Below are 57,671 nucleotides of genomic sequence, written 5' to 3'. Positions count from 1 at the left end.
TATCAGTAATAGTATCACCGGCAGGAGATAAGAATTGTAATTTAAAAGTCCCTATCTCATACCCTAAATCACCATCACTACTAGCATCAATGGTTTTTACCGATGCAGATATTAAGCCAGCATCAATAGCGCCTTGCCAATAATTTTTAATATTTTCTCGTCCTTTAACTATGGGTTCATTAGGTGGTAATAATGACGCGTCTTCTGTATATAAATTAGCAGCAGCTGTAGCATCTTTCGCTACTAATGCTTTTGCAAAGTCTCGATTCATTTGACCTAATTCTTCAACCGTTGCAGGTTTTGGTGCTTCTGTTGTAATTGTTTCTTTTTCTTTTTGATTACAACTTGAGATACTTGATAAAACAAGTAAAATTAAAACTGATTTTTTAATGGTTTGAATAGCTCTCATTTTTAAATATGGTTAGTTATTTTTAATTTAATTATTGTAATGTTTTAATTACTGATTGAAATGTAATTCCTAATTGACGCTCAGCAAGTTTGTTTTGGTAGATGATTTTTGCTTTATTTTTTGGTGGTTTACCATTAAGCATAAGCGTTACATCAGACACAGGATAAGTTTCACTGGAGAGTAAATAATTTTTTCCATGTAAACCAGAAATAGTTGCTGCTTTGTAAATACATTTAGCAACGTCTTTAACATCAACAATGGCAAATTCTGCGTCAGTGTCAAAAAGCATTTGTACAAAAGGATTTGGAGCTATTTCATTTTTTAGTAAAAACTGTAATCCAGTTGAAGTAGAATCTTCTCGGTTAGATAACGATTTTCCAAATACAGCTACGGGCGATACACTGGTAATTTCAAAATCGAGATTAGGATGGGTTTTTATAAATTCATTAACCGTTTGGTTCGCAATAAATTTTGCTTGAGCATACGGGTGACTTTCTTCACTCATAAAAGGCGTGTCTTTTTCACTAATTGTATCTAATACTGATTTGCCTTCGGGAGGTAATGGAAAGTTAGTATTCCAAGCCGCAACAGACGCAATAAAGACTACTTTTTCTATATTTGGTGTGTCATATATCACTTCTAGAAAGTTTTCGGTGCCTTTAATAGTTGGATCAAATAATTCTGTTTGAGGATCTTTAACATCTAACTGAAATGGCGTGCCACCGTGAATAACAATATCACAATCTTTTACGAATTCGCGCAAAGCAGATTTGTCTTCAACATTTAACTCGCTAATGTATAAATGATCCGATTGATCAAACTCCATTAAGTGTTGGTATTTTTCTTCTTTTGTAATATCGGTTGCTGAAACTTTTGCTTCAAAACCGTTATTTAAAAATTCTTTTGTGATGTGGCTTCCTATGAAACCAGAACCACCAATGATGCCTACTTTTTTCATGTTATTTATTGGTTGTTTAATAAAAACCAGGCAATTGACAACAGTTTAAGTGACTAACTCAAAAAAACATTATAAATGATTACAAATTATTATTGCCAAATATTCTCTCCCAGAAATTTTGCCTGGTATTTTAATTTATTTATTCTGTTTGTATGTTTTTACTAGCTTCTATGGCTTGCATATCCGTCATTAATTTTGAAATATCCCAATAGCCATCTTCTCTAACAATTTTGCCATCAATAAATTGAGCGGTTATATGGGCTGGTATGACGTAACGTTTTCCGTTAGCCTTTAAATTGGCTTCCCAGTGCCCCCAAAAGTTAACCCACGTTTCACCTTTATCTGTAACAACCATTTCATATTCTACACTTTCAGGATTATATTTCCAAGAGGTAAAGAGCTTAGCATCTTCCTTATTTTGTTCTATTAATTGAGAAACTGATTGTGCGTTATCAATTGTAACATTGTTTAGTATTTTCGCAGAATCAGCGTAGTAAGTTTTAAAGTCTTTCCAATCTTGTTTTTCATAAGCTTCAATCACCTTTTTGTAAGTGTTTATTTCTGGCGATTGTTGTGTGTAACGAATTTGTTGTTGGCAAGCACTTAATAAGATAAATGTTGAGAAGATTAAAAAGAACGTACTTTTCATTTTAAAATGATTTTAAAACCTCACAGCTTCTTAATATTAAGATTTGTGAGGTTTAGGGTTGGTTAGGTTGAATCTTTTAAGTGATTCTATATGTAAGTAACTAATAATCAAAACGAAAACAAATTGTGTTAGGACGAAACGTGTTATATTTTGTCCGAAGACTTGCTTTTATTTATCAAAACATTATTTTAATTAGACTGCATCTAAATAAAATTTATATCGTTTGTAATCTGTTGAGTAATTCTTCTTTTAGAGATTTACTAACAGGAATGGCTTTTTTACCAATTACAATATGGCTCGTGGCTACTTCATCAATTTGAGATAGATTAACAATAAAAGACCTATGTACTCTTATAAAATGTTTGTTTGGTAATTTTTCATCAAGATCTTTTAATGTCATAACCAACAAATATTCTTTAAGTTTTGAGTGAATTCGGCAATAATTACGTTCTGCCTCGATGTATAAAATATCTTTAATATCTACTCTCACCATTTTTTCATGATGTTTTACAAAAATGCTATCACTTAAAATAAAAGGTGATAGTTTTTCTTCTGAAGGGTTTACTTCCTTTTCTTCAGTTTGAATTCTTTTTATCGTTAATTCAATAGCACGTTGCAGGTCTAGTTTCTTAAAAGGTTTAGAAATGAAAGCGTATGGGTTTGTTGATTTTGCTCGGTTAAAATGCTCGTCATTTGCATTAGCTGTTAAATAGATGATAGGAATATTGAATGATTTTTGCATGATTTGCGCTGTTTCAATACCGTCAATTTTGCCTTTTAATTGAATATCTAACAAAACAATATCTGGTGTATTCTCTTTAATATGTAGTAAGGCTTCTTCGCCCCGTGGAATGATGCCAGTTATTTCATAGCCAAGCGTTGTAAGTTGTAACGAAATGTTTGCGGCAATAATCATTTCGTCTTCAACGATTAATATTTTAGTTGGTTGGTTCATTTAGGCGGCTGTATTTAATTTAAAATGAAATAAAACGGATGTGCCATTTTGTGTATCTTCTTTCATAACGCCATTGAGTTGTTGCGTTAATAGTTGTACGAGTTGAGAACCAAAACCAGTTCCTTTGGGGGCTAATCCAATCGTTTTTCCAATACCATTATCAGACACTTTTAGCGTTAAAGTTTCAGGGTTGGATTTTGTTAAACTAATCGATATGTTTCCATTAGCATCTTCAGGAAATGCATATTTAAGAGCGTTAGTAAGCAGTTCATTTACAATTAATCCAATAGGAACAGCCGTGTCAACATCTAATTCTAATTGTTCCATAACACATTCTATTTTGACTTTGTCATCTTTATTGAAAGTATCTAAAATACCTTCACCAAGATTAAAGAAATAGTCTTTCATTTCTATGCTGCCAAGGTTATCACCCTGATATAATTTTTGATGTATAATACCCATAGATTGCACGCGATTCTGACTCGCAATCATGGCGTCTTTAGTGGCAGAATCTTCTAATTGCGCAGATTGTAATGAAATTAAGCTTTTTACAAGCTCCAAATTATTTTTCACGCGGTGATGAATTTCTTTTAGTAATAATTCATTTTGTTTGTTTTTAGCAGCAAGTAATTGGTTGGTTTTAGTACGAATTCTATAACTTCTATATCCAAAAAACAGAAAACTTAAAAGCAAAGCAACCACACCTATAGAGAGCCATTGTACTAATTTTTGTTGTGCAAGTTGTAATTTTTGAGCAGCAATGGTATTTTCTTTTTTTTCGGTTTCGTATTCTGTGAGCAGTTTAGACATGTTTTTATCACTTTCAATAGCGACTGTTTTATCTCTTATTTCTCTGGCTTTTCGTTCGTATTCTAAAGCCTTAGGATAATCTCCTAATTTTTCATAAATGGTACTTGCGTGTCCATAGTTTTCCGTTAAGTTTGAAATATCTTCATCTTTTTCTTGAAATTTTATAGTTTCAAGTTGGTATTTTAAGGCTTCTTTGTAATCGCCTTTAAGTAAGTTGATTTCTCCTAAATTGGCCGTTAGAACTGTGATAGCATTTCGGTAATTTGTTTGCTGCGCCATTTTCATGGCATTTTTATATTGCACTAAAGCTTCGTCGTATTTACCTAATCTTTTAAGAGCGTTTCCTAGATTATTGGTAAAATCACATAAATTCATCGGGTTGAATCCGATTGATTTTGCGTAGCTTAAGGCTTTATCAAAATACATATAGGAGTCTTGAAAATTACCCATGCCCATACATGCATCTCCTGCCGATGTATAACCGTAAACCAATTCTGTTTCTAGGTTGTTTTTTTTACAAAACTCAATACTTTTAATAGCATATTCAAGAGCTTCTTCGTTTCGTTCTTGTTTGTATAAATCTTCTGATATTCTGCTGGTAGCACCAGCTATTCCTAATTTATCGTTTATAGATTCCATGAGGCGCAATGCCTTTAAATCTAATTCTAAAGCTTGCTCTAATTCTCCTTTCTTTTTATGAACCCAGCCAATTTTAAAATACGTAGTTGCTTGGCCCTTTTTATTGTCAACAGCTATATAGCCATTTAAAGCTTTATCAAAATAATACGAAGCCGAATCTAATTCTAATAAGTTGGCGTGTATTCTTCCTTTCATTTCATTGAACTTAGGCATCCAATTTTTATCATTTAATTTATTAGAAAGGTTGACACCTTGTCGTGCATAAACTAAGGCATTCTTTAAATTTTGTGTAGATTCAATAGTTACAATATCACTTAATAGGTCTAGCTTAGAACTGTTTTTTGTTTCTTTAGAAAGTAAGCGTGAAAGACTATCAACCGATTTGTTTTGTCCTGAAACAAAAGGAGATCCAGCAAGAATCATCAAAAAAGTAATTCTTATTGTAAACCGAGATATACAAGTAGCAATTAACATATCGTCTTTTAATTAAAAATGCTATTTACAAAAGACTTAGGGGAATGGTGCTAAATATAATAAAAATCAATCTATTAGTAATTAAGGTCTGTGCAGAATTTGAGAGGGTAAAAGTAAAAGTCTGTTATTAAACACAATTATAAATATAGTAAAATATTCACAAAATTAAGTTGGTATTTTGTGTTTAATTGTTTTGTAAACATGTTTTTTATTTAAATCTCTTAATGTCAATGTTTTAATAAAAAAAAGACCCAACATTATGTTAGGTCTTTTATACTTAAGAAATTTTGGCTAGGCTTAATTAGTCAAAACCTTTTCTTTTTTAAAATCAATTTCCACTTGATTTTTTATAATATCATCAAAGGTTTCACTTTTTCTTATGAGATGCGCTTTTTTATTATACCATAATACTTCAGCTGGACGAAATCTTGAATTATAATTACTAGCCATAGAGAAACAATAGGCTCCAGCGTTTTTAAAGCATAAAATGTCTCCTTCATTAATTTCATTAATCCGACGATTATTTCCAAACGTATCTGTTTCGCAAATATACCCTACAACTGTGTAAAAACGTTCTCTTCCGTTTGGGTTAGATATATTAATAATTTCATGATGCGAGCCATAAAACATGGGGCGTATTAAATGATTAAAACCAGAGTCTACTTGAGCAAAAACTGTTGAGGTTGTTTGTTTAACAGCATTTACTTTGGTTAAAAAATTACCAGACTCACTCACTAAAAATTTACCAGGTTCAAAAGCTAAGATTAAATCTTTACCATAATCTTTACAGAACGCATTGAATTTTCTGGTAAGTTTTTTTCCTAATTCTTCAATATTTGTTTCAATGTCTCCTTGTTTGTAAGGAACTTTAAATCCTGAACCAAAATCGATAAACTCTAAGTTTTTAAATTGTTTGGCGGTTTCAAACAAAATTTCACTAGCATATAAAAACACATCAATATCTAAAATATCACTTCCGGTATGCATATGGATACCATTAATAGTCATTTTAGTGTTCTCAATAATTCTAAGTAAATGCGGAATTTGATGAATGGAAATTCCGAATTTTGAATCTATGTGACCAACAGAAATATTACTGTTTCCGCCAGCCATAACATGTGGATTAATTCTAATACAAACAGGTACGTTAGGATGTTTAGTTCCAAATTGCTCTAATATAGACAGATTATCAATATTAATTTGTACTCCTAGTTTGGAGGCTTCTTCTATTTCTGCTAATGAAACACCATTAGGCGTAAAAATAATTTGTTCTGGTAAAAAGCCTGCAGCCAAACCTAATTGCACTTCTTGTATAGAAACCGTATCAATACCAGAACCTAAGGTTTTAAATAGCTTTAAAATTGAGATATTTGAAAGCGCCTTTACAGCATAATTTATTTTAAGATGTTTAACATCCTTAAATGCATCAGTTAATCTTTTATACTGTGATGCAATCTTTTCGGCATCATACACATACACAGGACTTCCGTAGTCTTCTGTTATTTTTAGCAATTGACTTTTCAACATATTAAATTTACTTTTTGGCAAAGGTAATTTTTTTAAGAATATTAAAAATAAATAATTCAATTATTATCCAAATTAAACAAAATGTTATTTAATTAACATTCTGAAATATTTTTATAGTAAAACTAAGTGTATTCCTAAATAAAACATTAGTGTAATTAATAGGTATTCTATACATTTGTCCTTATTAATACTATCAAGCAAATTATGAATTTACACGAATATCAAGGTAAAGAAATATTAAGCAGTTTTGGTGTGCGTATTCAACGCGGTATTGTAGCTCAAAATGCTCAAGAAGCTGTTACTGCAGCAAAACAATTAACAACAGAAACAGGAACAAGTTGGTATGTTATAAAAGCTCAAGTTCATGCAGGTGGACGTGGTAAAGGTGGCGGTGTAAAGCTTGCTAAAAATTTAAAAGAAGTTGAAGATATAGCAGGTCAAATTATTGGAATGAACTTAATTACACCTCAAACTTCTGCTGAAGGAAAGAAAGTTCATCAAGTATTGGTTGCTGAAGATGTGTATTATCCAGGTGAAAGCGAAACAGATGAATTTTATATGTCGGTTTTATTAAATCGTGCCAAAGGAAGAAACATGATTATGTATTCTACTGAAGGCGGTATGGACATTGAAACTGTTGCTGAAAAAACGCCTCATTTAATTTTTAAAGAAGAAGTAGATCCAAGTGTGGGTTTAATGCCGTTTCAAGCTAGACGTATTGCTTTCAATTTAGGACTATCAGGAACAGCCTTCAAAGAAATGACAAAGTTTGTTACTAGTCTATACACCGCTTATGTCAAGTCGGATTCATCACTATTTGAAATTAATCCGGTTTTAAAAACCAGTGATAATAAAATTATGGCTGTTGATGCCAAAGTTACTATTGATGATAATGCGCTTTATAGACATAAAGATTATGTTGATTTGCGTGACTTAAGAGAAGAAAATCCTATTGAGGTTGAAGCTAAAAAGGTAGGTCTGAATTATGTAGATTTAGATGGTAATGTTGGGTGTATGGTTAATGGAGCAGGTTTAGCTATGGCAACTATGGATTTGATTAAGCAAGCAGGAGGAGAACCAGCAAACTTTTTAGATGTAGGAGGAACAGCTGATGCAGCGCGTGTTGAGGCAGCATTTAAAATTATTTTAAAAGATCCAGCTGTAAAAGCAATTTTGATTAACATATTCGGTGGTATTGTACGTTGCGATCGTGTAGCCCAAGGTGTTATTGATGCTTACAAAAATATGGGAACTATCAATGTGCCTATTATTGTTCGTTTACAAGGAACAAATGCTGATATCGCTAAAGAATTAATAGATAATTCTGGGTTAGATGTACAGAGCGCTGTAGAATTTCAGGAAGCAGCAGATAAGGTGCAAGCAGTATTATCGTAAAGGATACTCAATTTAATATAAGAGCATTACTAACTAGTAATGCTCTTTTTTTATATGTAATTATTTTTTTATGGTTTTTTAGTGGTTGCTTTACTATCATCCTTTTTAGGCATAGGACCACGCAGATGAATAACTAACCCATTCAAAAAATTACGTAAAATTTGGTCGCCACATTCCATATATTTAGGGTGATCTTCTTTTCTGAAAAAAGCTCCAAGTTCACTTTTAGAAATTCTGAAATCAACAAGTTTTAAAATCTTTACAATATCGTCATCTCTTAGTTTCAGAGCCACTCTTAATTTTTTTAAAATATCGTTATTTGTCATATTAATAAGCTGTCTTAGTGTTTTAACCGGTTTGTGCAAAATTAGTTGAATACTTATCCTTTTTTAGCGTTTTTAGAATTTTTCTAGCTATTTCAAAAAAAACTAAAAAAATCAAAGTTTTATGATTTGAAAAACTTACAGTAAAATACTGTAAATCAATATTTTATGTCTTTATTTTTTTCATTCAACCAAGATTGAATTTTTACTTATTTTTTATAGAAATCAAAAATTATATGATGAAATAAATAAAAATATCGACGAATCAACCCAGTGTTTTCGATAACTTACATAATATCAACGATTAGAAAAGTAGGCTTGTGTTGTAACTTTATAGTGTAATTATTTAATCCATATCCCTTATGATTAATAGAGTAGAAAAACTAAGTCTTCTGTCGGAAATGATAGCTTTTGCTAAGTACGATAAGGATATAAAAAATATTGAATATAATTTTTTATTAGGCGTTGCAAAACAATTAGGTATTAGTCGAGAAGATTTTGACTATTTGATAGACAATCCTATTAACTATATTCATTTAAAATCTCATAGTGAGCGAATTGTTCAATTTCATCGCTTAGTTTTGTTGATGAATATAGAAAATAATGGTGGTGACAATAACTCTTCAGGGGTTATTAAATTATATAATTTTGGTCTTAGAATGGGGCTAAGTCATGAATCAATAACTAAAGTTTTGTACTTAATGGAAAGTTTTCCAAATAAAATTGTTCCACCAGATGTGTTGATTGATATTTTTAAAACGCAATACAATTAAAAGTTAAGATTTATTTTAATGTGTTAATAAAACCTTTCTGTTAGGTTCATAATGAAAGCTAAGCGGTTTAAACGTTTAGCTTTTCTAGTTTTTGCTGATATGCTTTAATTTCGTCACGCAATTTAGCGGCTACAATAAAGTCTAAAGCCTTGGCAGCTTCTTCCATAAGTTTGCGTTTTTCACGAATTTTCTTTTCTAATTCTGGTTTGCTTAAATACTCACTTTCAGGTTCTGCTGCTTTTAATGCTTCTAATTCATAGCTATAGGTACTTACAGAGTTTTTCGTAAGCGCATTGTTTAAATTTTTATTTAAAGCTTTCGGAATTAGATTATGTTTTGTGTTATAAGCTATTTGTTTCTCTCGTCTATAATTAGTTTCATCTATAGTTTTTTGCATACTATTGGTAATTTTATCGGCATACATAATGGCTTTACCATTTAAGTGTCTTGCGGCTCTACCAACGGTTTGAGTTAATGATCTTGCTGAACGTAAAAATCCTTCTTTGTCCGCGTCTAAAATAGCTACTAGGGAGACTTCTGGTAAATCTAATCCTTCACGTAATAAGTTGACACCAACCAATACATCAAACAAACCTTTTCGCAAATCCTGCATAATCTCAACACGCTCTAAGGTATCGACATCACTATGAATATATCTACATCTAATCTGAATTCTATCTAGATACTTAGTCAATTCTTCTGCCATACGCTTAGTAAGCGTTGTTACTAAGGTGCGTTCGTCTTTTTCGACACGTAACTGAATTTCTTCAATTAAGTCATCAATTTGATTTAAACTTGGGCGTACTTCAATAACAGGATCCAATAAGCCTGTAGGACGAATAACTTGCTCAACATACACACCATCAGTTTTTTGTAATTCATAATCAGCTGGTGTTGCACTTACATAAATAACTTGGTTTTGTAACGATTCAAACTCTTCAAACTTTAAAGGTCTGTTATCCATAGCAGCCGGTAATCTAAATCCATACTCGACCAAATTCTCTTTTCGACTTCTGTCTCCGCCATACATAGCATGAACTTGTGAAATGGTAACGTGGCTTTCGTCAATCACCATTAAAAAATCATCTGGAAAATAATCTAACAAACAAAATGGACGAGAGCCAGGTTGTCTGCCATCTAAATAACGAGAATAATTTTCAATACCTGAACAATAACCCAATTCGCGAATCATTTCTAAATCAAATTCAGTGCGCTCTTTAAGTCGTTTTGCCTCTAGATGTTTGCCTATTTCTTTAAAATAATCATGCTGTTTTACTAAATCGTCTTGAATATCTTTAATGGCATTTTGTAATATGTCAGGTGATGTTACAAACATATTAGCAGGATAAATATTTAATCTGTCGTACTTTTCAACAATTTGATTGGTTTGAATATTGAAGGATTCAATGTCTTCTATTTCATCACCAAAAAAGTGTATTCTAAAGGCATCATCAGCATAACTTGGAAAAATATCAACAGTATCTCCTTTTATTCTGAAATTTCCATGGTTGAATTCACCTTCAGTTCTAGAGTATAAACTTTGAACTAAGCGATGTAATAATTTAGTTCGTGAAATGACTTGATCGCGTTCTAATGAAATCACATTTTTTTGAAACTCAACAGGATTTCCAATACCATACAAACAAGATACAGAGGCAACTACCAAGACATCACGGCGGCCAGAGAGTAAAGAAGATGTCGTACTTAACCGCATCTTTTCTATTTCCTCATTAATCGATAAATCTTTTTCAATGTAAACACCAGAAACAGGAATGTAGGCTTCGGGCTGATAGTAATCATAGTACGAGACAAAATATTCTACTGCATTATCAGGGAAGAATTGTTTGAATTCTGAATATAACTGTGCAGCTAAAGTTTTGTTATGAGCTAAAACTAAAGTAGGTCGCTGCACTTCTTGAATAACATTAGCTACGGTAAACGTTTTACCAGAACCTGTTACACCAAGTAAGGTTTGATATGTTTCGTTGGAGTTGATACCTTTTACAAGTTCTGATATGGCTTGAGGCTGGTCTCCTGTTGGACTAAATTCTGATTGAATTTTGAATTTCATTCAGCAAAATTACGTAAAAAATATGTGTTAACGCTTCAATGCGAAATGACCTCTTAAATCAAAAGAAAGACCATCTTTTTTTACTTTGGCTACAAACCAATAATCATCTGAAGGCATATTGTGACCATTGAAAGTTCCGTCCCAACCAGGTGAGGATGAGGTTAATGTTTTAAGTAGTTTTCCATATCTGTCATAAATGTAAACGACGGTACCAGGAAGTTGTTCAATACCTATAATGTGCCAAGTATCAAAATCACCATCATTGTTGGGTGTCATAAATTTTGGTGTATCAAAAACAATAACTTCTTTTGAAACGTCTTGACATCCATTGACATCTCTTACAGTTACGGTGTGTAAACCAAAAGTAACATTGTCAAAAACGTTTGAAAGTTGTGGTTCTCCGTCATCCAAAATATAAACATAGTTGCCAATACCACTAACCTCTACCGTAATACTATTTGGGTCGGTAAAGTTAACAGTACTTGTCATGTTTATAGTAGCTTCTTCAGATTCAATCACTGAAAATGCTTTAGTTGCTTGACAATTGAATGGAGATGTAACGGTTACCCAATAATCACCTAAATCTTCTGGTTGAAGTTGTATTTTTGATGTAGTTTCTCCTGTTGACCATAAATAGGAATCCCCAGAATTTCCTGTGCCAGCATCTATAACCAAAGGCAAATCATTTAGGCATAGAGGTACAACATCATTAATATTTATGATTGGCAGTGGGTTTACAATAGTGCTAAACGACGTTGTATCATAACAGCCTGTTAAATTGCTTTCCATTCTGGCATAAATAATTTCACCATCAAAGGCTGCATGTAAATTGGATAGAGGATTAGTTTTGCTATCAGCATCAATTTGACTTGTATAATAGGTTACTGTAAAATCATTTGGATTTTCTGATCCTATTATTATGTTTTTTTGTTGTGACAAATCAAACGCTAAAAAGCCATCATAATCATCATCACAGCCAACTAAACTGGGCGGCGCTAAAGCAGCAGGATTAGGGTTTATTTGTAAATTAAATGATGGTGTGATGACACAACCCGTATTGGGATCTTCAATTCTAACGAAAAATGTATTAAAACTAGTGGTATAGTTATATGTATCTGGTAATATGTTTGTATTGGCTTGAGCTTCTACTAAAGAGTTATGATAACTAATTATGACATTGTTTGGATCATCAACAATCATATTGTTAACTTGAGATAAATCAAAAGTATTAGTGTTATTATCACAAATTTCAATAGTTCCGATAGAATTTGTTGGATACGGTGTATTAACAACTAAATCTAATGGAACAACACTATAGCAACCGGTGAGTATATTGGTAACCTTAATAAAAACTGTTTGAGGATTACTAATGTTTGTGTAATTAGTTGGGTTTGCTATTTCTTTTGAAATATCTTCAACATCTTCTTCATTTTCAAAATAGGTTATCGCTAGGTCTGTCGTGATTCTATCTAAAAGTTGAAAATCTGCAGTTTCTAAATTAAAAGTAGTAATCCCATCATAATCATTATCACAAAGAATATAGGGATTCGCTTGAGATACCTCTGGCGCTGCAATAATATTGATTCCTAAGTCTTCAATGACATAACATATTGAATTGTTACCTTCAATCCTCACATAGATGGTTTGCGGATTGGTTACATTGGTATACTGCATTGGTAACGCATTTAATTTATCCTCTGCATTTTGCCTCGTGGAATAGAAAGAGATGTTTAATGGATTAGTAGCTCCTTGTGAAATTTCAGCTATTTTCTCATTTAAATCAAATACATTTTTTCCATCATTACTGATATCATCACAAACTAAATAATCTTTGAAGTTTATATTATAATCAGGATTTGAAGAAACTACTATTGTAAATGACGAGTCACCATAACAACTTGGGTCAATAGTGTTTTGAACTCTAACATAAATAGTTTGCGGACTTGAAATATTGGTGTATAACGTATTTTTATCTATCGGAATGGTGTAATTTGAGTCTTCAAAATAGAACACTTCTTTTCCTGCTTGGCCGTTTAAAATTTCATTGTCTTTATCAGATAATAAAAACTCAGCTTTTCCGTCGCCATCATCTTCGCAAATTTCATAATCAATAATTGTAGGGAATACAGGTTTTGTGCTCACAATAACACTAATGGTGGCAATAGTATAACAGCTAGATGAGGTACTGGCAATTCTTACGTAAATATTTTGAGTGTTAGAACTGTAAGACCCTGGGTTTGTTATTCGATTACTTCCTGATTCAGCATCATTTAAAGAAGTGAAAAAACTAATAGTTAATCCTGTAGTATCTGCAACTATTTCCGGGATTTTGCTTTCAAGATTTATAGTAGAAAAACCATCTTGATCATCATCACAAATTATAAAATCGCTTGGTTGTGAAATTGTGGGCGCTGGAACAATAGAAATATCAAATGAATTTACGGTACGGCAACCAGAATCTACATTAACAATTCTTGCAAATAATGTGGTGCTGCCTGAAACAGGGTATAAAGGAGGTAATTCGTTACTATTATCTTCAGCATCTTGTTGCGTCAGGAAATAATGAACTTCAAAGTTTGTGTTTCCACTATTGACGGTTTCATCTAGTGAATGCAAATCCACATTTACTATGCCATCATCATTATCATCACAATATTGAAGCGGTGTTACGGGTTCAAATAATAAAATAGGGTTTACCAATAATTTTATTTCAGCTTGCTCATTGCAACCAGTAACCGTATTTTCAATATTAATATAAAGTATTTGTGGACTTGTAGCGGTATATGGAACTCCGGGGTCTAAAGCATTTGCTGTATTATTATTTATTAAGTCAGTTTCGTTTTCATAATAGGTAACATCAATATTTGGTAACTCATTAGCTATTTGAGTTGTAATAATATTGAGATAAAAATCGGCAATACCATCATTAGCTGCATCATCGCATAAGGCGAAGTCTTCAATACTTGTTCCAGTTAGTAATAAATTAGTATGAACTTCTATAGGGACAATGGTTGGGCATCCTGTTGAGTCATCTTGAACCCTTATAAAAACGGTTTGAACATCTGGGGCTGTATTTAGATAATTTGTTGGATTAGGTATGGGGTTACTTCCAGATTCTGCATCATCAAAAGTTTCATGAAACGTGATGGTAAGTCCTGTTGGTGATAAACCATCTAATACATTAGGTATAACTTCGGTTAAATCAAAACTAGCAAAACTATCATGATCGGTGTCACAGGCATCAATGTATTGAGTATCTCTATTAATTATGGGGCTATTTGTAATATTAACATCAAGTGTAGTTACATTAAAACAGCTTGAAAGTGTATCAGTAGCTCTAACAAAAAAGGATTCTGAATTTGGAGAGCTAGCATTTACATAAGGTGATATTATGGGGTTATTACCAGTAAGGGCATCAGCTTGCGTAAAATGATAGGATACGGATACATTTGCTTGTCCGTTAGCTATTTCACTATCTTTAAGGGTTAAGTTTATATCTGTTATGCCATTAGGCGTTGCATCATTATCACAAACCTCTAAAGTGGAAGGTGTAGCAATATTTGGTATTAGGTTTACAACTAAATTAATGGGAGCATAAGAAAAACATCCTGTATCTAAATTTTCTATGGCAACAAAAACTTGCTGCGGGTTTGATGTGTTTGATATAGGAGTTGTTATGGGGTTTATACCACTTCTTGCATCAGACTCATTGTAATAGTATTTCAAATTATTATAATTAGCAGGAGGGAGGCTACTTAAAATCTCAGTATTTTTAGTTTGAAGATCAAAAATTTCAGTTGCATCTCCACTTAAATCATCACATAACAGATAATCTGAAATTGGATCTACAGGTGGCTCAGAGTTTAACGTAACTTGAATTTCGTCTTCAAGAAGACAAGTGTTATTGTTTAATGGCACCGAAATTTCTACTTTATAAACACCATCTTGGGTAGCATTTAAAGAGGAACTTGTTTGTCCGTTGATAGGATTACCATTTAAAAACCACGTATAGGAAGCTTGTGGATTTTGTATGTCCGCATCCAGTATGGTTGAATTTAAACAGGTAACAATATCATCACCCAAGTTTAAATTATCAAAACTGATACCTTCAATAAAAACAGCAGAATCATAATTTAAATCTGTTTGGTCAGCAATAATTAGTTTAATATGGTATTGTACGTAAGGGACAATATTAGCAGATGCTATTAATGGAACTGTTCTCCCATTAAAGTTAGTGTCTCCAACATTATAGCCATCAAAATATTGATCATTTTGAGCAGGACAGACTCCATAAATTTCATCATGTATGGTGTTTGTGTTAACAGGGGTAGATGTGCCTGGCACAACCGCAATATTTTGATATGGACCAGCACTAGCAGTTTCTTTAATTAAAAAAGCAAATCCGTCAGAAAACTGACATGGATTGATACCAAAATATTCTTCAGAAGCTAATAAGTAATTAAACTGAACCAGATTTGATGACGAGACCAAATCAAATTCTATGGAGGTAGCATTTAGTGTATTAGTAATGCCTAATGCTGTTTCTAAATCAGAGTCAGTTCCCCATATGGTTGACCCTTCGCTCAGTGTTGGTGTTCGTACGCCATTTCCACCAGATTCTGCATTACCAGTAGACAACATAACCCCATCTTGAAAAGGGAAGTTTGAACTTCCTTTATTAAAATAGGCATAGCTTGATAATCCGTAAGAACTACCGTTAACAGAAGATGTGATATTAGAAATTTGAACACAACCTTGAACCAAATTGTTTAACACAAGTTGATCTAGAGGAATCGAAGAGTCTACCGTAATTTGTTGAGAAAGCATAGTACTACTGGTACAAAGTAGTAGTACTAAAAGAGCATAATATTGTAGGTGTCTTTTTACTTTCATTTATTTGGGAAAAACAGCATACTGTTTTTGGATTAATTTAGCCTGAAAATTAGATATATTTAGAGGAAACTCAAAATATATCGTTCAAAACGCAGTTTTGTTAGTTTTAGGTATAACCGTCTTAATATTTTAGTGTAAAATGGTTTTTAAAGATTCTTCCATCTTGCAGTTTAACAGAAAACCAATAATCATCAGTTGGAAGTTTTTTACCATTAAAAGTACCATCCCAACCAGCTTCTAATGGGCTTAATTGTTTAAGCAGTTTGCCATAGCGGTCATAGATTAAAATATTAGAATTTGGTTGAAAAACATCAGAGACTCCAAAAACCTGCCATCTATCATTAACACCGTCATTATTTGGAGTAAAATATTTTGGAAACCCGATGACCGAGATTAACTTATTGATGCTTCCACAGTCATTTTTTATGTCTTTTACATAAACGGTATAAAAACCTGGAGATATATTTTCAAAGACATTACTTTCTTGATAGGGTCTGTAGATGGTGTTATTTTTATCGAGTAACCTGTATTCATAAGTGCCTTCACCAGAAACCAAGACTGTAATAATATTGTTTTGCGTAGCGTCAACAATATCAATAGATTCAAAAGTTGCAATGTTTGAAGGCTCCACGACAACAGTTCTTTCTTTAGAACAATTATTAGCATTGGTCACCAAAACAGAATAGGTGCCAGGTTGATTTATCTGAATGTTATAGCTCGTTTCTCCATTAGACCAACTGTAGGTATAGTTGTTAGGATTGTCGTTTATAATGCCAGCGTTTAAAGTAATAGTAGTTGGGAATGTATTGATACAATAATAAGCTACATCATCTGTAATAATATCAGGTAGTGTGTTCACCGTTAATTCAACCTCACTAATACCATAGCAATTATTAGCATTTTCAACGCGTGCATAAATAGTTTGAGAGTATGGCATCTTATTTTTAAATGTACTTTGTAACTGATTTTGCTCAATTAAAGCATCTTCATAGGCTTCATAATAGGCGATTATTAAACCATTAGGAAGACCATTTATAATATTCGAATCTGCATCAGATAAGTTAAATAAATAAAAACCATCTTCAACACCGTCATCATCACAGACGATAAGCTCGGTATCGTTTGCATCGGTAATGCTAACGTTTAAAATAAGCTCAGCTTCGGAAGAGCATCCCGTAATATCATTAATAACATCAACATAAATGGTTTGAGTACTTGATGTATTTTTATAAGAATTAGGGTTATGTATTTCGTTTAATCTGGCATTATCGGTATAAAATTTAGTTGATCTATCAGCAATGCCTGCAGTTAAATCATCATTTGCTTCATTAAGGTTAAAAATAGTAATACCATCTTTGGTTCCGTCTTCATCGCATTGAAATATAGTAGAATTATAAGCTTCAGGATTTTTATTAAAAATGACATACGCTTGCCCTTCTATAGCACAATCTCCATTATTAGGGTCTATATAAACTTCGTAATGACCACTTGTGGTGATATCTTTTAATTCAAAACTAGTTTCAGATAATGGATTACCATCTTTACTCCAAGAATAGGTTGCTCCAGGTATATTCTCGGAAGAAAGGGTGTATGTATCACCTTCACAAAGTTCTAAGTTGATATTACTTTCTCCGTTTTTGATAATATCAATTTCAGTATTAAAAAAAGAAGCTATAAAAGGAGGAAGTCCTTGCGCTGATAAATTAGGGGAAATATTAATACCGTTATGAACGTAATTACTTGCTGTTCCAATATTGTCAGGATTATTTATCACTCCAAGATAAGACATCCCTTCATTGTACGTTCTACTTAAGGCTCTGTAAATTTTTCCGTTAGGACCTAATTGTAAAGCACCTCGATATAAATTACGATTATCTAATACAATAGCAGAACTCTGAATGTCTGTTGCAGATAGGTTATATTGAATTAAAACTGAATGATGATTAGCAGGATTTTCGGATTCTGCGTAATCATTACTAAAAAAATTATTCGAGGCATGAACATACAATAGCTGGCTATTTGGAGAGAATTCTACACCATAAGGAAATCTACTTTCACCAGTTATGACCAATGATTGTTGGTTGCTAATGATGCCTGTTGATGTGTCAAAATCATATAGATATAGCCCATTATTAACATTTGCTGATGCTGCTTTAGTACCGTCTGGAGATAGTTTTAAATACCCACGAGCATCATCTACAGATAAATTACTAAATGTAGATTTAACAGAAACAGGATTAATACCTGCGTTGCTCACCTCAAAAGCGTGGTATGTATTATATATACTGGTATCTCCATTTTCAGAAGCAAAAGACAACACCCAAATGGATTTGGTTATACAATCTTTTAATACCGCTGTAATTTTTTCTGAACTCTCTTTGAGTAAGTTTATATTTTTATTGGTTACGGCCCCCAAGCCACTATCAAGTGTGATATCGACTTCTGAATAATTTAATCCATAGTTAGTATTGTCTAACCAATTATCAACAGTAAAAATATAATAAATATTGGGATCATTTGGTTTAGGAACTATAATAGCAGATTGTGTACTCGAAGAATCTCCATATAAACCAGTTCCATTTGGCATAATTTGGTGATTTTTGTTCCAAACCCTTGTGCCATCTGTATAAAACAATAAGCTTCCCGTATCATCAGAAATAGACGTACAACCTTCATTGGTGAATAATTGACCGTCATTTAGAGATGTAATACTGTTACTAGTTTGATTGAAACGAATACCTCCACCGTAACCAAAATACCAATTAGCGGCTTCGCTTTGCCCCAGTGATTTAAACCCTAAACATAGGAAAATAAATAGAAATGTAATTTTTTTCATCTTCAATAGCAAAACTATCAAAAGATATTATAAATCACGTATTTTTAACAATCTGAACGATAAAAAGACAAATATGGCAGTCCAACCCAAAACAATCACTATTTCATACCAGTGTACAGCATAATCAAAATCAAATTTTTCACCAACTTGGTTGGCAACTGATTGTACAGCGCTCAATCTTGAAAACGGTTGTTTTATAAGGTTTGACATTGAGTTTAAAGGAAAAAATTGCATTACACTTGTTGCTGTTTCAGCATCGGTTTTCCAACGTAAAACCCCAAATACAATACCTTCAATAAATTGCCATACAAATAAAAACCCCAAAGCAAATGCAGAGCGTTTTACTAAAACTCCTAAGAATAAACAAAATGAAAAGAATCCAACTAGTTTTACAAAAAAGGCTAACAAATAATCTAAATCAGAGAAAATGATACTTAATTCAGTATAATTTGAAAACCCTAAGCCCAACAGTAAAGACACCACAAATAAAAATAAAGTAGAAACTAAAGCAAACACAATTACGGTGTAAAACTTAGACAAAACAAACTCCTTTTTACTTAATCCGTCAATTAAATTTTGTTTTAACGTTTTATTACTGTATTCATTGGCCATCATGGACACAATAACGATAGCAAGGAATAGCTTAAAAAAAGCGGCTATATAGCTGTTGAAATGCCAGATATAGGGGAAATTAAAAATACCCATTTCGGCTAAATGAAATTTTATAGGGCCAATATCAAACTTTATGGCAGCTATAAGCGCAATTGAAGTAAGCAGAACAAAATAAGTAATAATTAATATTTTGCTTGCTCTGTTATGTCTTAGTTTTTGAAATTCTATATTTAGTAATCGGTACATTTTATTTATTGTTGGTTAGGGTTAAGAATTGTTCTTCTAAACTTTCTTTACGTTGCACTAAGTGCGATAGTGTAAAACCTTGCTCAAAGAGTAATTTATTAAAGGAGGCAGACTCTAAGGGTTCGTTTAAAAAAGCTGTTATTAAATGATCTTTTACTTTGATGTTTCCGAAGGTTTTGTGAGTTTCTAAAAATTTGACAAGTTCATCTTCTTTGTCACATTTCAATTCAAAAAAGCCATAACTGGATGTCATTTCATCTACTTTGCCAGAGTACAGCTTTTCGCCTTTACGCAATACAACCACGTGAGTACATACTTTTTCAACCTCGTCAAGCAAATGTGATGCTAGTAAGATAGTAGTTCCTGTGCTAGCAATCTCTTTTATTATTTCTCGAATTTGATGGATGCCTTTTGGGTCTAAGCCGTTAGTAGGCTCATCAAGAATTAAAATTTCAGGATCATTCAATAGTGCAGAAGCAATGGCTAATCGTTGTTTCATGCCTAATGAAAACGTGCTGAATTTACTGTTTTTTCTATCTAATAATTCAACAGTTTCAAGTTTTTCATCTATTTTATTATAGTCGACACCTTTAATTTGGCAAACAAGTTTTAAGTTTTGATACGCCGTCATATAAGGATAAAAATTAGGTCGCTCAATAATAGCACCTACTTTTTTTAAAGCGTTATGAGTTGATATGTTTCCATCAAACCAATGGAAATCACCAGATGTTTTATTTACAACGTTTAAAACAACCCCCAAGGTTGTTGATTTACCGCTTCCATTTGGTCCTAAAATACCGTAAACATTTCCTTTTTTTATGGTAAAAGATAAATCTTTAACAGCCGTTAAATAACCAAATTTTTTTGTTAGATTGTTAATTGTGAGGATAGACTCCAAAATAAAGTATTTTTTGATGTTGAACTAAAATCAACAGGTTAGTTATTAAGTATGACGATAGTTATGTAAATTTGTTACATTCACATTTTATAAAAATAAGGTTTAAATTTCAATAGTTTTAGAATGGAAGATTTAAAAATTTCAAAAAAGAAACCCTCCTATCCGGTTAGTGCTAAGCTACATGATTATCTTTCTGAATATAACAGAAATATTAAGCTTCCTATTTTTTATGATGATTTATTAAGATTTCAAGGCTCTATTACGGTCTATGATAAATTTGAAAATGATACACTTTGGATTCGGGTATATTTTAGTGAGTTTGAGCGCGAAGAAATTGATTTAAGCCTAAAAAAGGTGTATACTATTTTACATTCTGATGGAAATGAAAGCTCTATTCCATTTCTTAATGTGGACGCCATAGATTATTGTACATTCGGAAATTCTAAACCATTCAGGATAAAAGTTAGGAATATTCTAAATGATAATTTCACTTATTTCTATATTAAAAAAGCGGATGCGTCTCGTATTTATGGGTTGGAGTTAGAGCATATGTTATCTCCCTATAACTTAAATTTTTTGGTATATAAAGACACGTTGATTGAAGAACATATTTCTGGTATTCCAGGGGATGAATTTATTAAAAACATGTTGCCTAAATGTTCCAAATCTGAAAAATCTCAAATAGCTAAAGAGTTCGTTAAGTTTAATGAGCGTTGTATGATTAGATTGTTGGGCGATATGCGATCGTACAACTACGTTATTGTGCCCACACACGATTTTGATCAGGTAGTGTATAAAATAAGAGCTATTGATTTTGACCAACAATCGTATGAAGGGAAAATAAATATTTATAGACCTCAATTTTTTAAGGAAAATGTAGTCATGGTAAAATTAGTATCTGAAAATTTTCAGAAATTATCCATCGATCAATATAAAATTGAGGAACGATCTATCATTGCAAAGCGCTTAAAAAGTTACCATGATAGAATTAATAATTTATTGGTTTGTATGATTGATGATACAATTTCAACCAAAGAAAATGTCGATTCGCTTAAATTGAAAATTTATGAATATACGATGGATATGAAATTTAAACGATGCCATTCTATGGGAGAAATCATAAAAAATGCTCTAGCATATGTCCTTAGAAATTATGAGAATGTAAACCTTGATAGTTTTAAGTAATCTAGAATTTAATTCCAGTTTTCATCAAAGTCTAAGTTATCATAATCATCAATATCCAAATCATCTTCAAACTCATCAAAGACATCTGAGTCTTCTGATTCAAAAACTTTTTCTGGAGCTACATCAGGAACCTGGCCTTGAACAAACATCAAATTAGGATAGTCGCTACCTTCTGCTTCATCAACAATTTCTGCTAATTCAACAAAAAATGTCCACATGCTTAAAAAGTCATAAACGTAAATCAGTTTAGGTTGCATTTCAAAAACAACATCATTTATAGCCGTTTCATTCATTAAACGAGCAGAAGCATCTTCACTTAAATCAAACAAAGAAATTTCTTCTCCTTGATCCCATTGGTCATTACTTATGTAGAATGAAGCCATTTCAGTTCCATCAAACCCAAATGATTGTGTGATAACATTATGTAAATCTTCTAACGTGTCGGATTCACGAATTTCTAAATCGCGAAAAACATCTTCATCTGTATCATTATCAAGAATCACTCTAAATCTGTAAATCATAGTCGTAAATTAAGTTGCAAAGGTAACAGTTTTTGAATTATTTACTAAAACGGTGCAATGTAAATATCATAGCACTTAGCAAGAAAAAGGCTCCCACTTGATGCGCTACACCTAACCAAACCGGAACTTGGTATAAAATAGTAAAAACACCCAATAAAAATTGAATACCTACCATAATTAATAACGCATTTACACCTCTTTTTTGCATAATAGTTAAGGTGGTTTTTCTTGTTTTTTGCCAAATAGCAATAATAAAAATAACAACCAAATAAGCTACCATCCTATGCACGAATTGCACACCACTTTTACCTTCAATAAAGTTTTTGTACCAAGGGTGTTGTTCAATAAAAACCGTTTCGTGTATAAATTTGCCTTCGCTCATCATAGGCCAGTGATTGTGAATAAAACCAGCATCTAAACCAGCAACAAAAGCGCCATACATAATTTGAAGTAAAAGCACAGCCAAAGCTAAGCGAATAAAATTTCGTAATGCTATATTGATTTCTTTTTTGGTTGAGAACACTAAATCTAATGCAACCCAAAGGGTATAAGCAAAGGTTATAAATGCTGTCATTAAATGAGCGGCTAACCTGTAATGACTTACATCTGGATTATCAACCAATCCACTTTTTACCATATACCAACCCATAAACCCCTGAAATGCTCCAAGACCTAGTAAGATGATTGCCTTTTTTATCGTTGCTTTTGATAGTTGTTTTGTCGCTAGAAAATATAAGAAAGGAAGCAGGAATACGACTCCTATAAAACGGCCAATTACACGATGTAGCCATTCCCAGAAATAAATGTCTTTAAAATCTTGTAAATTGAAATGGTTGTTAAGTTTTTGATATTCGGGGTATTGTTTGTACAAATCGAAAGCTGCTTGCCATTCTATATCATTACTTGGTGGAATAACACCAGAAATTAATTTATAATTTGAAATGGATAATCCAGAATGTGTTAATCTTGTTATGCCTCCAACTACAACCATTACGAATATTAAAAGGCATCCAGTAAGCAACCAGTAAATAACTTTTTTATTATCTTTTTTCATAGCATTAAATTAATTTTTTAAAACATAAACTATTGGTAACATTTTTATACTGCCCGTAATTGGGAATTAAGACGTAATTATTTTTTTTGTAAAATTCTACAGCTTCCGTTTGCCGAATTCCTGTTTCTAGGATACAGGAATTATAATGTAACTCTTTAGCCCACACTTCTAATTCTTTTAAGATGACTGAAGCGACTCCTTGTTCTCTAAAATCTGCATGGGTAAACATGCGCTTAATTTCTACACAGTTGTTTTCAAATGCTTTAAAAGCACCGCAGCCTGCTGGCATGTCATCTACATAAGCTACAACGGTATGTTTTATAACATTTATATGGTTGTATTGGTTATAAAATTCATGTTCATCACCATCTGTTACCTTTAAATAAGCATCTAAATCTTTAACTAGATTTATAAAATCTAAATGTTCAGAATTAGTTCTAACTAATGTTATCATGGATGACTAATGTGAGTTAAACCTAAACGCTTTCCTTCTTTTAACATTAACTCGTGAGCTGCTTCAAATTCATTAGGAATGTCTCCTTCAAGAATGGCTTCTTTAATAGCTTCTTTAATAATTCCTATTTCTTTTGAAGGTTTTAAATTAAAGGTTTCCATAATTATTTCGCCAGAAATAGGTGGTTGAAAATTACGAACATGGTCGCGTTCTTCAACTTCAACTATTTTATCGCGAACAATTTTAAAATTATTATGATATTTATTGAATTTTTTAGGATTTTTAGTGGTGATATCTGCTTCACAAAGCGTCATTAAATCATCTACAAAGTCTCCAGCATCAAACACTAACCGCCTTACAGCAGAATCAGTTGCTTCCTCATTAGCCAAAACAATAGGCCTTGAACTCATAAATACCATTTTTTGAACAAATTTCATTTTGTCATTTAAAGGCATTTTCAACCTTTTAAATAAATGATACACCATTTTTGAACCTTCAAATTCATGACCATGAAAGGTCCAGCCTACTTTTTTACTAAATTTTTTAGTGGGAGCTTTTCCAATATCATGTAGTAATGCCGCCCAACGCAGCCATAGATTGTCTGTGTTTTTAGAAATATTATCAACGACTTCAAGCGTGTGGTAAAAATTATCTTTATGGCGTTGTCCTTCAATTTCGTCAATGCCTTTTAATGCCGTTAATTCTGGTAAAATATAATCTAATAAACCTGTTTCATTAAGTAATAAAAAGCCTAATGATGGTTTTTTGCTTTCTAGAATTTTGTTTAGTTCAACAACGATACGTTCGTTTGTTATGATTTGAATTCTATGCTTGTTTTTAGAAATAGCTTTTAATGAAGCGGTTTCAATTTTAAAACTAAGCTGTGTTGAAAAACGAATAGCTCGCATCATGCGTAATGGGTCATCACTATAGGTTATATCAGGATTTAAAGGTGTACGGATGATTTTATTTTTCAAATCTGTAATCCCATCAAAAGGATCCAATAAATCTCCAAAATGGTCTTCGCTTAAATTTAATGCTAAGGCGTTGATGGTGAAATCTCGTCTATTTTGGTCATCTTCAAGTGTTCCATTTTCAACCACTGGGTTTCTACTCTCTTCACTATAAGATTCTTTTCTGGCACCTACAAATTCGATATCAATACCATCATAATGAAGCATGGCAGTGCCATAGGTTTTAAATACTTGTACTTTTGGTTTATTAGGCAGGTTTTTAGAAACTTGTTTGGCTAACTTTATGCCGTCCCCAATAGCAACAATATCAATATCTTTAGGTATTCCTCGTTTTAAGATAAAATCCCGTACAAAACCACCTATGACATAGCTGTCAAGATTTAGGTCTTTTGCCGATTGCGATATAATCTTAAAGATTGAGTGTTGTAATGCGTCTTTGTAGTTCATTTTTTTTGTTGCCACAAATTCACGAATGTTTTATAAAACAATTCTTTTATGGTCTAGTAAATCTTTATGAAAGTTAGCTAAAATAGCTAATTTTCAATTTGAAACTTTTAAATAATTTATACACTGAGCGATATGTTTATCATGCAAATTTTCAATTGATTTTATTTCTAATATGATTTTATCAAAAACGACAAAATCTGCATAAAATTTATGAGGTAAAAAAATGTCTTTATATGCCACACAATATTCTTTTTCTCTTTTAAAAGGAATATTTCGAATTTTAAACTCATACTCTAAAGCATCTTTATAAACTATTTCAGAAAATCCACTTCCCAAATTATTATAGACTTCAAAAGGAACTCCAAAAATAGCATAACTTTCGTCTTTATAAACAATGTTAGGCATACATATTCGTGCATTCGTGGCGATAATTTACTCTCGAATTATTTTAACTTGTCCATCATTACTTAATTTAATAATTGATGAAGGTTTACCGCAAATTTTTTCGTGGTGCAAATTTACAACATAGTCAACACCTTTTAAAACCTCTTGAGATATTTCTTTGAATGATTTTGGAGTTTGAAACCCACTTATGTTTGCTGAGGTTGAAACGATAGCTCCGTTAAACCGTCTTAATAATTGAAAACAAAAATCATCATTAGGAATTCTAATAGCTATTGTATTATCATCAGCTATTAAATTTTCTGCTAAATTTTGTGCGTCGTCATAGACAATGGTAATTGGATCTTCGGTCACATCTAAGATATCATAAGCTACTTCAGGTATTTTTTTTACATATTTTTTAAGCATTCTGTCATCTGCCACCAAACAAATAGTAGATTTATTGTCATGCCGTTTTTTTAAATTAAAAACCTTTTCAACCGCATCTTTGTTAGCAGCGTCACAACCAATTCCCCAAACCGTATCTGTAGGGTAGAGGATAAGTCCGCCTTCTTTGAGTGTTTTTAACGCTTTGTTTATTTCTTCATTCATAATTTGAAGCTTATATTTGCACAACGGCAAATTTACAACAGAAAATATAATGTGTTTGCAATAATTTGAAGTAGTTTTTATTGTATTGAATGAAAGAAAAAAGGGTTTTTAATAGTGCTTTAGAAGCTGATTTTAAAGAACAGCTTACTAAAATAATTTACAATTTTGATACTATTGAAGGTGGAGAAGGAAACCGAAATATTATTAAAATTGTTACTATTAATGAATTAAAATTAAATATTAAAGCATTTAAAAAACCTAATGCAGTCAATAAAATCGTTTATAAATTCTTCAGAAAAAGTAAAGCGCAACGCTCCTATGAATATGCTAATAAGTTGTTAGAACTTAACGTAGGTACACCAAAACCAATTGCTTATTTTGAATATTCTAGTCCGTTTTTGTTTGGTAAAAGTTTTTATGTTAGTGAACAAGTAGATTGCGATTTAACGTATAGAGAACTAACGAAAGATTTTAATATTCCAAACTATGATGCTATTTTAAGAGCATTTACAAGATTTACGTATAGTTTACATCAAAAAAACATTCACTTTTTAGACCATTCTCCTGGAAATACTTTAATTAAAAAAGTAGGTGAGGACTATCAATTTTATTTGGTTGATTTAAATAGAATGAATTTTGAGCCGATGGATTTTGAAACTAAAATCAAGAATTTTTCTAGGCTTACCATACATAAATCTATGGTTGAAGTAATGAGCGATGAATATGCGAAATGCTCAGGAGAAGACTATGACAAAATATTTGATTTAATGTGGAAAGAAACAGAAGCTTTTCAAGAAAAGTTCCACAGAAAAAAACGGTTAAAGAAAAAGCTTTTAGGAAAACAATAGACTATGGTTTAGTTTTCCAAAGCCTGTAAAGCTTTACATATTTTAAAAAGGTGACGTTGTAAGTTTGCACACATATAATCAAACCATTTAAGCCATCCAAAAAACCGAATCTTAGAAAATAGGCTTTAAAAAAGGCCCAGGTAGGCCTGAAAAGTATTTTCCAAATTGATGATTTCTTTCCTAATTTATAGTAAGCTTCAGAAGCAATAGTTGAAAATTTTTCTACTTTTAAATTATGTTCAGAGTAATCTCTGTAAATCCAATGTAGCAAATCTCCTTGCAGTTTTCCAGATGTAAGTCCTTTTTTTAATTTATATGAATCGTGTGGATTGATACCTTTCCATTCACCACTTTCTTTTTTAAAAAGTCTTAATTTTTTGTCTGGATACCAGTCTGAATGCTTAATCCATTGTCCACAATAGTTGTTTAGCCTATTGCAATAATAGCCATCAAATTGCCAATTATTTTTAACTTTTAAAATACTGGACTTTAAGGTTTCAGAAAGTGCTTCGTCACCATCTAGAGATAAAATGTAATCATGTTTTGCTAACGAAACGGCATAGTTTTTTTGTTCAATATAGCCCTCAAAGGCGTTTTGAGAAAAAGTAACGTTAAATGAGTTACATATTTCTGGAGTTTTATCAGTTGAAAACGAATCAACCACTATAATTTCATCTGCTACATCAATTAAAGAACGTAAACATTTTTCTAAATGTTCATCTTCATTGTAGGTGATAATTACAGCAGAAAGTTTAATCATGAATTGGGGTTTTATAATTACTTAAGAATGTTGTATAAATTAAAATGATTTGATAAAGCTTCCCATTGCAAATCATTCTTGTTTTTATTCACATTGTCATTTTTTAAGGCCACTTTTTGAGTACCAATAATTGGAATAGGTTCTTTAGGTAAATTTCCAGATTGTCGTGAAATAGTCCCTTTTAACAATGCCATAGCTTTAAACCATAGGTCGTCTGCCTTTGGTGTTAGGTTTAAAAATAAGTCTTCATCAAATATAATTTCTGATAGTACTTTAGGTGGATATAAAATACCCCAAGCTCCAACAGGAATATATGTCAATAAGTTTGCATTGTCACTTTTGAATTTCCACTCCTTGTATGGCTTATATTTTCCTTCCGAATCTAATTTTATTTGATAGGTTGTATTGGCGATGATATCCTTGGGGTGTTTTAGGTGTTCTGTGTAAAGTTTAAAAAGCCAATGTTTGTTATAAATTAAATCATCATCACATGTCACAATAATATCTTCTGGAAATTCTTTTAAAGAATGGATTAATTTTCTATGAGAACATGTTAAATGAGAATATTTAATTTCGAATAAAGAAGATTCTAATGATGTTAAGCGTTTCGGCAATTTGTTTTTTAAATCATGATGTAGCCATAAAATTATTTTTTTTGGTTTATGGGTTTGATTTAAAATACTCTTAATCACTAAATGAATACTATTAAGACGTGATGGTATGGATGTCATCGAAACAATAACAGGTAAGGTTTCTTTTCTTGAACTATAGAGAAATTTTGTAGGTACTAAATGCAAATACAGACTGTTTGCTAGAGATTTAGGTAATTCTTTTACAAGTTTCATTATTTAAATTTCAAGAAAAAGCAAATATACTAAATACTTTAGGTCTTTTTTTTCACTATTACAGGTTCTTTTCATAATTTGCTCTTTTAAAAAATATCTATTTTTTTATTAATGATATGACCAAAATATCTGTTATCATAAGTACCTATAATGCTGAAGCCTGGTTAGAAAAGGTTCTTTGGGGTTATAGTTGTCAGACGTTTAAAGATTTTGAAATTGTAATTGCCGATGATGGTTCAGGGCCTAAAACCAAGGAATTAATTGATAGTTTTAAAAATGCAAGAACATTAGATATTAATCATGTTTGGCAAGAGGATGATGGATTTCAAAAATCAAGAATTTTAAACAAAGCCATTGTTGCATGCAAATCTGACTATATAGTTATGAGTGATGGCGATTGTATTCCCAGAGCTGATTTTTTAGAAGTTCATAATAATTATAAAGAGAGCGGATACTTTTTATCTGGAGGCTATTTTATGTTGCCAATGGACATTTCTTTAAAAATAAATAAAGACGATATTTTATCAGGGAATTGTTTTAATGTGACTTGGTTAAAAGAACAAGGGTTGAAGAATTCTTTTAAAAATAATAAGTTAACTTCAAAAGGATTGAAATCTAAACTATTAAACACCTTAACGCCAACTAATGCCAGTTGGAATGGGCATAATGCTTCTGGTTGGAAAAAAGATATTGTTGCTATTAATGGTTTTGATGAGCGTATGCAATATGGCGGACAAGATAGAGAGCTTGGTGAGCGTTTGTTTAATCTAGGAATAAAATCTAAGCAAATTAGATATAGTGCTGTTTGTCTTCATCTGGATCACAAAAGAGGCTATAAAACTCCAGAATCTATTGCTAAAAATCAATCTATAAGAAAGCATACAAGGGATTCAAAAACCCCTTGGACGCCTTTTGGTATTATTAAAGATTAATTTTTAAACAGCCACGTCGTTTTCACGAAGTGCGTCATTTAATGACGTTTTTTTATCGGTACTTTCTTTGCGTTTTCCAATAATTAAAGCACACGGTACTTGAAACTCTCCTGCAGCAAATTTTTTGGTATAACTTCCAGGAATCACAACCGATCTTGCAGGTACTCTTCCTTTCATTTCTATAGGTTTATCAACAGTTACATCAATTATTTTAGTACTCATAGTCAGTACAACATTGGCTCCTAAAACGGCTTCAGTTTCCACGCGCACACCTTCAACAACAATACAGCGAGATCCAACAAAAACATTATCTTCAATAATAACAGGAGCTGCTTGCAACGGTTCTAAAACACCACCAATACCAACACCACCAGATAAGTGCACATTTTTGCCAATTTGAGCACAACTTCCAACGGTAGCCCACGTGTCAACCATAGTACCTTCATCTACATAAGCACCAATATTTACATAACTGGGCATTAAAATAGTGCCTTTTGAAATATAAGCACCATGACGAGCAACCGCATGAGGAACCACTCGGATACCTTTTTCTTTGTATCCTTTTTTTAACGGAATTTTATCGTGAAATTCAAAAGGACCAACTTCAATAGTTTCCATGGTTTGTATTGGGAAATATAAAACAACCGCTTTTTTTACCCATTCGTTAACTTGCCAACCACCTGAAGCTGGTTGTGCAACTCGTAATTCTCCGGAGTCTAATAAAGAAATAACCTCTCTAATGGCTGTCGTCGTTTCCGTTTCTTTTAAAAGAGCCCTGTTTTCCCAAGCTTGCTCTATGATGTGTTGTAATTCTGTCATTATTGAAATTGTTTTTTGGCAAATATAGTATGTATGTTTAAAATAAAAAGTTTAACGACATAATATAAATTAAAATTATAGCTGAAAAGTGCTCGTTTTGAGTATAAAATAAAAGGTGTTTTTATGAGTTTTATCTTTTAAGTAATCTAATTTTCAGATGAAACGCATTTTAGATTCAGTTGAGCATTAAAACAGCGCATTTCATCTAGTAATCGTTAAAATATCACCAGATATCTAATCAACGAAATTCTAAACAGTTACAACTAATTTATTGTGAATGAGCCTTGTTGTGGACATATATTTGAATCATCAAAATAACACATTATAATATGAAAACAAATATTTACATCCTTTTAATTTTATTACTTTCTTTCTCTATAGCTAATGCTCAAGAAAAAACTGCTGCTGTTAAAGTTGTAACTGTAAATGAATTAAATGTAAATACACTTGTTTTAAAGGCAGCTCCAATTGTTTCTGCAATTCAAAACTCTGCTAGTGCTAATGTAAACGAAGATATAAAATCAACGACTAAAGTTATTGCTCGTTCAGCTAGTGATATCAGAATCTTTTTAAATAGAGAAAGAAACCTTGAGAATATTGACTTGTTATTCCCTAAAATTTATAAAGAAGAAATGGCTTAATAATTTATAAGTCAAAATCATATTAAAAAAGATTGCCAAAATTGGCAATCTTTTTTTTATACCTATTTTTGTTTAAAATTTGTTTATGGCGCGTATACTGGCAATAGATTATGGTAGTAAAAGAACAGGAATAGCAGTAACCGATGAGTTACAAATTATAGCATCAGGATTAACTACTGTTGCTACAAATGAGTTGATCACCTTTTTAAAAAATTATACTGCTAAAGAACAAGTAGAATTATTCTTGATTGGTGAGCCTAAACAAATGAATAATGCACCTTCTGAAAGTGAAGCATTAATTATTCCTTTTCTTAAAAAGTTAGAAAAAGCGTTTCCCAATACAAAAATTATACGAGTAGATGAGCGTTTTACTTCAAAAATGGCATTTCAAACCATGATTGATAGCGGTTTAAAAAAAAATAAACGTAAAAATAAAGCACTTGTTGATGAAATTAGTGCAACGTTGATTCTGCAAAGTTATCTATATTCTAAGTAGAGTTTTTTTTATTTTAATGAGTACAATAAATATTAAGTATTGTATTTTTGCATAAAATTATTAAAAAGTAACAATGATTTTACCAATAGTAGCCTATGGAGATCCTGTTTTAAAAAAAGTGGGAGATCCTATTACCAAAGAGTATCCAAATCTTGACACCTTAATAGAAAACATGTTTGAAACCATGTATAATGCAAATGGGGTAGGTTTAGCAGCACCACAAATAGGACTTTCAATTCGTTTGTTTGTAATTGATGCTTCACCATTTTCTGAGGATGAAGATTTATCAGAAGACGATAAAAATACATTAAAAGGTTTTAAACGAGTTTTTATAAATGCGAAAATCACTAAAGAAGAGGGTGATGAATGGGCTTTTAATGAAGGATGCTTAAGTATTCCAGATGTGAGAGAGGATGTGTTTAGACAACCAAAACTTACCATTGAGTATGTTGATGAAAATTTTGAAAAACACGTTGAGGAATATGACGGTTTAATAGCTAGAGTTATTCAACATGAGTATGACCATATTGATGGTATTTTGTTTACAGATAAATTATCAGCTTTTAAAAAACGGTTGATAAAAGGAAAGCTAACAAACATCTCAAAAGGGAAAATAAATGTAGATTATAGAATGCGTTTTCCTAACCAAAAAAAGAAACGATAATACTTGCAAAACACTATTAAACAGTTGATATTTGCCCTTTTTAAAAATAATTTATGAGTTTAGAAAAAATAATAGCTATCGCAGGAAAACCAGGGTTGTATACACTTATCGCACAAACGCGTGGAGGTTTTGTAGCAGAATCTTTAATTGATAAGAAACGTTTATCAGTTAATGTTCAACAAAATGTAAGCGTGTTAAGCGAAATTGCTATTTATACATTAACAGAAGAAGTGCCTTTAAAAGATGTTTTATCAAAAATAAAAGAGAAGGAGCAAGGAGAACCGACTAGTGTTGGACCAAAAGAGTCTAAAGATAAGTTAGAAGAGTATTTCTTTGAGATATTGCCAGAATATGATGAAGATCGAGTTTATGTTAGTGATATTAAAAAAGTAATACAGTGGTATAATTTACTTCAAAGTAATAACATGCTTGATTTACTAGAAACAGATGGCGAAAAACCGTCTGATGAAGAAGAATAATAAAAGATTACAAATTATATAAGAAGCCTCCACTATTTTGGAGGTTTTTTTATGCTTTATTGTTAGATTTGTTAAACAATAACGACAGATTTATTATCTCATTTTTTAATATATGAAACTTTCAAAATCACAACGCAGTAATCTGTTTTTTTTACTAATTATAGCTATTCTAATAATTCCTCAAACACGAAGACCTATTCAGATTTTTTTAAATAAAGGATTAGCATTAATAAGTCCGTCGGTAGAAAGCAAAGAAAAACAAACTGCTTTAAAAAGTTACGATTGGAAGTTAAAAAATGAAGATGGTAAAGTTTTTAATTTTGAAAGTACAAAAGGAAAAGTGGTTTTTGTGAATTTTTGGGCAACTTGGTGTCCGCCATGCATTGCTGAAATGCCAAGTATTCAAAAGTTGTATGTCGATTATCAAGATAAAGTTGTCTTTCTATTTGTTACATCAGATTTTTATAGTGAAATCAATCCATTTTTAGATAAGAACGAATACTCTTTTAAAGTGTTTAGACCGCTAGACGGATCTACCGGTTTGTTTGATGTCCCCTCTATTCCAAGAACGTTTTTAATTGATCAAAACGGAAACATTGTGATAGATGAGAGTGGTGCTGCTAATTGGAATAGTGACAAAGTAAGAGCAACAATTGATGGGTTATTAAAATAATATGGTCTTAAAAAAAGCCTTAATAAACGATACGGAAAACAGAGCGTTCATAATCTTTAAATCGTTATAAAAAGAGGACTCTTCATCTAAAAATTCAAACATAGTTTCAACAGAATTTTTGGTGTAAAATTTTTCAAAAATCCATTCTCCTTTATCATTTTCATCTTGCAACACTCTCAAGAAAACTTTGTCGTAAAAGGCATATCTTTTATTATATAATCCTTTTGATGGTAATTCATTTTGTTTTAAATTTTCAATAATTTTCAACACTTTTTTCTCGGTATGTTTAAAAGAATAGCCTGTAGATCCTTTTACCCAACCACCTGCAGTTCCAATTTTTGTGATATGTTGTGTAGAATGCGTTTGAAATGGGAAATCTGTCATAGGAATATTTCCAGTTTCAACCTCAGTAATAGTGTAGTCTTCAATTTTTAAAATGTCTGAAAGATATTTTTTAAGATAAACATCATAAGTGCTATCATCAACAATTTGTGGTGTGAAATACGTAAACTCAACTAAAGCCTTTTTTGTTGAAAATGGCAATATATAAGTAAACGTTGTTTGGTCGCCATCTTTTATTCTATAGTCCATCATGGTAAACCTGTCAGGATCAAAAACATCGCTGTCTGTTTCAATAGTCCAGCCTTTAAAATGCTGGTTAATTATTATATAATTATCTTTTTTATTAAAAAAGGTGCTATCAATACGGCTATCAAAAGCATGATTTGCTGTATAGAAATTATCTTTAGTTTGAATGGTAACTAAATCATTTTCATTTATATCAATAACATCACCTAAGACAAAGTGAAAATTGGCCTTTTTAGAAAGTATAGATTTAGCGTCTTTATAAAAGTCTATAGATCTAATCATTTTATATTTGTAAGGACTCAAGGATAATTTAAGAGCTGTTTTCGAAGTATGAAACATTGCTTTATCCCAAGTTCTATAAACTATATGGTCCCACTTTCCAGTGTTTTTTTCCCAAAAACACCATGTTTTATCATTACTATTTTTATCAGACTTATCAATTAATAAAACTTGTTTATTATCAAAAAAGGAATCTGATGATAATTGTAATGCGAGTTGCAATCCAGCTAAACCATTTCCAATAATAACATAATCGAAATGATTTGTTGATGGCATATAATTATGTTAAAGAAATTTATTGTTTGAAGTATTTAAAAGGAACGAATAGCATACCAAAACATTCGCCCTTGTCTTTTCCTAAATGCTTGTGATGAATTTTATGTGCTCTTCGAACACCTTTAGCGTACCAACCATTAGCATTTCTGAATAATTTAAATCGTTGATGAATAAAAATATCATGTACTAGAAAATATGCAGCACCGTAAGCCATAATTCCTAAACCTATAGGGAGACAATACCATATATTCTCATAACTCCATAAGTAAAAGCAAATCATACTTACAATCGCATAAAAAATAAAAAAGGCATCATTGCGCTCAAACCAACTATCATGATCCTTTTTATGATGATCTTTATGTAGAACCCATAAAAACCCATGCATTATATATTTATGAGTAAACCACGCCATAAATTCCATAATACAGAATACAGAAACAAAAACAAGTATCCAATAGACAGTTTGCATGCTATAAATTTACAATAAATTTAATTGATATTTTACATAACTACGCATGAGAAGCTCAATTTTTTTAACATTAGCTACGCGTATTCTGGTATTCTTTATTTGTAAAGCTGGTGTTTTTTTTAGTTTTTTCAATAACTGATGGTAATATCTATAAGCCATAAAAACGCCAAATTTAGCTTCAATTGGAAGCATTTTTATGCCTTGAAGCCCCTTTGCAAAATCTTCTTCTATATCGTTAATGATTTCTAATTTAGATTTTTCATCAAGATTATTTAAATCAGTATTAGGAAAATAAGTTCTGTTTAAACCTTCATGATCCGCTTTTAAATCTCTCAGAAAATTTACCTTTTGAAAGGCAGAACCTAATGACATGGCAGAATCTTTTAATTCATTGTATTTATTATTGTCTCCTTTTACAAAAACCTTTAAACACATGAGTCCAACAACATCGGCAGAACCATATATATAAGTTTTAAATTCTTCTTGAGTTAGGTATTTTGATTTATGTAAGTCTAATTCCATACTTTTCATAAAAGAATCTACCATATGTTTTTCAATTCCGTATTGATGATAGGTGTGTTGAAAAGAATTAAGAATTGGGTTTAAACTAATTTTATGTTCTAAAGCTTTTTCTAAATCAACAGAAAAATCATTAAAAAGTATGTTTTTGTCGTAATCATGAAACGAGTCTACAATCTCATCAGCAAACCTTACAAAGCCATAAATGTTATATATATCGTCTCTAATCGATTTCGCAAGCATTTTAGTAGCTAATGAGAAAGATGTACTATAAGACCTTGTAACAATCTTGCTACAATGGTACGATACGGTATCAAATAATGCTTTCATTTTTTTGTTATTAGTTGGTGGTTGATGATTTTTTATGCGATACTTAAACTAGGTTTAAGTATGTGATGTTTGCTTATTAATTCTGCTACTAACTTCCCAGAAATTAGGGAAGGTGGAACTCCTGGTCCTGGCACAGTTAATTGACCAGTAAAAAACAAGTTTTTCACTTTTTTACTCTTCAATTTGGGTCTTAAAAATGCCGTTTGTGTTAACGTATTTGCCATTCCATAGGCATTTCCTTTATACGAATTATAATCTTTTATAAAATCATTAATACAAAACGACTCTTTAAATATAACATGTTTTTTTATATTTTGAGATGTTAATGTTTCAAAACGAGTCATTATTTTTTCAAAATATAATTCTCTTAACTCTGATGAATCTTCTAATCCTGGTGCAAGCGGAATTAAAAAAATACCAGCTTCTTGACCTTCAGGAGCAGAATTAGTATCTGTTTTACTTGGAAAACTCGCATAAAACAATGGGTTTTCAGGCCATTTAGGATTGTCATATATAGCTTCTGCATGCACATCAAAATCTACATCAAAAAATAAGGTATGATGATTTACGTTCTTTATTTTTTTATCAAAACCAACATAAAATAGCAGCGAAGAAGGCGCAAATGTTTTTTTGTTCCAATAACTTTCTGAATATTGTCTATATGGTTTTTCTAATAATGTTTCTGTGTGATGATAGTCTGCTCCACTTAAAACAATATCGCTTGAAATAGTTTTTCCTTTTGAAATTACACCTTTAGCTTGTCCGTTTTCAACAATGATAGTGTCAATAGGACTGTCAGTTATTATTGTTACACCAAGGTCTTTAGCTAAAGACTCCATAGCCAAAATAACCTGATACATACCTTTTTTGGGATGAAATGTGCCTAAACCAAAGTCAGCATAATTCATAAAACTATAAAATGAGGGTGTATCACTAGGTTTTGCTCCTAAAAACAATACAGGAAACTCTAGTATTTGTACAAGTCTTTCATTTTTAAATTCTTTTCTTACATCTCTTTTGATATTACCAAAAAATTGATTCACTTTTTTAGCCGTTTGAAATGTAATGAGTTCTAATGGCGAAACACCTGGATTATAAACCAAATCCTTTATAGCTATATCGTAATTACTTTTAGCAGTAGCAATAAATTTTTTAAGTTTTGTTGAAGACCCTTTTTCTTCTTTTTCAAAAGCTAAGAGTATTTTTTCTAACGTATCTTCAATAGTGATGTAATCATCTTTTCCAAAATAAACACTGTAAGCCGGATTTAATTTTTCTAGTGTATAATAGTCTGAAGGAACTTTATTAAAATCTGAAAAAAATCGTTCAAACACATCGGGCATCCAATACCATGTGGGACCGATATCAAAAGTAAAACCATTTTTTATTAGTTGTCTTGCTCGACCTCCAATAGTTTTATTCTTTTCAAATATAGTAACATCATAGCCTGCTTTCGCTAAATAGCATGAAGCGGCTAATGAAGAAAACCCGGAACCTATTATAGATACTTTCATATGTTTAACAAATGTATAAAAAAGTTAAACAATAATACGTATTTTTAACTTAAATTTTTAAGTTTTTTACTAAAGTTTCTATGGATGTAAACCCAGTAATGTGATTTGGAAGAGAATTCAAATCTAAATATTTTAACATATTGCCAAGAATCCATAATTCATTTTTATTTCCTTTTAGAAGTGTTTCTTGAAATTGTTCTAAATAATTTTTAAGATCTTCTTGTTCTGGCTTTACAGTCATGAATGTTATAAATATGATTTCTTTATAAAATTCTAATAAATCTTTTAAACTAGTAGTGGGAATGCTTTGGCCTAAAAATATAGTTTGGTAGCCGTTACTGATTAATTCATAATTAATGAATAACAAACCTATATCATGAATTTCATTCTCTGGAAGAAAAAACACAAACGTTTTTTTATTATCAACATCATTATTTAATGATTGTGCCTTTTCAATATTTAGTAATATTTTTTGTTTTATTCGAGTAGAAATAAAATGCTCGTGAGCTGGAGTAATCGTGTCTGTTTGCCATAACAGACCTATTTCACCTAAGAATGGTATAAAAGTTTCATAAAATATTTCTTTAAATGATTTTACTTTAATTAGTTCTTTGTATGTTTTAGAAAATAATTGTTGATCAAAAGTCAACATGGCAAGTTTGAAATCATTTATAGAATTATCATCTAACTTTTTTTCTTTTGCAGCGACTTCCTTTACAAGCGCTGAAATATCTGCCTCCTTTAAATTTGAAATTTTAGATATTTTATAACCATTACTATTCAAAAAAGAAACATTTAAAATCTTTTGAAGACTTTCTGTAGAATAATATCTAATGTTAGTTTCTGTTCTCTTGGGGTGCAATAAATTGTAACGTTTTTCCCAAATCCGTATAGTGTGAGCTTTGATACCGCTAAGGTTTTCTAAATCCTTAATGCTAAACTCAGTTTTTATATTGTTCATCTTTGTTTCTAAAAAGCTAAACAAAACTAAGTAAAATTATTAACTAAAAAAATAAATTAGGACATATTAAATAAAAAAAGTGCGCACGAGAAGATTCGAACTTCCACATTCTAAGCGAATACTAGCCCCTCAAGCTAGCGCGTCTACCAATTCCGCCACGTGCGCAATGAACATTGTAAAAATAAAAAAAGTTAAGCAACTAGCTTAACTTTTTTTAGTGACCGGGCTGGGGCTCGAACCCAGGACCCTCTCCTTAAAAGGGAGATGCTCTACCAACTGAGCTACCAGGTCAAAATGTTTTTCTCTAATGAGGGTGCAAATATAAAATGTTTAATTAATAAAACAAGGCTTTTTTTGAAGAATTTTTTGTTTTTTTGTCAAGCTTTAACGTATGTTTTTAATAATCAATTCAAAGCGAGTTTATGATTGTAATTTTAATTGGGTATATGGCTTCAGGAAAGTCGACTATTGGAAAGATTTTAGCAGAAAAGTTACATTACGATTTTATTGATTTAGATAGTTATATTGAAAGTAATGAAGGAATATCTGTTCAAAATATTTTTAAAAACAAAGGCGAAATATATTTTAGGAAGCTAGAAACGTTATTTTTAAATGAAATAATAGATACAAAAAATAATGTGATACTCTCATTAGGAGGGGGTACACCTTGTTATGGTAAAAACATGTCTATAATACAAAATGCAAGTCACGTTAAAAGTTTCTATTTAAAAGCGTCTATTTCTTTTTTAGTTAATAGACTAAAAACAAGAAAAAGTAAACGTCCACTAATTGCACATTTGGAAACAGAAGATGAGTTAACCGAATTTATAGGCAAACATTTGTTTGAAAGAGCTCCTTATTATGAACAGGCCAATTTTAAAATTTCTATCGACAATAAATCTAGAAATAAAATTGCTAAAGAAATAGTATCATATTTAACTTAATCTAAATAAGCCTCAAACACTTTGCCTTCTAGCATAATATGAACATGTTCATGTAAAGAGGTAGAAAGAGATATGCCTTTAAAATCTGCTTTTACAGGATACTTTTTATGGTTTCTATTAACAAGTACGGCTGTTTTAAATTGTTTTAGAGGGACGTTTAAAAAATGTTTGACACCATAAATTAAAGTCGTTCCAGAGTTTAAAACATCATCAACCAAGATTAAAGATTTATTTTCGTACTCATTTGAAGGGAGAGAAGTTTTTATGTCTTCTAAAGGATTTTTTTTATTGATGCTTACTTTACAAAGTATTGGATTAATATCAGAAATTTTCAGCAGAGCAGTTTTTAGTTTTTTTGCAAATATGAATCCGTTTTTATCAATGCCAGCTAAAATAATTTCTTTTTCATTTACGTTGTTTTCGTATATCTGAAAAGCAATACGTCTAATCTTATTATTAATTTGATTGTGCGTTAGTATAATGTTCTTTTCAACGGTCATAATTACTTATATTAAATTAAAGTATAAAATTACTCAATTTTCTCTGGCTATTTTATTTTTTCAATGGATAGGTTGAACATCAATGTAGTCTTTTTTTTATTAAAGTTCAGTATCCGATGGTTCATCTGTATAATCATCAATATCTCTTCTATCTTTTTTTGTAGGTCTGCCAGCCCCTTTCTTTCTGTAATAGTCTTTTGAATACTTTAAAAGTTCTTGAGCTTCAAATTGCTCTTTAGGTGTTTTATCGGTTCTGTAAATATCCACAAGTTTAGCACCAACTCTACTTTCAGGAATGTCGTTAACAATCAGTTTGTAGTTAATTTGATCTTTTCTTAAATCAATTTGGTCTTGTGGGTAAACATCTCGGCTAGGTTTAACAATTTCATTATTAACTCTCACATGTCCTTTTTTACAGGCGGTAGTTGCAAGTGATCTTGTTTTGTAATACCTAATACACCATAAATACTTATCTATTCGCATATTTTTAATGTGAAAACTACGTTAATGTTGTTATGCAAAATTATATTTAAATTGTATCTTGCGACCTCAAAAATAAGCAATAATGAGAATAAGAAAAGTCACTTTATATATTTTATGTTTAACTCTTGGTTTTTTATCTTGTAAAAAAGATAATAATTCGGTAGAAGTAACACCACCAAGAGATAGAGGCGAACAACAAATTATTGATAATGATTCAATCGTAGGATATTTAGAAACTCATTATTATAACTCAAGTGACTTTGTTTCAAATCCGGACCCAAGTATTGATGATTTAGTAATAACAGAGCTTTCTGATGGCCAAACTGTTCCAGATGGAAGTACGTTGCTTATGGATGCCGTCGAAAAAAAGAGTGTTGTATATGCAGAAACAGATTATGATTTTTATATTCTTAAATTAAATCAAGGAGGCGGAGATTCTCCAACATTTTCAGATAAAGTAAGAGTAAATTATGAAGGAAGACTGTTGGACGAAACTATTTTTGATAGTGCAACAACCCCAGTGTCTTTTGATTTGTTGTCGTTAGTACCAGGCTGGAGTAAAGTATTGCCAGACTTTAACACAGCAGAAAGTTTTGTTGATGCTGGTGATGGAACCATAGATTTTATTAATAATGGAGTTGGAGTTATGTTTTTGCCGTCTGGATTAGCCTATTTTTCTTCACCAACAACGATTATTCCAGCATATTCTCCTTTGATGTTTAGAATAGAATTATTCCAAATGTATCAAAACGATAATGATGGTGATGGCATTCCTTCTTATTTGGAAGATTTGAATGGTGATGGAGAATTTACTCTAGATGACGACACTGATGGAGATAACATTCCTAATTATGCTGATAATAATGATGATGGTGATGGTGTTTTAACTAAAGATGAAATTGTTGTAACTACCTATAACAAGCCAACACTTGAAGAAGTTAAAACAATGACTTTAGAATCAGATCAGGTGCTTCTTAATAAAATTGTCAAAGAGCAAGATGGCACGTATACAGGAACAGTTATAACGTTTACTGATACAGATGGTGATGGCACTCCAGACTATTTAGATCCCACCAATTAGAACAATTATAATTTAATAAAACAAAAAACCTTGCATTTGCAAGGTTTTTTGTTTTATATAAACTCAAGCTTTTAAAGTTTAAGTGATAAACTTAAAATAAGTTGATCTGGTCTAGTGTCTATTCGACTTGGATCAGTTAATCCAATATTGTTAACAAACTTAGCTTCATTTTCACTAAAACCACGTTCATAGCGTAAATCAACGCCTATTTTATTTAGACTTAAACCAATACCAAAGTTGAGTCCAACAGAAAAATCATTCTTAACATCATTAATAGCAATGCCATCAAATTTTGTGTCTAATATATATTGAAAAGAGGGGCCAGCAAATACATTAATAGGACCAAGAACTTTTAAGCCTACCAATAAAGGAGCATCAAGTTTTTGCATTTTAAAACTATCATTGGCATAGTCACTTTTAGTACTTGTGTAAACTAATTCTGGTCTAAAATAGAGTTGATTCCCTATTTTTCCAAAAACACCTAGGTGGTATCCTATGTTCCTGTCAGGATGTTTTGCATTTGAGCTAATAGACTCAAAATAAGTTCCATTTGAATTGTAGTTTAAACCCGCTTTAATACCAAAGCCACTTCCGGTTTGAGCAAAAGTAGTTGCTGAAATCGACACAAAAAATAATGCGAGAAAAAATAATTTTTTACTCGCATTGAATTTACTTTTTAAATTTTTCATAATATTCGTTTTTAGATTCTGATTTACTTAATCAAAAACGTTGCCAAACAAATATTATTTTCTTTTAATAACGTTTTCTGCTTTTAAAACAATAGCAGCACTATTTAATTCATATTTATCCATAAGTTGGGCTGGTGTACCAGATTCACCAAACGTATCGTTGGTTCCTACAAATTCTTGTGGTGTTGGGTTGTTTAAAGCTAAAACTCTAGCCACACTTTCTCCTAAGCCCCCCAAAACATTGTGCTCTTCGGCAGTCACAATGCATCCTGTTTTAGAAACAGATTCTAAAATAGCAGTTTCATCCAAAGGTTTTATGGTATGAATATTTATAACTTCAGCAGAAATACCCTTTTCAAATAATACTTTTGAAGCTTCTAAAGCTTCCCATACTAAATGGCCAGTAGCCACAATAGTAACATCGGTTCCTTCTGTTAATTTAATAGCTTTACCTATTTCAAAAGTTTGGTCTGCAGGTGTAAAAATAGGCACTGAAGGTCTTCCAAAACGTAAGTAAACAGGCCCTTCATAATCGGCAATGGCTATAGTTGCTGCTTTTGTTTGGTTATAATCACAAGGATTTATTACGACCATGCCTGGAAGCATTTTCATTAATCCTATATCTTCTAAAATTTGGTGAGTTGCGCCATCTTCTCCAAGTGTTAATCCGGCATGTGATGCACATATTTTTACATTTTTACCAGAATAAGCAATAGATTGACGTATTTGGTCGTAAACACGACCTGTCGAAAAGTTTGCAAAGGTCCCGGTGAATGGAATTTTTCCGCCAATGGTTAAACCAGCTGCAATACCCATCATATTAGCTTCGGCAATTCCTATTTGGAAAAAACGATCTGGGTTTTCTTTAATAAACTCACCCATTTTTAAGGATGGTGTTAAATCAGCACAAAGTGCCACAACATTTGGGTTTGTTCTTCCCAATTCAGCTAAACCAGCTCCAAAACCACTTCTTGTATCTTTCTTTTCTGTGTATGTATATGTTTTCATTTTATTTTTTTGATTGGGAATTAATAATCTCCTAAAGTTTCAGGGTTTTGCGCTAATCCAATAGCTAATTGCTCATCATTTGGAGCTTTACCATGCCACTCGTGTGTGTACATCATAAAATCAACTCCATTACCCATCACTGTTTTTAACAAAACACATACTGGTTTTCCTTGTCCGGTTTTTGATTTTGCTTCAGCCATTCCTTTTAAAATAGCATCAATATTATTTCCTTCTTCAATGTCAATAACGATCCAACCAAAAGCTTCGAATTTTGCTTTGATACTTCCCATTGGTAATACATCATCAGTCGAGCCATCAATTTGTTGTCCGTTTAAGTCTATTGTAGAAATAAGGTTGTCTACTTTTTTTGCAGAAGCATACATAATGGCTTCCCAATTTTGTCCCTCTTGTAATTCGCCATCACCATGAAGAGAGTAAACTAAATGGCTGTCACCATTCATTTTTTTAGCTTGTGCTGCTCCTAAAGCAACAGACATGCCTTGACCTAAAGAACCAGAAGCTATTCTTACACCTGGTAATTCTTCGTGCGTGGTTGGGTGCCCTTGTAAACGAGAATCTATTAATCTGAACGTGCTTAATTCTTCAACAGGAAAATAACCTACTCTTGCTAACACACTATAAAAAACAGGAGAAATATGCCCGTTCGATAAAAAGAAAAGATCTTCTCCAATACCATCCATATCAAAGCCCTCTTTTCTGTCCATAATATTATTATATAAGGTTACTAGAAATTCGGTGCAACCTAATGAACCTCCTGGGTGACCAGAATTTACTTTGTGAACCATTCTCAAGATGTCTCTTCTAACTTGAGTGGTTAAATCTTTTAATTGTTGTGTGTTTAGCATGTCTTAATGGTTTGTTTTAAACGCGACAAAAATAAGTTATTATGGTAGTTTTACAAACTTATAATGTGCTATTTTAAGTCTTGGCATTGTTTGTGTTAACAAGTTTGTTTTTTGTTAATAACAATCAAGATAATTATTGTTTAATTATCATTACTTCTAAGTTTTGATTTAGAAAAATTTGAATGCGTAATTCAACATATTAATAGGATAAAATTAAATTAAAATTAAAAAAATATGTAGGTTTGCCGACTGATGAATTTTTGAATATGAAATTTGAATTAAAAGCCAAGGATTTACAAAGTAAGGCTAGAGCAGGGGTGATAATTACAGACCATGGTAACATTGAGACACCTATTTTTATGCCGGTTGGAACCGTGGCATCTGTAAAAGGAGTCCATCAACGAGAACTTAAAAATGATATTAATCCAGATATTATCCTTGGGAATACCTATCATTTATACCTTCGTCCTCAAACGGATACTTTAGAAAAAGCTGGAGGTCTTCATAAATTCATGAACTGGGATCGGAATATTTTGACCGATTCTGGAGGATACCAAGTGTATTCGTTATCTGCTAATAGAAAAATTAAGGAAGAAGGTGTTAAATTTAAATCGCATATAGATGGAAGTTATCATACGTTTACTCCAGAAAATGTGATGGAAATTCAACGTAGTATAGGTGCCGATATTATCATGGCTTTTGATGAATGTACACCCTATCCATGTGATTATCATTATGCAAAACGATCAATGCATATGACCCATAGGTGGTTAGATAGATGCATAAATCACTTAAAGAGAACACCTTTAAAATACGGTTATAATCAAGCATTTTTCCCCATAGTACAAGGAAGTACGTATAAAGATTTACGAATCCAATCGGCCGAATATATTGCTAATGCGGGTGCAGAAGGAAATGCTATTGGAGGGTTATCTGTAGGAGAACCAGCAGAAGAAATGTACGCCATGACAGAAGTTGTGTGTGGTATTTTGCCAGAAGACAAACCAAGATATTTAATGGGAGTTGGAACGCCAATAAATATTTTAGAAAATATAGCGTTAGGTATAGACATGTTTGATTGTGTAATGCCAACTAGAAATGCTAGAAACGGAATGCTTTTTACCGCTCATGGCACAATGAATATTAAAAACCTAAAGTGGAAAGATGATTTTTCTCCAGTTGATGAAATGGGAATAACATTTGTTGATACAGACTATACCAAAGCTTATTTGCGACATTTGTTTTCTGTTAATGAGTTGTTAGGAATGCAAATAGCAACCATTCATAATTTAGGTTTTTATTTATGGTTGGTTCGCGAAGCAAGAAAACATATATTAGCAGGAGATTTTAATGAATGGAAAAACAAAATGGTTAATCAAATGAATAAACGTTTATAGGTTGAAAATATTAGATTGGTACATATTAAAACGTTATCTATTTACATTTTTTATGATGTTGTTATTGTTTATTCCTATTGGAATAACAGTAAATCTTGCTGAAAAAATTGGTAAATTATTAGATAATGAGGTGCCATTTAAAGAGATAGTCTTTTACTATTTAGATTTCACAGTGTACTTTGCCTATTTACTGTTCCCTTTGTTTTTGTTTTTATCTGTTATATGGTTTACCTCCAAATTAGCTAATAATACAGAAGTTATAGCTTTTTTAAGTTCAGGAGTATCATTTACAAGATTTTTAAGACCCTATTTAATAGGAGCAACTATTATTGCTGGATTAGCATTGTTTTTAGGAATGTATTTGGCTCCTATAGCAAGTAAAGGATTTAATGAGTTTGAATATAAATACTTGCATCCTAATAGAAAAACCACCGAAGATCGTGACGTGTTTAGACAAATAAATGACAATGAGTTTATTTATGTAAGTAGTTTTAACGCAAACAATAAAATAGGCACTAATTTTACATTAGAGCACATTGAAAACAATAAATTAAAGTATAAAATTAGCGCAAAAAGTATTAAATATGTTGAAAAAGATACAACGTATAAGTTAACAGACTATGTTAAGAGAACCATTGGTGTCAATAACGATATAATAGATATTGAAAAACAAAAAGACACCTTATTTTCTTTTGATGTAGAAGATTTAACTCCTGTAATTTATATAGCAGAAATATTGCCATATAGTGAGTTGACAAGTTTTATTAAAAAAGAAAAAGAAAGAGGTTCTTCAAATATTGGGCGCTATCAATTAGTGCTTTTTAGAAAATGGAGTCTCCCTGTTTCTGTTTTTATTTTAACAATTATAGCGGTAGCAGTATCATCAATAAAAAGGCGTGGTGGTATGGGAGTTAATCTTGCAGTCGGTATATGTATTGCTATGGTTTTTGTGTTTTTTGATAAAATCTTCGGAGTTATGGCAGAACAATCCAATTTCCCGCCTCTAATAGCGGTTTGGTTTCCTAATGTGATTTTTGGTATTTTAGCTATTTACCTGTTACGAAATGCAAAACGCTAAGCTAAGAAATTACCTGCATCTTCATTTTTTGGTTTTTATTGCTGGTTTCACTGCTATTTTAGGCGAATTAATTTCTATTTCTGCTATTCCTTTAGTTTGGTTTCGTATGGTAATGGCTTCTATATTAATGTTTGCTTTTATAAAAACAACTAGGGTAAATATAAAAGTATCACCAAAATTGGCGTTTAAGTTTTTTATAGCCGGATGTATCATTGCGCTTCACTGGATTACATTTTTTGGAGCTATAGATGCGGCAAACATATCAATTGCTTTAGCTATGTTTTCAACAGGCGCTTTTTTTGCGTCAATTTTAGAACCGATAATCTTTAAACGTAAAATTATTTGGTATGAAATTGTATTTGGAATATTTGTAGTTATAGGCATTTTTATAATTACAAAAAGCGAAATAGAATATCTTACAGGCATAGTTTTAGGGATAACTTCAGCTTTTTTATCTTCTTTATTTGCGGTGCTAAATGGTAAATTTCTACAAAAGGCTTCAGCAACAACAATCTCTTTTTATGAATTTATAAGCGGTGTTATTTTTATTTCTTTATTTATAATGCTGTTTACAGATGGATTCTCTCAAGAGTTCTTTAAATTAAGTATTTCAGATTTTAAGTACTTATTTATATTGGCTTCAATATGTACAGCCTATACTTTTATTGCCTCCGTTCATGTCATGAAACTCATAAGCCCTTATACTGTTGTGTTAACGTATAATTTAGAACCTGTTTATGGTATTGTAATTGCCATTATTCTCTTCCCTGAAAAAGAAAAAATGAGTACCCCTTTTTATTATGGAGCAGCCATGATTCTTATAACTGTAATGCTGAACGGTATATTAAAAAACAAGAGGGTCTTAAAAAGAAAACATTCTTAGGGCGTATCATCATTAAAGTTTTTATATTTGTAAGCTAACTAAAGAACCAAACATCTTTTTTAAACTGTAAATTCTTATGGAATATTTAGAATTTGAACTTCCTATAAAAGAGCTAGAAGATCAATTACAAAAATGTAGATTAATTGGTGAAGAAAGCGAAGTAGACGTTACTGAAACCTGCTCGCAGATAGAAAACAAGCTAAAACAAGCTAAAATTGATATTTATAAAAATTTATCACCATGGCAGCGTGTTCAGCTATCACGACATCCTAATAGGCCGTATACGTTAGACCATATTCATGCTATTTGTGGAGATACATTTTTAGAACTTCACGGAGATAGAAATGTGAAGGATGATAAAGCTATGATAGGTGGTTTAGGTAAAATTGGCGACCAGAGTTATATGTTCATTGGTCAGCAAAAAGGGTATAATACCAAAACAAGGCAATATCGTAATTTTGGTATGGCTAACCCAGAAGGCTACAGAAAAGCATTACGATTAATGAAATCTGCTGAGAAATTCGGTATCCCCGTTGTTACCTTAATAGATACACCTGGTGCTTACCCAGGCTTAGAGGCAGAGGAACGTGGTCAAGGAGAGGCTATTGCAAGAAATATATTAGAAATGACTCGATTAAAAGTGCCAATTATTTCTATTATAATTGGTGAAGGTGCATCTGGAGGTGCATTGGGTATTGGAGTAGGAGACAAAGTTTTAATGCTTGAAAACTCATGGTATTCTGTTATTTCTCCAGAAAATTGTTCGTCGATATTATGGCGTAGTTGGGAATATAAAGAACGAGCTGCCGAAGCTTTAAAATTAACTGCCAAAGACGCTATGAAAATTAAAGTTATTGATGGGGTTATAAAAGAACCACTAGGTGGAGCACACAGAGATAGAGAAAAAACTTTTAAGGCAGTAAGTGATGCTATATCCAAATCATACGAGTCGCTTAAAAACTTATCACCAAAAGAAATGATAGAAAGTAGAATGAATAAATATTTGGAAATGGGTGTCTTCAAAGGATAACCCTTTTAAAATCACAGTACAGTAAAATCTGGAGTTAATTACTCCAGATTTTTTTATGGTTATTGACAATTTTTTTAAGTTATTAACAGTTAGATTGTTAATCAACGGTTCATAATCCAATGTCTTTTTTTCTTTAAAACTACCCTCATTTTAGTTACTTTCGTAGTTATGGAACAGCCCAAACAAATCAAAGGATATAAAGTAGATAGAAGTACCTTAATCAGTCTTGAAAAAGGTAAAATACCGCCTCAAGCTATTGATTTAGAGGAGGTTGTTCTTGGGGCAATGATGATTGATAAAAAAGGTGTAGATGAAGTTATTGATATTTTAAGCCCTGATGCGTTTTATAAAGAAGCACATCAGCACATATTTGAGGCTATATATCAGTTGTTTGAAAATAGCGAACCAGTTGACTTATTAACCGTTTCTACACAGTTAAAGAAAAATTCAAAATTAGAACTTGCCGGAGGTGATTTTTATCTCATTTCTCTAACACAAAAAGTATCATCTTCAGCACATATTGAGTTTCATGCGCGCATTATTTTACAGAAATTTATTCAACGTAGTTTGATTAAAATTTCAAGTGAAATTATAGAAGATTCTTATGACGAAACTAAAGACGTTTTTGATCTATTAGACAAAGCTGAAGCTAAATTATACGAAGTTACCCAAGGTAATATTAAAAAATCTAGTGAAACGGCTCAAGATTTAGTCATTCAGGCTAAAAAGAAAATTGAAGAAATTTCAAATAAAGAAGGTTTAAGTGGTATTCCAACCGGGTTTAATAAATTAGACAAGCTAACATCTGGTTGGCAACCGTCAGATTTAATTATTGTAGCTGCACGTCCAGGGATGGGTAAAACAGCACTAACCTTGTCGATGGCAAGAAATATAGCAGTCGATCAGAATATCCCTGTTGCTTTTTTCTCGTTAGAGATGGCATCGGTTCAATTAATCACTCGTTTAATTTCAAGCGAAACAGGATTGTCTTCAGAAAAATTAAGAACAGGAAAACTTGAAAAACATGAATGGGAGCAACTAAACGTTAAAGTAAAAGGTTTAGAAAAAGCACCGTTGTTTATTGATGATACGCCGTCGCTTTCTATTTTTGATTTACGGGCAAAAGCCAGACGTTTATCATCACAACATGGTATAAAATTAATCATGATTGACTACTTACAGTTAATGACTGGAGGAAATAGTCATGGAGGAAATCGTGAGCAAGAAATCTCGATGATTTCCAGAAATCTAAAGGCTTTAGCTAAAGAACTTAATGTACCCGTTATAGCATTATCTCAGTTATCGCGTGCTGTTGAAACTCGTGGAGGAAGTAAACGGCCATTGCTGTCAGATTTACGTGAATCTGGAGCCATTGAGCAAGATGCTGATATTGTATCGTTTATTTATCGACCAGAATATTATAAAATTGATGAGTGGGATGACGATGAACGCTCTCCTACAGAAGGTCAAGCAGAGTTTATTGTGGCTAAACACCGTAATGGAGGTCTAGAAAACATTCGTTTAAAGTTTATTGGACATTTAGGTAAGTTTGATAATTTAGATGATTTTGATTCGCCTTTTGAATTTCATAGTAAAATGAATGCAGCTGCTAACGATGACACCTTTAAAGCAGATACCTTTAAAGCAAGTCCAGATCAAGCTTTCGGAAGTTCATTTAATGAGGAGGATGATAATGATGTTCCGTTTTAATACATAATTTTTCCTTAAAGTAATTTAATGCAACATATTTTTTGAGTACCTTTCAATTTATGAAAAAGACGCTTGTATTTGTAATTATTTTATTTCTTTCAGTTAAAACCTACGCTTCCTACATTCTTATTCCAATGGATGCTGATAGTCAAGCAAATCATTTAAAAGCCTATGGAATAACCTATTGGGTTCTCGAAAAGCAGTTGAAAGTAAAGTGGTTACTAAATTATAGAGGAGGATCATTTTTACTCCCAGATGTTAAGGATATTGAAATGGAATGTCAAATTAGAGGCGTTTCTTTTGAAGTGATTTCCGATTCTAAAACAGAACAGATTTTACAAGAAATAAGTAGTCCTAGTCAAAATATGGAGGCCGTTGTTTTAGAAAAAGCGCCCAAAATTGCTGTGTATTCGCCTTCTGGGAAGAAACCATGGGATGATGCGGTAACCATGATTTTAACCTATGCAGAGATTCCGTATGAAACCATTTATGATGAAGAAGTTTTAAATGACGGACTATTAATGTATGATTGGTTGCATTTACATCATGAGGATTTTACAGGACAATATGGAAAGTTTTATGGAGCCTATAAAACGGCGTCTTGGTATATTGAAGAAAAAAAAGAAGCTGAAGCTTTAGCGAATAAATTAGGATATAATAAAGTATCTGAAGAGAAATTGGCTGTAGCTTTAAAAATAAGAGATTATGTTATAGGAGGAGGTTTCATGTTTGCTATGTGCAGTGCTACAGATAGCTTTGATATCGCCTTATCGGCGGAAGGAGTTGATATTTGCGAACCCATGTTTGATGGTGATGCAAGCGATCCTAATTACCAGAGTAAAATAGATTATAATAAAACATTTGCATTTACCAATTTTACATTAGAACGCGACCCTAATGTTTATGAGTTTTCATCTATCGATATGACTCAAAAACGGATGATTTCAAGAACAGTAGATTACTTTTCTTTGATGGATTTTTCTGCAAAATGGGATCCTATTCCAACCATGTTATGCCAAAATCATACGGCTTTGATAAAAGGATTTATGGGGCAAACAACGTCTTTTACTAGAGATGAAATAAAATCTAATGTGCTCGTTCTTGGGGAAAACAAATCTAATGGAGAAGCTAAATATATTCATGGTATAAAAGGCAAAGGCTTTTTCACCTTTTATGGTGGTCACGACCCAGAGGATTATAGACATAGAGTAGGGGATGCTAAAACAGAACTGGATTTACATCCCAATTCTCCGGGGTATCGATTAATTTTAAATAATGTGTTATTTCCTGCTGCAAGAAAGAAAAAGCAGAAAACATAAATAGTTTAATTATTAATCAATTCTATTTTTTCATTTACTTTATCCATAAAGCCTTGTAAGTATTCAGGAACATTTTCCTTTTGTTGGTCAATTCTCCAACTTTTTATAACGCCACCTTGTGAAATTTGAATAAATAAACCACCCTGATCAGCACAATCAGGACATCCAAAAACATCTTCATTTTCACTTAATAACTCAGAAGGAAAATAATCTGTCAAGTCTTTTACTTGTTCAAATTTATTATTTTCTAATTCTTTAAAATTTAGATCGGTTCCTGAATAGTTGTGATTTATATCTTCATATAGTTTTTCGTTAGTTAGTTTATATGTTACCACACAACCATCTCCTACACACATTCCGTAAAAATGACCAAATATCAGATAGTCATTTTTATCACTATCCAATGCATCATCAGAACTGCAATTATAATTGAAGAAGCTAAAAAATAGTACTGTAATTAAAATTAATTTTCTCATAGATTGGTTTTTTTTAAATAACTGTATTTTAATTTGCAGCTTGAGTAATTGTAATTCCATCAAAATAATCACCAGCTTCTAATCCTATTCTTAAAACTCTTTCTGCATCTGTTTGGTTTTTTGTCATTTCAATATGAATTTCAGTGGTATTCTTTCTCTCAATCTTAAACTCTGTATCCTCTATAACAAAATTGCTTTTGGTTGTATCAATGTCGCCAAAATCAAAAGTTGTACTTCCATCTAAAGATACATTATTAATCCACCACCATTCACCTTTGGTGGTGATAATGACAGAATTGCTATCAGCTGAAAATTGTACTGTTTTTTTAGAAAGTTTAATATTGTCTTCCCATTTTCCTATTGGACTGTCTGAATTAGAACATGCGAATGTTGTTAAAAGAATAACTAAAAGTAAAAGAGAGTTTAGAGTACTTTTCATAATTATATTTATAAGCAATTATTCAATAATGGAACTTCTTTGAAAAATATAAATAAATTTATCTACAGCAGAACCATTTGTTGTCATGCTTTGATCTATGATTAATTGGTTTTGAGTAACTGTAAAACTACCAAATTCATTAGAATCTATAAAAAGAAATAAATTTGAACCGTTATTGGTTACAGAAAATGAGTAAGTGCCAGAAATGGGGCCATATTCAATAGAACCACTTGTATTGGTATTAGTTACTGTTAAAATAGAGTTATCTTCATTAAAAGACCAGACAATTTCACCTGTATTAAAATTTTCGTTTACACCAGCAAAACCACCACTTATGTTTACTAAATTCCAAGAGGATTTTATTATTTGTGAAGTATTGGTATCATTCGTGGAGTTTAAAGAACAGTTATTTAGTGTAACACTAAAGAGAAGAAGTAATACGTAAATATACTGTTTCATAAAATAACTTTTTGTTACTTAGATGAGACAAACTAGAAAAGGTTGCGTGTTAATAATAGAAATAAAAGTTTCTGTTTTATTATTAAAACTTAATTTAACTTCAAATTCGAAATAATACAGAGTCATGAATTTTTTTCAAAAAGAACTGCAAATAAAGCCATATCCAAGAGGCTTTCATTTAATAACAGATATAATAATTGAAGGAATTCCCAAAATTAGGGACATAAATATAGGCCAATTACAGGTATTTATAAAGCACACATCTGCAAGTTTAACTATTAATGAAAATGCTGATTATACAGTTAGGACAGATTTCGAAAGTCATTTTAATAAGATGATTCCTGGAAACGCGTCCTATTATAAGCATACATATGAAGGCTCTGATGATATGCCTGCACATATTAAGTCGTCTGTATTAGGCTCTTCAGTACAAATTCCAATAACAAACGGAAAATTAAATATGGGAATTTGGCAAGGTATTTATTTATGCGAGCATAGAAACTATGGAGGCTCTAGGCAGTTAGTAGTAACTGCTTTTGGTAACTAAATATACTTAAACAAGTAAGTTATTTTTAGCTTCTATAAGCTGTTTTAAAATCATTTCAACACCAAACTCATTATTACTTTTGGTTTCAAAGTTTGCTATTTCTTTCACATTAGGATGTGCATTTTCCATCGCAAAACTATAAGAAGCTAGTTTTAGCATTTCAAGATCATTATTATAATCGCCAAACACTAAGGTTTCTTCTTTTGAGATATGATACATTTTTTGAATTAAATCAAGCGCATGACCTTTATTTGCTAAATCATCTGAGATGTCTAACCAGTTTTTGCCTGATATTTTCAGTTTGTAATCAGATTCTAGTTCTTTAACAAGCGGATAAATATATTGTTCAGAATCTTGATCATGATAGAGAGCTATTTTAATAATTTCTTCTTCAATATCATCAATAGAATCAATGACAGTAAAGGTTGGGTAATATTCTGATAATAATTTGATATGACCGTTAGAAGCACTTTTAAAATAGGCTTTTAATTTAGTACAAAAAACAGGATGAATATGGTGATTGGAGTCAACAATTGACTCTACTTTGGATAGATTATCTTTTTTAATAGGAGTTGAAAGTAAAAGAGTATCTTGTTTGGCAACAATGCCTCCATTTTCTGCAACCACTATAATATCATCTTTAATGGCACTTAATTTCTCAACAATACTGTAATAGGGTCTGCCACTAGCAGCAACAAATAAAATATTATGTTTCTTTATTTCTTCAAATAACTCAAAAAACAACTTGCTTACTTCATGATTTGAATTAAGTAATGTACCATCCATATCGGTAGCAATTAATTTGATTTGGGATAAATTCATAAATACTGATTTAAGTAGCAAAAATAAGGTTTCTTCTTTTATTTAATGTTTGCTGAATATTATTAATATAAAAAAATCCGATTCTTTAGAACCGGATTTTTTATTAAGCGAATAATATGTTTTACAATAGGCGAAACGCCTTATTTTACTTTCTCTACAACAGCTTTAAAAGCTTCTGGGTTATTCATAGCTAAATCTGCTAAAACCTTACGGTTTAATTCAATATCATTGGCTTTTAATTTTCCCATAAATTGAGAATACGACATACCGTATTGTCTGGCTCCAGCGTTTATACGCGTAATCCATAATGCACGGAATGTTCTTTTTTTGTTTCTACGGTCTCTGTACGAATATTGCATCGCTTTATCAACCGCATTTTTAGCTACTGTCCAAACGTTTTTACGTCTTCCAAAGTAACCTTTTGCTTGTTTAAGAACCTTTTTTCTTCTGGCTCTTTTTGCAACAGAATTTACTGATCTTGGCATAATTTTTTACTTTTTTTTGTAGTAGGCGGACTTAATAAAAAGCCTCTTTTAGTTGAGCCTAACTCCAGGGTTATTAATTTGTTTTAACCAGAACAGATTACTTTAAACGTAATTGTTCTTTAATGCTGTTAACATCATTATCGTGAACTAATCCACTGTGAGTTAACGCTAGCTTACGCTTTTTAGACTTCTTTGTTAAGATGTGACTCTTAAAAGCGTGCTTTCTTTTAATCTTACCAGTACCTGTTAACTTAAAACGTTTTTTGGCACTAGATTTTGTTTTCATTTTAGGCATCTTTTTTCTCCTAGTTTTTAATTATTTCGCTTAATTATTTTAGTACTGAACTTGTTTCAGCATCTTATCTTTCAATATAACTTTACTCTTGTTATTTTTTTGGAGCAATAAACATTGTCATACGTTTACCTTCTAATCTTGGCATTTGCTCAACTTTTCCAAGTTCTTCCAAATCTTGTGCAAGTCTTAATAATAGTATTTGTCCTTGCTCTTTAAAGATGATAGAACGTCCTTTAAAAAATACAAACGCTTTAAGTTTTGCTCCTTCTTTTAAAAACTTCTCAGCATGTTTCTTTTTAAACTCGTAATCATGGTCGTCTGTTTGAGGACCAAAACGAATTTCTTTAATAACTACTTTCGTAGCTTTTGCTTTTATAGCTTTATCACGTTTCTTTTGTTCGTAAAGAAACTTTTTATAATCCATAACCTTACAAACAGGAGGGTCTGCATTTGGCGAAATCTCAACAAGGTCTAATCCTTGCTCGTCAGCTATTTTTAATGCATCTCTAGTTGAATAGACTCCTATTTCTACATTATCTCCTACCAAACGTACATTTGGCACCGTAATTTTAGAGTTTATTTTGTGTTTATCCTCTTGTGAAACCCTTCTATTGGGTACATTTCTTCTTCTAATTGCTATGGCGTTATCTTTTTAAATTAAACTTATTTTTAGAACGGTTTGAGCGTTTTACTTATTTCTTCTTTTATAATTTTGGAGAAGTCTTCTATAGAAATCATTCCTAAATCTTCTCCACCATGCTGACGCACAGTTATTTTGTTTTCACGTTCTTCGTTCTCTCCGATAATAATCATGAATGGGTGCTTTTGCATTTCAGCTTCCCGAATTTTTTTCCCAATCGTTTCATTTCTATTATCTACGAGGGCGCGAATTTCGTTATTTTCTAGCAAATTTAAAACTTTTTCGGAGTATTTTTCATATTTCTCACTAAGAGACAATATAATAGCTTGTGTTGGCATGAGCCAAAGCGGGAAATTACCACCTGTATGTTCTAACAATAATGCAACAAAACGTTCCATACTTCCAAACGGTGCACGATGAATCATGACGGGTCTGTGTAGCTCATTGTCACTACCTTTGTAGGTTAAATCAAAACGTTCAGGTAAGTTGTAATCTACTTGAATAGTACCTAATTGCCAACGTCTTCCCAAAGCATCTTTAACCATAAAGTCTAGTTTTGGTCCGTAAAAAGCAGCTTCGCCAGTTTCTACAACAAAATCTAAACCTTTATCGGTTGCAGCATTAATGATTGCTTGTTCTGCTTTTTCCCAGTTAGCAACATCACCTATATATTTGTCGGGATTTTCAGGATCTCTTACAGAAACTTGTGCTGTAAAGTTTTCAAAACCTAAAGAACCAAAAACATAAAGAACCAAATCTATAACATCTTTAAACTCTTTATCCAATTGTTCTGGCATACAGAATAAGTGTGCATCATCTTGAGTAAAGCCTCTTACACGGGTTAAACCATGAAGCTCTCCACTTTGTTCATATCTATAAACGGTACCAAATTCAGCATAACGCTTTGGTAAATCTTTATATGACCACTGACTACTATTGTAAATCTCGCAGTGATGCGGACAGTTCATCGGTTTCAATAAAAATTCTTCATCTTCTTTAGGAGTTTTTATTGGCTGAAAACTATCGGCTCCATATTTGGCATAATGCCCAGAAGTTACATATAATTCTTTCTGACCAATATGAGGTGTTACTACCATTTCGTAACCCGCTTTCTTTTGGGCAGCTTTTAAAAAGTTTTCTAAACGCTCACGTAAAGCAGCTCCTTTTGGCAACCATAACGGTAAACCTTGTCCCACTTTTTGTGAAAACGTAAAAAGTTCTAATTCTTTTCCTAATTTTCTATGATCCCGTTTCTTTGCTTCTTCAAGTAATTCTAAATATTCGGTAAGCTCTTTTTGCTTCGGAAATGAAATACCGTAAACTCTAGTAAGTTGAGGGTTATTTTCATTACCGCGCCAATAAGCACCTGCAACCGATAATATTTTCACTGCTTTTATAATACCTGTATTAGGAATATGGCCACCACGACATAAATCGGTAAATGTAGAATGATCGCAAAACGTAATAGTGCCATCCTCCAAGTTTTCAATCAGCTCAGTTTTAAACTCGTTACCTTTATATAATGATAACGCATCAGCTTTACTCGCAGAACGCATTTTAAATTCATGTTTGCCACGAGCTATTTCCAACATCTTATCTTCAATAGCTTTAAAATCCTTTTCAGAAATGCTGTGTTCACCAAAATCTACATCATAATAAAACCCATTTTCAATCGCAGGACCAATTGTTAACTTAACGCCAGGATATAATTCTTCTAAAGCTTGAGCCAATACATGCGCAGACGAATGCCAAAACGCTTTTTTGCCTTCATCGTTATTCCAAGTATACAAAACCAAAGAGCCATCTGTGGTTAAAGGCGTAGCGGTTTCAATAGTTATACCATTAAAATTAGCCGAAATCACATTTCTGGCAAATCCTTCGCTAATACTTTTAGCAACATCCATAGGAGTAGCGTTTTTCTCAAACTCCTTTACACTTCCATCGGGCAAGGTTATATGTATCATCAATATAAATTAAATTCAGGTGGCAAAGATAATAGTATAAACATACACATACAATATATATATAGGTATAATTTTTCCTTTTATTTAATAGAGTCTTTATTATTTTAATAGTTCAGCTGAGTAATCACTTTATTGTATTGTGCGTTCCCATGCCAAATGGGCAAGGTCGGGCTGTTCATTATATCTTTTTATGCAATGGTGAATGCTGTCATAATGTATTAAGTACTACAATTAAAGGAACCATTTTTAACAATTAAAGATACAATCAAGCATAAAAAGGATGCCATTATGATCCCTAACGCGTGAAGTTCGCGGCTATTTTCCATAGAGCTAAGGTGTTTTAGATATCCAAACCAAAAGGTTATCA

The 57,671-nt window shown here is 31.7% G+C and carries 58 protein-coding genes and 2 tRNA genes (1 of these 60 only partly in view); 19 read left to right on the top strand and 41 right to left on the bottom strand.

Annotation, left to right across the window (positions count from 1 at the left end; all coding sequences use genetic code 11):
• The 6 genes from G5V56_RS12610 to lysA all read right to left on the bottom strand — a co-directional run.
• Positions 1–409, bottom strand: the 5' portion of a protein-coding gene (locus tag G5V56_RS12610; RefSeq protein WP_166965547.1) for a YybH family protein. The gene continues 104 nt to the left of window position 1, outside the view; 409 of the gene's 513 nt are visible here — the first part of the coding sequence; its start codon is at positions 407–409; its stop codon lies beyond the left edge, outside the window.
• A 31-nt stretch (positions 410–440) separates the two neighbouring features.
• Positions 441–1,367 (bottom strand): NAD-dependent epimerase/dehydratase family protein, encoded by a 927-nt coding sequence (locus G5V56_RS12605; protein WP_166965545.1) that lies wholly within the window; start codon positions 1,365–1,367, stop codon positions 441–443.
• Positions 1,368–1,506: 139 nt separating this feature from the next.
• Positions 1,507–2,016 carry an ester cyclase gene (locus G5V56_RS12600; RefSeq protein ID WP_166965543.1) on the bottom strand — a complete coding sequence of 170 codons (510 nt, stop codon included), beginning with the start codon at positions 2,014–2,016 and terminating at the stop codon, positions 1,507–1,509.
• 214 nt (positions 2,017–2,230) lie between these two features.
• Positions 2,231–2,971, bottom strand: coding sequence for a LytR/AlgR family response regulator transcription factor (locus tag G5V56_RS12595; protein WP_166965541.1), 741 nt, complete (start codon positions 2,969–2,971; stop codon positions 2,231–2,233).
• Positions 2,972–4,843, bottom strand: a complete 1,872-nt coding sequence (locus G5V56_RS12590) for a tetratricopeptide repeat-containing sensor histidine kinase (RefSeq protein ID WP_166965540.1) — start codon at positions 4,841–4,843, stop codon at positions 2,972–2,974.
• A gap of 348 nt (positions 4,844–5,191) precedes the next feature.
• Positions 5,192–6,421 (bottom strand): diaminopimelate decarboxylase, encoded by a 1,230-nt coding sequence (lysA, locus tag G5V56_RS12585; RefSeq protein WP_166965538.1) that lies wholly within the window; start codon positions 6,419–6,421, stop codon positions 5,192–5,194.
• Between the two features lie 204 nt (positions 6,422–6,625).
• Between lysA and sucC the strand changes: the two genes are divergently transcribed.
• Complete coding sequence (gene sucC / locus G5V56_RS12580; RefSeq protein ID WP_166965536.1) at positions 6,626–7,816, top strand: ADP-forming succinate--CoA ligase subunit beta; 1,191 nt, start codon at positions 6,626–6,628, stop codon at positions 7,814–7,816.
• 68 nt (positions 7,817–7,884) lie between these two features.
• Here sucC and G5V56_RS12575 read toward each other — a convergent pair whose 3' ends face one another.
• Positions 7,885–8,142 (bottom strand): DUF1456 family protein, encoded by a 258-nt coding sequence (locus tag G5V56_RS12575; RefSeq protein WP_166965534.1) that lies wholly within the window; start codon positions 8,140–8,142, stop codon positions 7,885–7,887.
• Positions 8,143–8,501: 359 nt separating this feature from the next.
• Between G5V56_RS12575 and G5V56_RS12570 the strand changes: the two genes are divergently transcribed.
• The gene (locus G5V56_RS12570; protein WP_166965532.1) at positions 8,502–8,912 is read left to right on the top strand and encodes a TerB family tellurite resistance protein; all 411 of its coding nucleotides are present in this window, start codon (positions 8,502–8,504) and stop codon (positions 8,910–8,912) included.
• A gap of 67 nt (positions 8,913–8,979) precedes the next feature.
• On the opposite strand, the gene uvrB is transcribed toward G5V56_RS12570, so the two are convergent.
• From uvrB to G5V56_RS12545, 5 genes are all read right to left on the bottom strand, one after another.
• Complete coding sequence (uvrB, locus tag G5V56_RS12565; RefSeq protein WP_166965530.1) at positions 8,980–10,983, bottom strand: excinuclease ABC subunit UvrB; 2,004 nt, start codon at positions 10,981–10,983, stop codon at positions 8,980–8,982.
• Positions 10,984–11,010: 27 nt separating this feature from the next.
• Positions 11,011–15,876, bottom strand: a complete 4,866-nt coding sequence (locus tag G5V56_RS12560; RefSeq protein ID WP_166965528.1) for a T9SS type B sorting domain-containing protein — start codon at positions 15,874–15,876, stop codon at positions 11,011–11,013.
• 121 nt (positions 15,877–15,997) lie between these two features.
• Positions 15,998–18,712 carry a T9SS type B sorting domain-containing protein gene (locus G5V56_RS12555; RefSeq protein WP_166965526.1) on the bottom strand — a complete coding sequence of 905 codons (2,715 nt, stop codon included), beginning with the start codon at positions 18,710–18,712 and terminating at the stop codon, positions 15,998–16,000.
• Between the two features lie 27 nt (positions 18,713–18,739).
• Positions 18,740–19,570, bottom strand: coding sequence for an ABC transporter permease (locus tag G5V56_RS12550; protein WP_166965524.1), 831 nt, complete (start codon positions 19,568–19,570; stop codon positions 18,740–18,742).
• A 1-nt stretch (position 19,571) separates the two neighbouring features.
• Positions 19,572–20,468: an ABC transporter ATP-binding protein gene (locus tag G5V56_RS12545; RefSeq protein ID WP_166965522.1), complete on the bottom strand. Its 897-nt coding sequence runs from the start codon at positions 20,466–20,468 to the stop codon at positions 19,572–19,574.
• A gap of 123 nt (positions 20,469–20,591) precedes the next feature.
• On the opposite strand from G5V56_RS12545, the gene G5V56_RS12540 reads away from it, so the two are divergent.
• Positions 20,592–21,653: a hypothetical protein gene (locus G5V56_RS12540; protein ID WP_166965520.1), complete on the top strand. Its 1,062-nt coding sequence runs from the start codon at positions 20,592–20,594 to the stop codon at positions 21,651–21,653.
• A gap of 8 nt (positions 21,654–21,661) precedes the next feature.
• On the opposite strand, the gene G5V56_RS12535 is transcribed toward G5V56_RS12540, so the two are convergent.
• The 6 genes from G5V56_RS12535 to G5V56_RS12510 all read right to left on the bottom strand — a co-directional run bounded on the left by G5V56_RS12535 (position 21,662) and on the right by G5V56_RS12510 (position 26,096).
• Positions 21,662–22,174: a plasmid pRiA4b ORF-3 family protein gene (locus G5V56_RS12535; RefSeq protein ID WP_166965518.1), complete on the bottom strand. Its 513-nt coding sequence runs from the start codon at positions 22,172–22,174 to the stop codon at positions 21,662–21,664.
• 37 nt (positions 22,175–22,211) lie between these two features.
• Positions 22,212–23,228 (bottom strand): COX15/CtaA family protein, encoded by a 1,017-nt coding sequence (locus G5V56_RS12530; protein ID WP_166965516.1) that lies wholly within the window; start codon positions 23,226–23,228, stop codon positions 22,212–22,214.
• A gap of 4 nt (positions 23,229–23,232) precedes the next feature.
• Positions 23,233–23,682 (bottom strand): GNAT family N-acetyltransferase, encoded by a 450-nt coding sequence (locus G5V56_RS12525; RefSeq protein WP_166965514.1) that lies wholly within the window; start codon positions 23,680–23,682, stop codon positions 23,233–23,235.
• Positions 23,679–25,103 (bottom strand): CCA tRNA nucleotidyltransferase, encoded by a 1,425-nt coding sequence (locus G5V56_RS12520; protein WP_166965511.1) that lies wholly within the window; start codon positions 25,101–25,103, stop codon positions 23,679–23,681. The genes G5V56_RS12525 and G5V56_RS12520 overlap by 4 nt, the downstream gene beginning before the upstream one ends.
• A gap of 93 nt (positions 25,104–25,196) precedes the next feature.
• Entirely contained in the window at positions 25,197–25,508 is a 312-nt protein-coding gene (locus tag G5V56_RS12515; protein ID WP_166965508.1) for a GxxExxY protein, read from the bottom strand.
• Between the two features lie 27 nt (positions 25,509–25,535).
• Entirely contained in the window at positions 25,536–26,096 is a 561-nt protein-coding gene (locus G5V56_RS12510) for an L-threonylcarbamoyladenylate synthase (protein ID WP_166965497.1), read from the bottom strand.
• An 89-nt stretch (positions 26,097–26,185) separates the two neighbouring features.
• Between G5V56_RS12510 and G5V56_RS12505 the strand changes: the two genes are divergently transcribed.
• Positions 26,186–26,944, top strand: coding sequence for a Kdo domain containing protein (locus G5V56_RS12505; RefSeq protein ID WP_166965495.1), 759 nt, complete (start codon positions 26,186–26,188; stop codon positions 26,942–26,944).
• Position 26,945: 1 nt separating this feature from the next.
• Here G5V56_RS12505 and G5V56_RS12500 read toward each other — a convergent pair whose 3' ends face one another.
• Positions 26,946–27,704, bottom strand: a complete 759-nt coding sequence (locus G5V56_RS12500) for a glycosyltransferase family 2 protein (protein WP_166965493.1) — start codon at positions 27,702–27,704, stop codon at positions 26,946–26,948.
• A gap of 17 nt (positions 27,705–27,721) precedes the next feature.
• Entirely contained in the window at positions 27,722–28,549 is an 828-nt protein-coding gene (locus tag G5V56_RS12495; RefSeq protein WP_166965491.1) for a glycosyltransferase, read from the bottom strand.
• A gap of 116 nt (positions 28,550–28,665) precedes the next feature.
• Between G5V56_RS12495 and G5V56_RS12490 the strand changes: the two genes are divergently transcribed.
• Positions 28,666–29,481 carry a glycosyltransferase family 2 protein gene (locus G5V56_RS12490; RefSeq protein WP_166965489.1) on the top strand — a complete coding sequence of 272 codons (816 nt, stop codon included), beginning with the start codon at positions 28,666–28,668 and terminating at the stop codon, positions 29,479–29,481.
• A gap of 3 nt (positions 29,482–29,484) precedes the next feature.
• On the opposite strand, the gene G5V56_RS12485 is transcribed toward G5V56_RS12490, so the two are convergent.
• Positions 29,485–30,300: a 2,3,4,5-tetrahydropyridine-2,6-dicarboxylate N-succinyltransferase gene (locus tag G5V56_RS12485; RefSeq protein WP_166965487.1), complete on the bottom strand. Its 816-nt coding sequence runs from the start codon at positions 30,298–30,300 to the stop codon at positions 29,485–29,487.
• A gap of 329 nt (positions 30,301–30,629) precedes the next feature.
• Here G5V56_RS12485 and G5V56_RS12480 point away from each other — a divergent pair, with 329 nt between their 5' ends.
• The 5 genes from G5V56_RS12480 (at position 30,630) to G5V56_RS12460 (ending at position 33,253) form a co-directional block, all read left to right on the top strand.
• The gene (locus G5V56_RS12480) at positions 30,630–30,941 is read left to right on the top strand and encodes a hypothetical protein (RefSeq protein ID WP_166965485.1); all 312 of its coding nucleotides are present in this window, start codon (positions 30,630–30,632) and stop codon (positions 30,939–30,941) included.
• 85 nt (positions 30,942–31,026) lie between these two features.
• Positions 31,027–31,437, top strand: a complete 411-nt coding sequence (gene ruvX, locus G5V56_RS12475; RefSeq protein WP_166965484.1) for a Holliday junction resolvase RuvX — start codon at positions 31,027–31,029, stop codon at positions 31,435–31,437.
• A gap of 73 nt (positions 31,438–31,510) precedes the next feature.
• On the top strand, positions 31,511–32,101 hold the full coding sequence (gene def, locus G5V56_RS12470) for a peptide deformylase (protein WP_166965482.1): 591 nt from the start codon (positions 31,511–31,513) through the stop codon (positions 32,099–32,101).
• Between the two features lie 53 nt (positions 32,102–32,154).
• Positions 32,155–32,580 carry a DUF5606 family protein gene (locus tag G5V56_RS12465; RefSeq protein ID WP_166965480.1) on the top strand — a complete coding sequence of 142 codons (426 nt, stop codon included), beginning with the start codon at positions 32,155–32,157 and terminating at the stop codon, positions 32,578–32,580.
• Positions 32,581–32,692: 112 nt separating this feature from the next.
• Positions 32,693–33,253: a TlpA family protein disulfide reductase gene (locus G5V56_RS12460; RefSeq protein ID WP_166965478.1), complete on the top strand. Its 561-nt coding sequence runs from the start codon at positions 32,693–32,695 to the stop codon at positions 33,251–33,253.
• Here the strand turns inward: G5V56_RS12460 and G5V56_RS12455 are convergent.
• The 7 genes from G5V56_RS12455 to G5V56_RS12425 all read right to left on the bottom strand — a co-directional run bounded on the left by G5V56_RS12455 (position 33,245) and on the right by G5V56_RS12425 (position 38,480).
• On the bottom strand, positions 33,245–34,396 hold the full coding sequence (locus G5V56_RS12455) for a lycopene cyclase family protein (protein WP_166965476.1): 1,152 nt from the start codon (positions 34,394–34,396) through the stop codon (positions 33,245–33,247). The genes G5V56_RS12460 and G5V56_RS12455 overlap by 9 nt on opposite strands.
• Positions 34,397–34,415: 19 nt before the next feature.
• Entirely contained in the window at positions 34,416–34,865 is a 450-nt protein-coding gene (locus G5V56_RS12450; protein ID WP_166965474.1) for a sterol desaturase family protein, read from the bottom strand.
• Positions 34,866–34,874: 9 nt separating this feature from the next.
• Positions 34,875–35,714, bottom strand: coding sequence for a phytoene/squalene synthase family protein (locus G5V56_RS12445; protein WP_166965472.1), 840 nt, complete (start codon positions 35,712–35,714; stop codon positions 34,875–34,877).
• A gap of 32 nt (positions 35,715–35,746) precedes the next feature.
• Positions 35,747–37,228, bottom strand: a complete 1,482-nt coding sequence (locus tag G5V56_RS12440; protein WP_166965470.1) for a phytoene desaturase family protein — start codon at positions 37,226–37,228, stop codon at positions 35,747–35,749.
• Between the two features lie 49 nt (positions 37,229–37,277).
• Positions 37,278–38,189, bottom strand: coding sequence for a MerR family transcriptional regulator (locus tag G5V56_RS12435; RefSeq protein WP_166965468.1), 912 nt, complete (start codon positions 38,187–38,189; stop codon positions 37,278–37,280).
• A gap of 80 nt (positions 38,190–38,269) precedes the next feature.
• Positions 38,270–38,354: transfer RNA gene (locus G5V56_RS12430), tRNA-Leu, on the bottom strand.
• A gap of 53 nt (positions 38,355–38,407) precedes the next feature.
• Positions 38,408–38,480: transfer RNA gene (locus tag G5V56_RS12425), tRNA-Lys, on the bottom strand.
• A gap of 131 nt (positions 38,481–38,611) precedes the next feature.
• Here G5V56_RS12425 and G5V56_RS12420 point away from each other — a divergent pair.
• Positions 38,612–39,133: a shikimate kinase gene (locus G5V56_RS12420; protein WP_166965466.1), complete on the top strand. Its 522-nt coding sequence runs from the start codon at positions 38,612–38,614 to the stop codon at positions 39,131–39,133.
• Here the strand turns inward: G5V56_RS12420 and G5V56_RS12415 are convergent.
• Together G5V56_RS12415 and G5V56_RS12410 are read right to left on the bottom strand one after the other, a co-directional pair.
• Positions 39,130–39,633: a phosphoribosyltransferase domain-containing protein gene (locus G5V56_RS12415; protein ID WP_166965464.1), complete on the bottom strand. Its 504-nt coding sequence runs from the start codon at positions 39,631–39,633 to the stop codon at positions 39,130–39,132. The two genes, G5V56_RS12420 and G5V56_RS12415, sit on opposite strands and share 4 nt — an antisense overlap.
• 99 nt (positions 39,634–39,732) lie before the next feature.
• A complete protein-coding gene (locus G5V56_RS12410; RefSeq protein WP_166965462.1) occupies positions 39,733–40,116 on the bottom strand; it encodes an RNA-binding S4 domain-containing protein in 384 nt (127 codons plus the stop codon).
• Between the two features lie 82 nt (positions 40,117–40,198).
• Here G5V56_RS12410 and G5V56_RS12405 point away from each other — a divergent pair, with 82 nt between their 5' ends.
• Positions 40,199–41,197, top strand: a complete 999-nt coding sequence (locus G5V56_RS12405) for an FKBP-type peptidyl-prolyl cis-trans isomerase (RefSeq protein WP_166965460.1) — start codon at positions 40,199–40,201, stop codon at positions 41,195–41,197.
• Positions 41,198–41,268: 71 nt separating this feature from the next.
• Here the strand turns inward: G5V56_RS12405 and G5V56_RS12400 are convergent, their stop codons facing one another.
• From G5V56_RS12400 to G5V56_RS12390, 3 genes are read right to left on the bottom strand one after another with little or no spacing between them, the layout of a single operon-like run.
• Positions 41,269–41,886 carry an outer membrane beta-barrel protein gene (locus tag G5V56_RS12400; protein ID WP_166965458.1) on the bottom strand — a complete coding sequence of 206 codons (618 nt, stop codon included), beginning with the start codon at positions 41,884–41,886 and terminating at the stop codon, positions 41,269–41,271.
• A 54-nt stretch (positions 41,887–41,940) separates the two neighbouring features.
• Positions 41,941–42,894, bottom strand: coding sequence for a transketolase family protein (locus tag G5V56_RS12395; RefSeq protein ID WP_166965456.1), 954 nt, complete (start codon positions 42,892–42,894; stop codon positions 41,941–41,943).
• Positions 42,895–42,914: 20 nt separating this feature from the next.
• Complete coding sequence (locus G5V56_RS12390; RefSeq protein ID WP_166965454.1) at positions 42,915–43,760, bottom strand: transketolase; 846 nt, start codon at positions 43,758–43,760, stop codon at positions 42,915–42,917.
• A 266-nt stretch (positions 43,761–44,026) separates the two neighbouring features.
• Here G5V56_RS12390 and tgt point away from each other — a divergent pair, with 266 nt between their 5' ends.
• From tgt to G5V56_RS12360, 6 genes are all read left to right on the top strand, one after another.
• Positions 44,027–45,157 carry a tRNA guanosine(34) transglycosylase Tgt gene (gene tgt, locus G5V56_RS12385; protein WP_166965452.1) on the top strand — a complete coding sequence of 377 codons (1,131 nt, stop codon included), beginning with the start codon at positions 44,027–44,029 and terminating at the stop codon, positions 45,155–45,157.
• Position 45,158: 1 nt separating this feature from the next.
• Entirely contained in the window at positions 45,159–46,235 is a 1,077-nt protein-coding gene (locus G5V56_RS12380; protein WP_166965450.1) for an LptF/LptG family permease, read from the top strand.
• Entirely contained in the window at positions 46,222–47,118 is an 897-nt protein-coding gene (locus tag G5V56_RS12375; protein WP_166965448.1) for a DMT family transporter, read from the top strand. Before G5V56_RS12380 ends, G5V56_RS12375 begins: the two co-directional genes overlap by 14 nt.
• A 76-nt stretch (positions 47,119–47,194) precedes the next feature.
• A complete protein-coding gene (locus G5V56_RS12370) occupies positions 47,195–48,148 on the top strand; it encodes an acetyl-CoA carboxylase carboxyltransferase subunit alpha (protein ID WP_166965446.1) in 954 nt (317 codons plus the stop codon).
• A 168-nt stretch (positions 48,149–48,316) separates the two neighbouring features.
• The gene (gene dnaB / locus G5V56_RS12365; protein WP_166965444.1) at positions 48,317–49,858 is read left to right on the top strand and encodes a replicative DNA helicase; all 1,542 of its coding nucleotides are present in this window, start codon (positions 48,317–48,319) and stop codon (positions 49,856–49,858) included.
• 134 nt (positions 49,859–49,992) lie between these two features.
• Positions 49,993–51,177 carry an asparagine synthetase B gene (locus tag G5V56_RS12360; protein ID WP_166966134.1) on the top strand — a complete coding sequence of 395 codons (1,185 nt, stop codon included), beginning with the start codon at positions 49,993–49,995 and terminating at the stop codon, positions 51,175–51,177.
• A 5-nt stretch (positions 51,178–51,182) separates the two neighbouring features.
• Here G5V56_RS12360 and G5V56_RS12355 read toward each other — a convergent pair whose 3' ends face one another.
• From G5V56_RS12355 to G5V56_RS12345, 3 genes are read right to left on the bottom strand one after another with little or no spacing between them, the layout of a single operon-like run.
• The gene (locus tag G5V56_RS12355) at positions 51,183–51,653 is read right to left on the bottom strand and encodes a hypothetical protein (RefSeq protein WP_166965442.1); all 471 of its coding nucleotides are present in this window, start codon (positions 51,651–51,653) and stop codon (positions 51,183–51,185) included.
• A gap of 28 nt (positions 51,654–51,681) precedes the next feature.
• Positions 51,682–52,092, bottom strand: a complete 411-nt coding sequence (locus G5V56_RS12350; RefSeq protein WP_166965440.1) for a hypothetical protein — start codon at positions 52,090–52,092, stop codon at positions 51,682–51,684.
• Between the two features lie 18 nt (positions 52,093–52,110).
• Complete coding sequence (locus G5V56_RS12345) at positions 52,111–52,551, bottom strand: hypothetical protein (protein WP_166965438.1); 441 nt, start codon at positions 52,549–52,551, stop codon at positions 52,111–52,113.
• Between the two features lie 124 nt (positions 52,552–52,675).
• Here G5V56_RS12345 and G5V56_RS12340 point away from each other — a divergent pair, with 124 nt between their 5' ends.
• Complete coding sequence (locus G5V56_RS12340; RefSeq protein WP_166965436.1) at positions 52,676–53,098, top strand: secondary thiamine-phosphate synthase enzyme YjbQ; 423 nt, start codon at positions 52,676–52,678, stop codon at positions 53,096–53,098.
• A gap of 6 nt (positions 53,099–53,104) precedes the next feature.
• Here the strand turns inward: G5V56_RS12340 and G5V56_RS12335 are convergent, their stop codons facing one another.
• From G5V56_RS12335 to thrS, 5 genes are all read right to left on the bottom strand, one after another.
• Complete coding sequence (locus G5V56_RS12335) at positions 53,105–53,920, bottom strand: HAD family hydrolase (protein WP_166965434.1); 816 nt, start codon at positions 53,918–53,920, stop codon at positions 53,105–53,107.
• A 140-nt stretch (positions 53,921–54,060) separates the two neighbouring features.
• Positions 54,061–54,405: a 50S ribosomal protein L20 gene (gene rplT / locus G5V56_RS12330; RefSeq protein ID WP_166965432.1), complete on the bottom strand. Its 345-nt coding sequence runs from the start codon at positions 54,403–54,405 to the stop codon at positions 54,061–54,063.
• 97 nt (positions 54,406–54,502) lie between these two features.
• Positions 54,503–54,700, bottom strand: a complete 198-nt coding sequence (gene rpmI, locus G5V56_RS12325) for a 50S ribosomal protein L35 (RefSeq protein WP_066220511.1) — start codon at positions 54,698–54,700, stop codon at positions 54,503–54,505.
• 91 nt (positions 54,701–54,791) lie between these two features.
• Positions 54,792–55,340, bottom strand: coding sequence for a translation initiation factor IF-3 (gene infC, locus G5V56_RS12320; RefSeq protein WP_166966132.1), 549 nt, complete (start codon positions 55,338–55,340; stop codon positions 54,792–54,794).
• Positions 55,341–55,369: 29 nt separating this feature from the next.
• The gene (gene thrS, locus G5V56_RS12315) at positions 55,370–57,304 is read right to left on the bottom strand and encodes a threonine--tRNA ligase (protein WP_166965430.1); all 1,935 of its coding nucleotides are present in this window, start codon (positions 57,302–57,304) and stop codon (positions 55,370–55,372) included.
• Between the last annotated feature and the right edge of the window lie 367 nt (positions 57,305–57,671).

Origin of the sequence: Yeosuana marina, assembly GCF_011762485.1 — a bacterium.
GTDB classification, from domain to species: Bacteria; Bacteroidota; Bacteroidia; order Flavobacteriales; family Flavobacteriaceae; genus Yeosuana; species Yeosuana marina.
This window is presented reverse-complemented; position numbering and strand designations above follow the sequence as displayed.

What these genes read in the sequence shown, in the direction of transcription:
- G5V56_RS12370 (WP_166965446.1), top strand. Translation starts at nt 47,195, where the DNA reads ATGGAATATTTAGAATTTGAACTTCCTATAAAAGAGCTAGAAGATCAA.
- tgt (WP_166965452.1), top strand. Translation starts at nt 44,027, where the DNA reads ATGAAATTTGAATTAAAAGCCAAGGATTTACAAAGTAAGGCTAGAGCA.
- G5V56_RS12345 (WP_166965438.1), bottom strand. Translation starts at nt 52,551, where the DNA reads ATGAAACAGTATATTTACGTATTACTTCTTCTCTTTAGTGTTACACTA.
- G5V56_RS12440 (WP_166965470.1), bottom strand. Translation starts at nt 37,228, where the DNA reads ATGAAAGTATCTATAATAGGTTCCGGGTTTTCTTCATTAGCCGCTTCA.
- G5V56_RS12410 (WP_166965462.1), bottom strand. Translation starts at nt 40,116, where the DNA reads ATGCGAATAGATAAGTATTTATGGTGTATTAGGTATTACAAAACAAGA.
- G5V56_RS12490 (WP_166965489.1), top strand. Translation starts at nt 28,666, where the DNA reads ATGACCAAAATATCTGTTATCATAAGTACCTATAATGCTGAAGCCTGG.
- G5V56_RS12400 (WP_166965458.1), bottom strand. Translation starts at nt 41,886, where the DNA reads ATGAAAAATTTAAAAAGTAAATTCAATGCGAGTAAAAAATTATTTTTT.
- sucC (WP_166965536.1), top strand. Translation starts at nt 6,626, where the DNA reads ATGAATTTACACGAATATCAAGGTAAAGAAATATTAAGCAGTTTTGGT.
- G5V56_RS12420 (WP_166965466.1), top strand. Translation starts at nt 38,612, where the DNA reads ATGATTGTAATTTTAATTGGGTATATGGCTTCAGGAAAGTCGACTATT.
- G5V56_RS12605 (WP_166965545.1), bottom strand. Translation starts at nt 1,367, where the DNA reads ATGAAAAAAGTAGGCATCATTGGTGGTTCTGGTTTCATAGGAAGCCAC.
- G5V56_RS12455 (WP_166965476.1), bottom strand. Translation starts at nt 34,396, where the DNA reads ATGCCATCAACAAATCATTTCGATTATGTTATTATTGGAAATGGTTTA.
- G5V56_RS12590 (WP_166965540.1), bottom strand. Translation starts at nt 4,843, where the DNA reads ATGATTCTTGCTGGATCTCCTTTTGTTTCAGGACAAAACAAATCGGTT.
- G5V56_RS12355 (WP_166965442.1), bottom strand. Translation starts at nt 51,653, where the DNA reads ATGAGAAAATTAATTTTAATTACAGTACTATTTTTTAGCTTCTTCAAT.
- G5V56_RS12350 (WP_166965440.1), bottom strand. Translation starts at nt 52,092, where the DNA reads ATGAAAAGTACTCTAAACTCTCTTTTACTTTTAGTTATTCTTTTAACA.
- G5V56_RS12375 (WP_166965448.1), top strand. Translation starts at nt 46,222, where the DNA reads ATGCAAAACGCTAAGCTAAGAAATTACCTGCATCTTCATTTTTTGGTT.
- thrS (WP_166965430.1), bottom strand. Translation starts at nt 57,304, where the DNA reads ATGATACATATAACCTTGCCCGATGGAAGTGTAAAGGAGTTTGAGAAA.
- G5V56_RS12360 (WP_166966134.1), top strand. Translation starts at nt 49,993, where the DNA reads ATGGATGCTGATAGTCAAGCAAATCATTTAAAAGCCTATGGAATAACC.
- def (WP_166965482.1), top strand. Translation starts at nt 31,511, where the DNA reads ATGATTTTACCAATAGTAGCCTATGGAGATCCTGTTTTAAAAAAAGTG.
- G5V56_RS12435 (WP_166965468.1), bottom strand. Translation starts at nt 38,189, where the DNA reads ATGAACAATATAAAAACTGAGTTTAGCATTAAGGATTTAGAAAACCTT.
- G5V56_RS12505 (WP_166965495.1), top strand. Translation starts at nt 26,186, where the DNA reads ATGAAAGAAAAAAGGGTTTTTAATAGTGCTTTAGAAGCTGATTTTAAA.
- G5V56_RS12535 (WP_166965518.1), bottom strand. Translation starts at nt 22,174, where the DNA reads ATGATTTACAGATTTAGAGTGATTCTTGATAATGATACAGATGAAGAT.
- ruvX (WP_166965484.1), top strand. Translation starts at nt 31,027, where the DNA reads ATGGCGCGTATACTGGCAATAGATTATGGTAGTAAAAGAACAGGAATA.
- G5V56_RS12415 (WP_166965464.1), bottom strand. Translation starts at nt 39,633, where the DNA reads ATGACCGTTGAAAAGAACATTATACTAACGCACAATCAAATTAATAAT.
- G5V56_RS12575 (WP_166965534.1), bottom strand. Translation starts at nt 8,142, where the DNA reads ATGACAAATAACGATATTTTAAAAAAATTAAGAGTGGCTCTGAAACTA.
- G5V56_RS12395 (WP_166965456.1), bottom strand. Translation starts at nt 42,894, where the DNA reads ATGAAAACATATACATACACAGAAAAGAAAGATACAAGAAGTGGTTTT.
- G5V56_RS12460 (WP_166965478.1), top strand. Translation starts at nt 32,693, where the DNA reads ATGAAACTTTCAAAATCACAACGCAGTAATCTGTTTTTTTTACTAATT.
- G5V56_RS12465 (WP_166965480.1), top strand. Translation starts at nt 32,155, where the DNA reads ATGAGTTTAGAAAAAATAATAGCTATCGCAGGAAAACCAGGGTTGTAT.
- rplT (WP_166965432.1), bottom strand. Translation starts at nt 54,405, where the DNA reads ATGCCAAGATCAGTAAATTCTGTTGCAAAAAGAGCCAGAAGAAAAAAG.
- G5V56_RS12390 (WP_166965454.1), bottom strand. Translation starts at nt 43,760, where the DNA reads ATGCTAAACACACAACAATTAAAAGATTTAACCACTCAAGTTAGAAGA.
- uvrB (WP_166965530.1), bottom strand. Translation starts at nt 10,983, where the DNA reads ATGAAATTCAAAATTCAATCAGAATTTAGTCCAACAGGAGACCAGCCT.
- G5V56_RS12480 (WP_166965485.1), top strand. Translation starts at nt 30,630, where the DNA reads ATGAAAACAAATATTTACATCCTTTTAATTTTATTACTTTCTTTCTCT.
- G5V56_RS12595 (WP_166965541.1), bottom strand. Translation starts at nt 2,971, where the DNA reads ATGAACCAACCAACTAAAATATTAATCGTTGAAGACGAAATGATTATT.
- G5V56_RS12525 (WP_166965514.1), bottom strand. Translation starts at nt 23,682, where the DNA reads ATGATAACATTAGTTAGAACTAATTCTGAACATTTAGATTTTATAAAT.
- G5V56_RS12495 (WP_166965491.1), bottom strand. Translation starts at nt 28,549, where the DNA reads ATGAAACTTGTAAAAGAATTACCTAAATCTCTAGCAAACAGTCTGTAT.
- G5V56_RS12445 (WP_166965472.1), bottom strand. Translation starts at nt 35,714, where the DNA reads ATGAAAGCATTATTTGATACCGTATCGTACCATTGTAGCAAGATTGTT.
- G5V56_RS12340 (WP_166965436.1), top strand. Translation starts at nt 52,676, where the DNA reads ATGAATTTTTTTCAAAAAGAACTGCAAATAAAGCCATATCCAAGAGGC.
- G5V56_RS12555 (WP_166965526.1), bottom strand. Translation starts at nt 18,712, where the DNA reads ATGAAAAAAATTACATTTCTATTTATTTTCCTATGTTTAGGGTTTAAA.
- G5V56_RS12485 (WP_166965487.1), bottom strand. Translation starts at nt 30,300, where the DNA reads ATGACAGAATTACAACACATCATAGAGCAAGCTTGGGAAAACAGGGCT.
- G5V56_RS12335 (WP_166965434.1), bottom strand. Translation starts at nt 53,920, where the DNA reads ATGAATTTATCCCAAATCAAATTAATTGCTACCGATATGGATGGTACA.
- G5V56_RS12515 (WP_166965508.1), bottom strand. Translation starts at nt 25,508, where the DNA reads ATGCCTAACATTGTTTATAAAGACGAAAGTTATGCTATTTTTGGAGTT.
- G5V56_RS12530 (WP_166965516.1), bottom strand. Translation starts at nt 23,228, where the DNA reads ATGAAAAAAGATAATAAAAAAGTTATTTACTGGTTGCTTACTGGATGC.
- G5V56_RS12520 (WP_166965511.1), bottom strand. Translation starts at nt 25,103, where the DNA reads ATGAACTACAAAGACGCATTACAACACTCAATCTTTAAGATTATATCG.
- rpmI (WP_066220511.1), bottom strand. Translation starts at nt 54,700, where the DNA reads ATGCCTAAAATGAAAACAAAATCTAGTGCCAAAAAACGTTTTAAGTTA.
- dnaB (WP_166965444.1), top strand. Translation starts at nt 48,317, where the DNA reads ATGGAACAGCCCAAACAAATCAAAGGATATAAAGTAGATAGAAGTACC.
- lysA (WP_166965538.1), bottom strand. Translation starts at nt 6,421, where the DNA reads ATGTTGAAAAGTCAATTGCTAAAAATAACAGAAGACTACGGAAGTCCT.
- G5V56_RS12570 (WP_166965532.1), top strand. Translation starts at nt 8,502, where the DNA reads ATGATTAATAGAGTAGAAAAACTAAGTCTTCTGTCGGAAATGATAGCT.
- G5V56_RS12560 (WP_166965528.1), bottom strand. Translation starts at nt 15,876, where the DNA reads ATGAAAGTAAAAAGACACCTACAATATTATGCTCTTTTAGTACTACTA.
- G5V56_RS12510 (WP_166965497.1), bottom strand. Translation starts at nt 26,096, where the DNA reads ATGAATGAAGAAATAAACAAAGCGTTAAAAACACTCAAAGAAGGCGGA.
- G5V56_RS12450 (WP_166965474.1), bottom strand. Translation starts at nt 34,865, where the DNA reads ATGCAAACTGTCTATTGGATACTTGTTTTTGTTTCTGTATTCTGTATT.
- G5V56_RS12600 (WP_166965543.1), bottom strand. Translation starts at nt 2,016, where the DNA reads ATGAAAAGTACGTTCTTTTTAATCTTCTCAACATTTATCTTATTAAGT.
- G5V56_RS12550 (WP_166965524.1), bottom strand. Translation starts at nt 19,570, where the DNA reads ATGTACCGATTACTAAATATAGAATTTCAAAAACTAAGACATAACAGA.
- G5V56_RS12405 (WP_166965460.1), top strand. Translation starts at nt 40,199, where the DNA reads ATGAGAATAAGAAAAGTCACTTTATATATTTTATGTTTAACTCTTGGT.
- G5V56_RS12540 (WP_166965520.1), top strand. Translation starts at nt 20,592, where the DNA reads ATGGAAGATTTAAAAATTTCAAAAAAGAAACCCTCCTATCCGGTTAGT.
- G5V56_RS12500 (WP_166965493.1), bottom strand. Translation starts at nt 27,704, where the DNA reads ATGATTAAACTTTCTGCTGTAATTATCACCTACAATGAAGATGAACAT.